General features: G+C 71.3%; 47 protein-coding genes (2 of these 47 cut by a window edge). 17 read left to right on the top strand and 30 right to left on the bottom strand.

Features of this window, described 5'->3' with window-relative positions:
- Positions 1–1,875, bottom strand: partial view of a hypothetical protein gene (locus AB0I38_RS00575; protein WP_358459542.1) — the 5' portion only. It extends 12 nt beyond the left edge of the window; the window shows 1,875 of its 1,887 coding nt (coding positions 1–1,875); it begins with the start codon at positions 1,873–1,875; its stop codon lies beyond the left edge, outside the window.
- 371 nt (positions 1,876–2,246) lie between these two features.
- Here AB0I38_RS00575 and AB0I38_RS00580 point away from each other — a divergent pair, with 371 nt between their 5' ends.
- Complete coding sequence (locus tag AB0I38_RS00580; RefSeq protein WP_358459545.1) at positions 2,247–2,831, top strand: SDR family oxidoreductase; 585 nt, start codon at positions 2,247–2,249, stop codon at positions 2,829–2,831.
- Here the strand turns inward: AB0I38_RS00580 and AB0I38_RS00585 are convergent.
- The 7 genes from AB0I38_RS00585 to AB0I38_RS00615 all read right to left on the bottom strand — a co-directional run bounded on the left by AB0I38_RS00585 (position 2,818) and on the right by AB0I38_RS00615 (position 11,298).
- Positions 2,818–4,557 (bottom strand): CocE/NonD family hydrolase, encoded by a 1,740-nt coding sequence (locus tag AB0I38_RS00585; protein WP_358459548.1) that lies wholly within the window; start codon positions 4,555–4,557, stop codon positions 2,818–2,820. The genes AB0I38_RS00580 and AB0I38_RS00585 overlap by 14 nt on opposite strands.
- 16 nt (positions 4,558–4,573) lie before the next feature.
- A complete protein-coding gene (locus tag AB0I38_RS00590) occupies positions 4,574–5,503 on the bottom strand; it encodes an MBL fold metallo-hydrolase (protein ID WP_358459551.1) in 930 nt (309 codons plus the stop codon).
- A gap of 5 nt (positions 5,504–5,508) precedes the next feature.
- Complete coding sequence (locus AB0I38_RS00595; RefSeq protein WP_358459554.1) at positions 5,509–6,435, bottom strand: alpha/beta hydrolase; 927 nt, start codon at positions 6,433–6,435, stop codon at positions 5,509–5,511.
- Between the two features lie 4 nt (positions 6,436–6,439).
- On the bottom strand, positions 6,440–7,603 hold the full coding sequence (locus AB0I38_RS00600) for an FAD-dependent oxidoreductase (RefSeq protein ID WP_358459557.1): 1,164 nt from the start codon (positions 7,601–7,603) through the stop codon (positions 6,440–6,442).
- Positions 7,600–8,565 carry a phosphotriesterase family protein gene (locus tag AB0I38_RS00605; protein ID WP_358459560.1) on the bottom strand — a complete coding sequence of 322 codons (966 nt, stop codon included), beginning with the start codon at positions 8,563–8,565 and terminating at the stop codon, positions 7,600–7,602. Before AB0I38_RS00605 ends, AB0I38_RS00600 begins: the two co-directional genes overlap by 4 nt.
- A 49-nt stretch (positions 8,566–8,614) precedes the next feature.
- Complete coding sequence (locus AB0I38_RS00610) at positions 8,615–9,607, bottom strand: phosphotriesterase (RefSeq protein ID WP_358459563.1); 993 nt, start codon at positions 9,605–9,607, stop codon at positions 8,615–8,617.
- Positions 9,608–9,714: 107 nt separating this feature from the next.
- On the bottom strand, positions 9,715–11,298 hold the full coding sequence (locus tag AB0I38_RS00615; protein ID WP_358459566.1) for an MFS transporter: 1,584 nt from the start codon (positions 11,296–11,298) through the stop codon (positions 9,715–9,717).
- Between the two features lie 218 nt (positions 11,299–11,516).
- On the opposite strand from AB0I38_RS00615, the gene AB0I38_RS00620 reads away from it, so the two are divergent.
- The 4 genes from AB0I38_RS00620 (at position 11,517) to AB0I38_RS00635 (ending at position 16,303) form a co-directional block, all read left to right on the top strand.
- Positions 11,517–12,131: a TetR/AcrR family transcriptional regulator gene (locus AB0I38_RS00620; protein WP_358459569.1), complete on the top strand. Its 615-nt coding sequence runs from the start codon at positions 11,517–11,519 to the stop codon at positions 12,129–12,131.
- A 296-nt stretch (positions 12,132–12,427) separates the two neighbouring features.
- Complete coding sequence (locus tag AB0I38_RS00625) at positions 12,428–14,320, top strand: NosD domain-containing protein (protein ID WP_358459572.1); 1,893 nt, start codon at positions 12,428–12,430, stop codon at positions 14,318–14,320.
- Between the two features lie 130 nt (positions 14,321–14,450).
- Positions 14,451–15,020: a helix-turn-helix domain-containing protein gene (locus AB0I38_RS00630; protein ID WP_358459575.1), complete on the top strand. Its 570-nt coding sequence runs from the start codon at positions 14,451–14,453 to the stop codon at positions 15,018–15,020.
- Complete coding sequence (locus tag AB0I38_RS00635; RefSeq protein ID WP_358459578.1) at positions 15,017–16,303, top strand: MFS transporter; 1,287 nt, start codon at positions 15,017–15,019, stop codon at positions 16,301–16,303. Before AB0I38_RS00630 ends, AB0I38_RS00635 begins: the two co-directional genes overlap by 4 nt.
- 18 nt (positions 16,304–16,321) lie before the next feature.
- Here AB0I38_RS00635 and AB0I38_RS00640 read toward each other — a convergent pair whose 3' ends face one another.
- Complete coding sequence (locus AB0I38_RS00640; RefSeq protein ID WP_358459581.1) at positions 16,322–17,512, bottom strand: hypothetical protein; 1,191 nt, start codon at positions 17,510–17,512, stop codon at positions 16,322–16,324.
- 4 nt (positions 17,513–17,516) lie between these two features.
- On the opposite strand from AB0I38_RS00640, the gene AB0I38_RS00645 reads away from it, so the two are divergent.
- From AB0I38_RS00645 to AB0I38_RS00660, 4 genes are all read left to right on the top strand, one after another.
- Positions 17,517–17,963, top strand: coding sequence for a TetR/AcrR family transcriptional regulator C-terminal domain-containing protein (locus AB0I38_RS00645; protein WP_358459584.1), 447 nt, complete (start codon positions 17,517–17,519; stop codon positions 17,961–17,963).
- A 76-nt stretch (positions 17,964–18,039) separates the two neighbouring features.
- Positions 18,040–20,943 carry a helix-turn-helix transcriptional regulator gene (locus tag AB0I38_RS00650; protein WP_358459587.1) on the top strand — a complete coding sequence of 968 codons (2,904 nt, stop codon included), beginning with the start codon at positions 18,040–18,042 and terminating at the stop codon, positions 20,941–20,943.
- 32 nt (positions 20,944–20,975) lie between these two features.
- The gene (locus tag AB0I38_RS00655; protein WP_358459590.1) at positions 20,976–21,107 is read left to right on the top strand and encodes a hypothetical protein; all 132 of its coding nucleotides are present in this window, start codon (positions 20,976–20,978) and stop codon (positions 21,105–21,107) included.
- A gap of 37 nt (positions 21,108–21,144) precedes the next feature.
- On the top strand, positions 21,145–25,230 hold the full coding sequence (locus AB0I38_RS00660) for a S8 family serine peptidase (protein ID WP_358459592.1): 4,086 nt from the start codon (positions 21,145–21,147) through the stop codon (positions 25,228–25,230).
- Positions 25,231–25,339: 109 nt separating this feature from the next.
- Here the strand turns inward: AB0I38_RS00660 and AB0I38_RS00665 are convergent, their stop codons facing one another.
- Both AB0I38_RS00665 and AB0I38_RS00670 read right to left on the bottom strand, forming a co-directional pair.
- Complete coding sequence (locus AB0I38_RS00665) at positions 25,340–25,882, bottom strand: dihydrofolate reductase family protein (protein WP_358459595.1); 543 nt, start codon at positions 25,880–25,882, stop codon at positions 25,340–25,342.
- Complete coding sequence (locus AB0I38_RS00670; protein WP_358459598.1) at positions 25,879–26,664, bottom strand: alpha/beta fold hydrolase; 786 nt, start codon at positions 26,662–26,664, stop codon at positions 25,879–25,881. Before AB0I38_RS00670 ends, AB0I38_RS00665 begins: the two co-directional genes overlap by 4 nt.
- A gap of 134 nt (positions 26,665–26,798) precedes the next feature.
- On the opposite strand from AB0I38_RS00670, the gene AB0I38_RS00675 reads away from it, so the two are divergent.
- Complete coding sequence (locus tag AB0I38_RS00675) at positions 26,799–29,576, top strand: ATP-binding protein (RefSeq protein ID WP_358459601.1); 2,778 nt, start codon at positions 26,799–26,801, stop codon at positions 29,574–29,576.
- A gap of 38 nt (positions 29,577–29,614) precedes the next feature.
- Here the strand turns inward: AB0I38_RS00675 and AB0I38_RS00680 are convergent, their stop codons facing one another.
- From AB0I38_RS00680 to AB0I38_RS00695, 4 genes are read right to left on the bottom strand one after another with little or no spacing between them, the layout of a single operon-like run.
- On the bottom strand, positions 29,615–30,292 hold the full coding sequence (locus AB0I38_RS00680; RefSeq protein ID WP_358459604.1) for a response regulator transcription factor: 678 nt from the start codon (positions 30,290–30,292) through the stop codon (positions 29,615–29,617).
- On the bottom strand, positions 30,289–31,509 hold the full coding sequence (locus AB0I38_RS00685; RefSeq protein WP_358459607.1) for a sensor histidine kinase: 1,221 nt from the start codon (positions 31,507–31,509) through the stop codon (positions 30,289–30,291). The genes AB0I38_RS00680 and AB0I38_RS00685 overlap by 4 nt, the downstream gene beginning before the upstream one ends.
- Positions 31,510–31,519: 10 nt before the next feature.
- Entirely contained in the window at positions 31,520–31,966 is a 447-nt protein-coding gene (locus tag AB0I38_RS00690; RefSeq protein ID WP_358459610.1) for a hypothetical protein, read from the bottom strand.
- Positions 31,963–32,484 carry a hypothetical protein gene (locus AB0I38_RS00695; protein WP_358459613.1) on the bottom strand — a complete coding sequence of 174 codons (522 nt, stop codon included), beginning with the start codon at positions 32,482–32,484 and terminating at the stop codon, positions 31,963–31,965. Before AB0I38_RS00695 ends, AB0I38_RS00690 begins: the two co-directional genes overlap by 4 nt.
- Before the next feature lie 366 nt (positions 32,485–32,850).
- Between AB0I38_RS00695 and AB0I38_RS00700 the strand changes: the two genes are divergently transcribed.
- Genes AB0I38_RS00700 through AB0I38_RS00710 form a run of 3 tightly spaced genes read left to right on the top strand, consistent with a single transcriptional unit; the run spans position 32,851 to position 34,462 of the window.
- A complete protein-coding gene (locus tag AB0I38_RS00700) occupies positions 32,851–33,135 on the top strand; it encodes a hypothetical protein (protein ID WP_358459616.1) in 285 nt (94 codons plus the stop codon).
- A complete protein-coding gene (locus AB0I38_RS00705) occupies positions 33,132–34,028 on the top strand; it encodes a hypothetical protein (RefSeq protein WP_358459619.1) in 897 nt (298 codons plus the stop codon). The genes AB0I38_RS00700 and AB0I38_RS00705 overlap by 4 nt, the downstream gene beginning before the upstream one ends.
- A 2-nt stretch (positions 34,029–34,030) precedes the next feature.
- Positions 34,031–34,462 carry a YbaB/EbfC family nucleoid-associated protein gene (locus AB0I38_RS00710; protein WP_358459622.1) on the top strand — a complete coding sequence of 144 codons (432 nt, stop codon included), beginning with the start codon at positions 34,031–34,033 and terminating at the stop codon, positions 34,460–34,462.
- A gap of 103 nt (positions 34,463–34,565) precedes the next feature.
- On the opposite strand, the gene AB0I38_RS00715 is transcribed toward AB0I38_RS00710, so the two are convergent.
- The 11 genes from AB0I38_RS00715 to AB0I38_RS00765 form a co-directional block, all read right to left on the bottom strand.
- Positions 34,566–35,234, bottom strand: coding sequence for a response regulator (locus AB0I38_RS00715; RefSeq protein WP_358459625.1), 669 nt, complete (start codon positions 35,232–35,234; stop codon positions 34,566–34,568).
- Positions 35,231–37,777, bottom strand: a complete 2,547-nt coding sequence (locus tag AB0I38_RS00720; protein ID WP_358459628.1) for a DUF4118 domain-containing protein — start codon at positions 37,775–37,777, stop codon at positions 35,231–35,233. The genes AB0I38_RS00715 and AB0I38_RS00720 overlap by 4 nt, the downstream gene beginning before the upstream one ends.
- Complete coding sequence (locus AB0I38_RS00725) at positions 37,774–38,634, bottom strand: potassium-transporting ATPase subunit C (RefSeq protein ID WP_358459631.1); 861 nt, start codon at positions 38,632–38,634, stop codon at positions 37,774–37,776. Before AB0I38_RS00725 ends, AB0I38_RS00720 begins: the two co-directional genes overlap by 4 nt.
- On the bottom strand, positions 38,635–40,899 hold the full coding sequence (kdpB, locus tag AB0I38_RS00730) for a potassium-transporting ATPase subunit KdpB (RefSeq protein ID WP_358459634.1): 2,265 nt from the start codon (positions 40,897–40,899) through the stop codon (positions 38,635–38,637).
- A gap of 1 nt (position 40,900) precedes the next feature.
- Positions 40,901–42,562: a potassium-transporting ATPase subunit KdpA gene (gene kdpA / locus AB0I38_RS00735; RefSeq protein ID WP_358459638.1), complete on the bottom strand. Its 1,662-nt coding sequence runs from the start codon at positions 42,560–42,562 to the stop codon at positions 40,901–40,903.
- A complete protein-coding gene (gene kdpF / locus AB0I38_RS00740) occupies positions 42,562–42,651 on the bottom strand; it encodes a K(+)-transporting ATPase subunit F (protein ID WP_358459641.1) in 90 nt (29 codons plus the stop codon). Before kdpF ends, kdpA begins: the two co-directional genes overlap by 1 nt.
- 224 nt (positions 42,652–42,875) lie before the next feature.
- Entirely contained in the window at positions 42,876–43,301 is a 426-nt protein-coding gene (locus tag AB0I38_RS00745) for a hypothetical protein (protein ID WP_358459644.1), read from the bottom strand.
- Positions 43,298–43,558: an SAV_915 family protein gene (locus AB0I38_RS00750; protein ID WP_358459647.1), complete on the bottom strand. Its 261-nt coding sequence runs from the start codon at positions 43,556–43,558 to the stop codon at positions 43,298–43,300. The genes AB0I38_RS00745 and AB0I38_RS00750 overlap by 4 nt, the downstream gene beginning before the upstream one ends.
- Before the next feature lie 288 nt (positions 43,559–43,846).
- Positions 43,847–44,680, bottom strand: coding sequence for a cytochrome c biogenesis CcdA family protein (locus AB0I38_RS00755; protein WP_358459650.1), 834 nt, complete (start codon positions 44,678–44,680; stop codon positions 43,847–43,849).
- 36 nt (positions 44,681–44,716) lie between these two features.
- A complete protein-coding gene (locus AB0I38_RS00760; RefSeq protein ID WP_358459653.1) occupies positions 44,717–45,319 on the bottom strand; it encodes a redoxin domain-containing protein in 603 nt (200 codons plus the stop codon).
- 146 nt (positions 45,320–45,465) lie between these two features.
- Complete coding sequence (locus AB0I38_RS00765) at positions 45,466–48,462, bottom strand: BTAD domain-containing putative transcriptional regulator (RefSeq protein WP_358459656.1); 2,997 nt, start codon at positions 48,460–48,462, stop codon at positions 45,466–45,468.
- A gap of 367 nt (positions 48,463–48,829) precedes the next feature.
- Here AB0I38_RS00765 and AB0I38_RS00770 point away from each other — a divergent pair, with 367 nt between their 5' ends.
- Genes AB0I38_RS00770 through AB0I38_RS00780 form a run of 3 tightly spaced genes read left to right on the top strand, consistent with a single transcriptional unit; the run spans position 48,830 to position 52,990 of the window.
- Positions 48,830–49,963, top strand: coding sequence for an alpha/beta hydrolase family protein (locus AB0I38_RS00770; RefSeq protein WP_358459659.1), 1,134 nt, complete (start codon positions 48,830–48,832; stop codon positions 49,961–49,963).
- Between the two features lie 38 nt (positions 49,964–50,001).
- The gene (locus AB0I38_RS00775) at positions 50,002–50,982 is read left to right on the top strand and encodes a cyclase family protein (protein WP_358459662.1); all 981 of its coding nucleotides are present in this window, start codon (positions 50,002–50,004) and stop codon (positions 50,980–50,982) included.
- 37 nt (positions 50,983–51,019) lie between these two features.
- On the top strand, positions 51,020–52,990 hold the full coding sequence (locus AB0I38_RS00780; RefSeq protein WP_358459665.1) for an AMP-binding protein: 1,971 nt from the start codon (positions 51,020–51,022) through the stop codon (positions 52,988–52,990).
- A 22-nt stretch (positions 52,991–53,012) separates the two neighbouring features.
- Here AB0I38_RS00780 and AB0I38_RS00785 read toward each other — a convergent pair whose 3' ends face one another.
- The 3 genes from AB0I38_RS00785 to AB0I38_RS00795 form a co-directional block, all read right to left on the bottom strand.
- Positions 53,013–53,951: an NAD-dependent epimerase/dehydratase family protein gene (locus AB0I38_RS00785; protein WP_358459668.1), complete on the bottom strand. Its 939-nt coding sequence runs from the start codon at positions 53,949–53,951 to the stop codon at positions 53,013–53,015.
- Positions 53,952–54,084: 133 nt separating this feature from the next.
- Positions 54,085–54,975, bottom strand: a complete 891-nt coding sequence (locus tag AB0I38_RS00790; protein ID WP_358459671.1) for an SDR family NAD(P)-dependent oxidoreductase — start codon at positions 54,973–54,975, stop codon at positions 54,085–54,087.
- The gene (locus tag AB0I38_RS00795) at positions 54,972–55,913 is read right to left on the bottom strand and encodes an alpha/beta hydrolase (protein WP_358459674.1); all 942 of its coding nucleotides are present in this window, start codon (positions 55,911–55,913) and stop codon (positions 54,972–54,974) included. Before AB0I38_RS00795 ends, AB0I38_RS00790 begins: the two co-directional genes overlap by 4 nt.
- Before the next feature lie 145 nt (positions 55,914–56,058).
- Here AB0I38_RS00795 and AB0I38_RS00800 point away from each other — a divergent pair, with 145 nt between their 5' ends.
- Positions 56,059–56,511 carry a PPOX class F420-dependent oxidoreductase gene (locus AB0I38_RS00800; protein ID WP_358459677.1) on the top strand — a complete coding sequence of 151 codons (453 nt, stop codon included), beginning with the start codon at positions 56,059–56,061 and terminating at the stop codon, positions 56,509–56,511.
- A gap of 92 nt (positions 56,512–56,603) precedes the next feature.
- Here AB0I38_RS00800 and AB0I38_RS00805 read toward each other — a convergent pair whose 3' ends face one another.
- Positions 56,604–57,456, bottom strand: partial view of an LLM class flavin-dependent oxidoreductase gene (locus AB0I38_RS00805; protein WP_358459680.1) — the 3' portion only. 77 nt of this gene lie beyond the right edge of the window; only the last 853 of its 930 coding nucleotides appear in the window; its start codon lies beyond the right edge, outside the window; it ends in the stop codon at positions 56,604–56,606.

Raw genomic sequence — 57,456 nt, forward strand, 5'->3', positions numbered from 1 at the left:
GTAGGAGCAGCGGACACCCGTCTGCACGGTGGCGCGCAACTCCGCGCCGATCACATCGTCGGCCTCGGCGATATGCGTCAGCGCCCGCCGGATGGCCTTGCTCACCGCGATCCTGGCCCGTTCATGGTCATCGGTGAAGTGCCGCGTCCGGCCGCCCAGCCCGGTGCTCCCGGTCAGCTCCGAGATCAGCCAGTCGCGCTCGGCCCGCAGCGCCGCAGCGCGCTCCAGGTCGTTGGCGGCCTCCAGCTCGTCGATCTCCTCTTCGAGCTCGGTCATCCGCGCCACGTAAGTGCGTTCCGCGTGCTCGTCGAGGACTGGTTGAGCGGAGTGGGCCGGCTGGACCGGCGTGTCCTCCCCGCCGGCGACGAGGTCGATGGCGCGGATCTCCCGTCTGGGGTTGGCGATCAGGATGGAAAGGTGGCGCATGCCCACGCTCGGCTTGACCAGCGCGGTCCGGCCGGCCAGCTCGACCTGCCACCAGCGCCCGCCTTTCGAGCACACCGCCACCGACGGCCCGGCGGCACGTGCCTGCGGGCCCCGCACCTCGGGGAGCGCCATGCCCAGCTCCGCAGCCTCCTTCTCCGCCATCACCAGCTCATCGCGTGGCCCGCCGAGCCGCACCAGCGCATGGCCGAGCCGCCAGCGGCTCAGCGCCGCCGCGGGCCAGTGGCCGAGCGCCTGGTTGGCCCGCAGCGCCTCGCCGAAGTGCTCGACGGCCCGCTCCACCTGGCCCATCGTCAGCGCGGCCAGCCCGAGAGACTGGTGGGCGGAGCCGAAACAGGCCGCTCCGCGGCTGGCGACCATCGGCAGCCGGGCGTAGGGCCTGAGCAGGTCGTAGGCCCGCGCGGCCAGGGCCTCGTCGTCCAGCAGGTGAGCTGCCTCGACCAGCCCGTACATCGCCGCCAGCCAGTTTTTCGCCGGTGGGAGCGTGATGTCGCGCAGCCGGCTCACCATCGTCTCGGCCAGGCGCCGGTCTCCCGCCTCGGCGGCGGCCACCGCCAGCGCCGGGAAGTAGGCGTAGTCCGCGTGACACAGTGCCGAGGAGTTCACCAGGTCCGACAGCAACGGGAGCAGTTCGGCGACGCGTCCCTGATACCAGCGGATCGTCGCCAGCTGCGCGCCGTACCAGCCGATGGCGTTGACATCACCCGCGGCCGTGCCGCGCTCCGAGCAGGCCGCCGCCGCCCGCTCGGCCTCCTCCAACCGGCCCGCCCTGATAAGGAGCATGACCTCGATCGCGTCGATGACGAATCCGATCGCGGGATGGTCCCTGGCGGCCAGCCGGTCGCGTAACTCGCCCAGAGATCGCTCGGCGTGCGGGTCGGCGGCCAGGAACAGGTCGACCGTCCACCACAGCAGCCCCATCAGCAGGTCGCCACGGCGTTCCGTCCGGCTCGCCAGGCCGATCAGCTCCCGGGCCAGCTCGAACCTGAGGTCCTGGTGTTCGGGGCTCATCAGGCAGTGATGGGACAGGCTCAGCGCCTCGGCCAGGGCCACCGGGTCGCCGGTGTTCCTGGCGTGGGCCAGCGTCCGCAGGACCGAGGCGTGCTCGCCGATGAGGTTGTCCCGCTCGGCGGCCAATCGCACGCGCAGCCGTACGGCGAGGGCAGAGCCGGGGGTGATGGCGGCCAGGGCCTGCTGCTGGCGAGTGCTGATCATCAGCGACTCGGCGGTGGTGCGGTGCTCGTTCAGCCAGATCCCGCCCAGGCCCAGCGCCGCCCGAGCCTGCACCGCGGTGTCACCCCAGCGCTCGGCCTCCTGGTGTGCCTCCTCGAACCAGCGGCGGCTGGTATGCAGGTTGCCCTCCTCGTGGAGGGCGTGTTCGGCCCGGCGGATGCAGACCTCGGCCCTGCTCCCCTGTTTCACCTCACGCACAGATGCCCCCCTGGACATGCAGCGACGTGGCCCCCCGGCGTCCTCGAATCGTACGTAAGCCTCGCCGACGTGTCCAGGTCGCATATCAGCGGCGGCGGGACACCGGTCGCTCATGGTTCGCAGCCGTCGATGGCGGCTTGGCGGGCCGCAGAGCGGTGACCATCGGAGAGTTGTTCGGCGTGACTCGCCGAGTCCTCATGTGACCCGTGGGCCAGATCCGGGGCACGCATTCTGAGGTACACGAGTGTTATTCGGGCCGAACGGCGACTCGGCGCCTTCGGAGAACACGTCGCGAAGATCGGCATGACTCGAGGCTGACATAGCGGTCAGCGTCTAGGCTGACTGCCACGTTCTCAAGTTAGGCGAGAATCATGAAGATATTCCTGGCCGGCGCGTCCGGCGTGATCGGGCAGCGGCTCATTCCCCGCCTGGTTCGGGCGGGGCACGTGGTCGGCGGCATGACGCGCTCGCCCAGCAAGACGGCACTGCTCGCCCGGCTCGGGGCCGAGCCGATCGTCTGCGACGTCTTCGACCGCGACGCGCTGATCCAGGCGGTCCGCGACTTCGGGCCGGACGTCATCCTGAACGAGCTGACCGATCTGCCGGACGAGGTGGCGAAGATCGGTGATCACGCGGAGCTCAACGCCCGCATCCGGACCGAGGGCAACCAGAACGTGATCGAGGCGGCGCGGCAGAGCGGATCGCCGAAGATCCTGGCCCAGACGGTCGCCTGGCAGCTGCCCGACGGGCCCGATGCCAGGGCGGCCGCCGAGCTGGAACGTTCCGTTCTGGCCGAGGGCGGTGTCGTCCTGAGTTACGGGCAGTTCTACGGGCCCGGCACCTACAACGAGCAGCGGATCCCCGCGGAGCCCCGGGTCCAGATCGACCGGGCCGCCGACCGTACGGTGGAGCTGCTGGACGCGCCGTCGGGCGTCGTCGTCATCACCGACCAGTAGCCGCGCGGGCCGCGGTGCGCTTCGTGAACGGCAGCACGAGCCGGGACCGGTGGGCGGCGTCGCGATAGATCTTGTGGGTGACGGGGCGACCCACCGGCAGGTGGAACGCGTCCGGCGGCAGCAGCGCGTTGTGCGCGTCGGCCAGCGGTTCGTCGTTGGACAGCTCCACCAGCAGCCGGTGGCCGGGGACGAACGTCGCCGCGAACGGGTAGAGCCGCAGGACGTACTCCTCGATCTTCCCGGGCTCCACCGGCACGGCGCGGGTGTGCGGGTGGTACGGGTCGCCCTCGGTCGTCCGGTCGTCCAACTCGCGGTGCGACGCCTTGAGGAAGCCTGTGGTGATCAGTTGGCGGCTTCCGTTCGGGGCGACGTCCCACAGCCGCATGATGAAATTCGTGTCATCCTGGTCGATCTCGGCGAACAGGTGCGCCGCACCGGGGCCGATGAGCTCCGTGGGCTCCTCGAACGGCTCGGTGCTCCAGCTGAGAATCTCCACCTGGTCGGTCACCGTCAGCGGCGCCTGGTAGAAGCCGTCCGGGGCGGCGTGCTCCGCGCCCATCAGCTCAGGCTCCGAGGAGAGCTTGCGGCGCGGGCGCAGGTAGAGCGGCTGGTGCTCGATCTCCTTCGGCGGCCACTGCTGTGCGGTGACCACCTCACGCGAGCCCTCTACGAAGACGCTCACGGGCGGCTCGTCCATGATGCCGTTGTCGACGCCCTTGAGCCAGTACTCGTACCAGCGGAACATCTTGTCGTGCTCCTCGATCCAGGGGCGCGACTGCATCGGCGGGTAGGAGCCGATGTCCAGCTTCTTGGGCCCCCTCAGCACGTTGAACAGCTCGATGTGGCCGTCCACAGTCCAGCCGCGTCCCTGGTCGATCTGCAGGTAGACCGGGATGTCGATGTTCTCGGCCAGCGTGATGGGGTTGCGCTCCTCGTACCACTCCCCGTCGAGGTCGTTCATCACGATGTCGAACCAGAACTCGCGGTTCTTCGGGTACTTCAGCACGTGCACGAGGTTCGGCCACGCGGCCACGTCCGGGTCCCGGAGCCGCTCGTCGACGAGTTTCCTGAGCTCCTCCGGGGAGTGGACCTCCTGCATGCGGGACTTGACGTTGGTGTGCGCGATGCCGGAGTCGCCGCCGCGTCCCTCGCGGGCGGCCCGCGGCATGAACCACATGATGCCGCCGTGGTAGGTGGTCTCGTAGAAGTCGAAATGGCCGCCGCTGACGAAGATCGCCTTCAGGTGCGGCGGCCGCTCGGCCGCGGCGAGCACCTGCATCGACCCGAAGTAGGAGATGCCGATCATGCCGACGTTTCCGTCACACCACGGCTGCTCGGCGACCCATTCGATGAGGTCGTACAGGTCCTGCCCCTGGGGAACGCCACCGGCGTTGTAGTTGCCGATCATCACGCCGCCGGAGTCACCGGTGCCACGCATGTCACCGATGACGTGGACGTAGTCCTCCTTGACGACGCGCGCGATGTCGCCGGCCTCGATACAGCCGTCCCACATCGGACTGGGGCGACGCTGCGGCGGCGTGGTGAGGGCGAGGGCCTGCAGTTCCTTGCCGTAGGCGCTCATCGCGATCAGGGCCGGCCGCGGCTTGTCCTCCGTGCCGTGGTAGGCGTCCGCGGCGAGGGTGACCCCGTCGCGCATCGGTACCCGCAGGTCCTTGCGGACGGCGATCGTCTGCTCGCCCGCCTGGATCGTCTGGAAGTCGGCCATCAGTGCGAATCCTCTGTCACGAGTTCTGGTTGAAGTGCGTGCGGTAGCCGTGCATCGACGTGAAGAACGGCGACGGCTCAAGCGTGGGGTCGCCGGTGTAGCCGAGCCTCTCGGCGACGGGGGCGAACGGCGAGTACGGCGAGTCCGTCTCCCGCAGGCCGTCCTGAAGGCAGCGGCAGGCCGCTTCGCTGACACCGGCCTCGATGTCCAGGCTCCCCTGGAGCGCCTCCCGAGCCTGGGCGGCGTCGAGCTCGACGCCGTACGGCGTGCCGTCCGCGCGGCGGTACGGGTGCCCGAGGTACAGGTGTCGCGGACGGATCTCGTCGCGCAGGTACCGCAGGCCGGCGCGGTACGCGACCGGATCCAGGTAGCCGGGGAAGCCGTTGGCGGCCCCGTGGACCTGGACGGCGTCGCCGACGAACACGGAGCGCTGTCCGTCGATCACATAGGCCACCGATCCGGGCGTGTGGCCCGGGATCGAGTGGACGGAGACGGTGACGTCGCCACCGAGCGAGAGGGTCTCACCGCCGTTGACCAGCATGGTCGGCTCCATCTCGCCGGAGATGACCGCATGGGCGGCGGCCGTCACCTTCGCCGCGCCCTCGGGGTCGTTCAGATACCGCCCCCGGCCGTGGAGGTACTCGTCCACGTGCGCCCGGCGCGAGCGCAGCATCGGGGCGTCGGCCTCGTGGATGACGACCTGGGCGCGCCGGCCGGTGAGCTCCCACAGGGCGTGGGCGCCGCCGACATGGTCGATGTGGCCGTGGGTCAGCAGGATCCAGCGCACGTCCTCGATGCGGCGCCCGATGGCTTCGAGCGCGGGGGCCATGCCCTCGGCGGGAGAGGAGGCGATCCCGGTGTCGACGATGGCCGGCTCGGGAGCGTCGATGAAGAAGCTGTACAGACCGAACCGGCCCCACGGCGAGACCAGGGGATGAACGTTCACCTGCGTCATGACGCGCGCCTCAGGAAGGCGGCCGTCTCCTCGAAGACCCGGTGGTACGCCGGGATCCAGGAGAAGTGCTGCACGAATCCGTGGCCGGCGCCCAGGTAGCGACTCACCGTGGCGTCGACTCCGGCCTCCTTGAGGCGCCGGCCGTAGAGTTCGCCCTCATCACGCAGCGGGTCGTGCTCCGCGGTCACGATCAGCGCGGGCGGCAGCCCGGTGAGGTCTGCCCGCTTGATCGGAGAGACCCGCGGATCGGCGGGGTCGGCTCCGCTGTCGAGATAGAAGGCGTTGAACGGCTTCAGCCCCGCCGTCTCCAGGCCGTAGCCGACGGCGTTCTCGCGCAACGAGGCGTAGCGGTCGGCGTCGAAATCGAGATCGAGCGAGGGGTAGAACATCACCTGGTGGGTGATCCGGTCGAAGCCGTCGTCGTGCGCCATGCCGGCGACCGCGGCGACGAACGTGCCGCCGGAGCTGTCACCGGCGATGGCCAGCGTCGTGCCGTCCCAGCCCAAGGTCTCGCCGTTCTCGGCCGCCCATCGGACCGCGGCGTAGCAGTCCTCGAGACCGGCCGGGAAGGCGTGCTCGGGCGCCAGCCGGTAGCCGACGGAGACGACCTTGAGCCCGGTCTCCTTGGCCAGGGAGCGCGCGATGTGGTCGTGCGTCTCAAGGCTGCCGAGGAAGAACGCGCCGCCGTGGAAGTAGACCAGCAGGCCGTACGCGTCGGCCTCGGCCGGTGTGTAGATCCGCACCGGGACCTGTCCGGCAGCGGTCCGCGCGGTGAGGTCCTCGACGGAGTGGAGCGGCAGGCGGTCGGCCACGGGCGGAACCTGGGACTCCTCGCCGGCGCGCATCGCCTCCGGGTTCAGCGGGCCGGGAGGCGGCGCCGGCAGGCCGGCGAGGACGTGGGCGATGTCGGGGTGCAGTGGCATGGCGTCAGTCCTTCGGCTGCTGGGAGGCGGGCTGGTGGGAGGCGGGCTGGTGGGACGCGGGCTTCTGGGAGGCGGGCTTCTGGCCTGGGAAGACGTCGCTGATCTCGTCCTCGGTCCAGCCCTGGCGCGAGATCCGCTGCAGCTCGTCGGTCACCGGCTTGCGGATGGCCTGGTAGCGCGCCAGCGCCTCCTTGACGGAGCCGGCCTCCTTGAGGGCGTCGGCGAGGCCGCCGGCGTCCAGGATCGCCGAGTTCGCGCCCTGACCCTGGTGGTGCAGCATCGAGTGGGCCGCGTCGCCCACGAGGACGACGGAGTCGGAGTGCCACGTGTCGACCGAGTCGATGTCGTAGACCGCGCGGCAGTTGACGGCGTCCATGTCGAGGTCGCGGGTGATGTCCACGATCCGCTCGTCGAAACCCTCGACGGTCTTCAGCAGGTCGTCCTTGGTGATCTTCGGCGCCCAGGTGCTGTCCGGGCACAGGGCGGTGATGTCGAACGAGACCTGACCGCGGTGGCGCAGCGGCAGGAAGTAGATCTTCGTGCCCCGGCCGATGTACATCCGGAGGTTGTCGTCGACGGCCATTCCGCGGGCGTCGTCGACGGAGATCACGGCGCGGTAGGCGTGCTCGCCGGAGAACACCGGCTGGTTGTCGCTGAACAGTTGCCCGCGCACGACCGACTTGATGCCGTCGGCTCCGACGACCAGGTCGGCGGTGACCGACTCGCCGTTGGTGAAGGTCAGCGTCGCCTTGTCACCCTCGTCCTTGACGCTCTCCAGCTTGTGACCGAGGTGCACCATGCCCTCGGGGAGCACGCCCAGGAGAGCCTCGATGAAGTCACAGCGGTGGATGAGGTGGGTCTTCTGGCCGAAGGTGTCGATCTCCGGCCACGCCTCCTTCATGATCGGGTCGGCGGTGGGCGTGAGGATCTCGAAGTAGTCGCTCGGCGAGCTCACCTTCGCGATCGCGTCGAAGATGCCCCACTGGCGGAACCGGTCCATGGTGGACGGCCGCAGGCCGATGCCGGCGCCGACCTCGCGGGTCTGGCTCGCCTGCTCGTAGACGTTGACGGTGGCGCCGAGGAGGCTCAGGGCCTTGGCCGCGGCGGCTCCGGCGTACCCCGCGCCGACGATGGCGATGTTCAGGTTCTTCAGGTCTGAGGTCTTCATGCTCGTTGTCCTTGCTGGATCGTCAGGAAGTCAGCGGGGTTGTCGACGAAGATCGTCTTGATCGTCGCCTCGTCGAGACCGGCGGCACGGAGGTCCGGGATGAGGTCCTCGAAGATGTAGTTGACGGTGTGGCCCTTCACGCCAGGCCAGCCCAGCGGGCTGCAGTTGGCGTCGGCCGAGGCGAGCACCTTGCCCAAGTGCCCCTGACCGATGAACCGGAGGAAGTGGTCCAGCCGCTCCTTGCGCGGACGGGCCCAGAACGGCGGGTCCTCGAGCTCGGTCTCGTAGCCGAAGGTGTCGAACCCGATCCGGCCGCCCTGCTCCGCGATCCAGGTGTCGCGGGTCTTGTCGGCGTTCACGCCGTCGTCGACGTGCCCGAACAGGACACGGTCGAGCGGGAGACCCTCCGCGTCGAAGATGGCGATCGCGTTCTCGGCGTCGATCGCGAGGTGGGTCAGGATGGGCACGCCGGTGGTCAGGGCGGCGCGGGCGGCGGCTCGGTAGATGCGCTTGTCCAGGTCCGTCATGCGGCCGCCGCGGCTCACGCCGACCTTGATGATGCCGGCGCGTCCGCCGGTGTCGCCGATGCCGACGGTGATCTCGTGGATGAAGTGCTCGGCCAGGTAGTCCACACCGGCCCGGGCGAAGAACGGCAGCGCGGTGTCGCCGCCGACGAAGCCGGTGCTCGCGACGATGTGCACGCCGGTCTTCGCGGACAGCGACCGGTAGTGGTCGACGTCTCGGCCGTTGCAGATCCCGGTCGCGTCGACGAACGTGCCGCCGCCGTACTCATGGAACCGGCGCAGCTTCGGGACGGTCTCCTCGTACCGCTCCTCGGGGGTCTTCCACCACTTCGTGTCCAGCTCAGAGCCCGGCATGCCGTACCCGATGTGCTCGTGGACGGCCACGAGACCCAGTTCTTCGGCCGGGATCGGCCCCAGGACGGTGTTCACTCTCGACACAACACTCACCTTTTACGGAACAACTTGATGATCTTGGGCTGTCGCGCGCTCAGCGCACCGACAGCAGGTCGCGCGGGTTGTCCACGAGGATCCGCTGGACGTCCTCGTCGCTGAGGCCCTGTGCCTTGAGGAGGGGAACGAACGTGGTCAGGACGTGGCTGTAGCGCACGTCGTTGGCCGGGTGGCCCTTGGCGACGCCGGTCGCGTTGCTCGAGAGCAGGATCCGGTCGCCGTGGCCGGCCTCGATCAGCTCGGCGACCAGGGCGGCGCGCTCGGTGTCGGTCACGTGGGCGTCGTCCTCGGTGCCCACGTGGTCGAGAGCGGCGTAGGCGCCGCGGGTCACGACCGCGAGCGGCGCGCCGGCCGCGACGGCGTCCTCGCGATCGAGCCCGCCGACAAGGACGCGGTCGGCCGGCAGCTTCTCGTCCAGGACGACCTCGAGGTCGCGCACGGCGTCGTTCCCGTAGCGGATGGACACCGGGACACCGGTGGCCGAGGCGGCGCGGGCCGCACCGCGGAACAGGCTCTCGTCGGTCGCGGTCATGCCCGCGAGGGTCGCGGCGGTGGCCACGAGGCCCGCGGCACCCCGCCGCTCGACGCGGGGGACGACCATGCCCTCGGTGACCTCCTTGGCGAAGAGGTCGGCGAATCTCTCGGCCGGCCAGGGCGTCGGGGGGTTGGTCTGTGGTGTCAGGAAGTAGCCGCCGAGCATCTCCTCGGGACCCTGGCCCGTCGACGCGACGATGTGCACGCCGGTCGTGCGCGAGAGGGCCTCGTACAGCCGCACATCGCGCCCGTGGAACATGCCGGTGCTGTCGACGATCGTCCCGCCGCCGTGCCCGCGGAAGTCCGTCAGCTTCTCGGCCAGGATCTCGAAGATCTCGGCACGGTCGATGGTGACGTCGAACGCGTGCTCCGCTCCCGGAACCACCGACAGCAGAGCCTCGTGAACCGCGACGACTCCCAGCTCCCGCGCGGGGACGGGGCCGAGGACGGTGTTGACAGTGCTGCCGGCGGTGCTCTCGGCAGTCTGGGCACCCATCGCTGCCACTCCTTTCGGTCTCGGCGAGTGACTGCGTCACGCCGTAATGTGAATCGTGTCACTTAGATTTACAGCACGTCAAGGGAGTGTCCGGCAGGTAAATTATATTATCCGCCCGTACGGACATCGACATGCTTCGAGTCGAAGAGTCCGAACAGCGTCAGAGCCGCGGCAGCGGCGGCACAGAGGCCGGCGACCAGAAATGCCAGGCTGTAGGCATTGCCCAGCGACTCGAGCGCGAGCAGGCGGAGGCTGTCCGGCATCGGCACCGGCGGCAGGTCCGGACCGGCGCCCGGCACGACCGGCATCGAGTTGATCGCCATGGCGCCACTCCCCTGTGCGATCCCCCCGGCGATGTCGGTGTACGGCGGCTGGAGCCCGGACTCACCGATCGCCCCGCCGAAACCGGCGTTCAGGTCACCGTTCGCCCGGCTGACCGCGAACGCGGCGATGAGCACCGGACCGAGCGCGAAGCCGAAGTCGCGGAGCAGGTTGGTGGTGGCGCTGGCCATGCCGGCGAGCCGCAGCGGAACGGTGTTGATCGCGACGGCCGTGATCGAGCCGACGGTGAGCGCGAAGCCGACACCGAGGGCCAGCATCGGAGCGATGAACTGTGTCCAGTTCATGTCGTGGACGTCGAACGTCGAGCACCAGACGCCGCTGACGGCGATGAGGGCGAAACCGACGGTGAGCACCCAACGAGGCGAGAAGTTCCGGATCACGTGGGAGACGGCCTTCACCAGCACGAAGGCCGGACCCTGGATGAACAGGAACAGCACACCGATCTTCAGAGCGCTCTGGTGCTGGATCGCGCCGAGCCAGATGCTCATCGAGTAGCACGTCGCGAGGAACGCGAACATGCCGACCACCGTGGCGATCGCGACGATCGCGTAGGAACGGTTGGCGAAGATGTTGAGGTGCAGCAGCGGGACGTCGGTCCGCAACTCGATGACGACGAAGGCGGCGAGGAGCACGAGGCCCGCGACGAAGGCGCCGATGATCTCAGGGCGGGCGAAGCCGGCTTCGGAGCCCTGCGTGGCCGCGAAGAGGATGGCGATCAGACCGAGGGCCAGCGTGACCTGGCCGGGGATGTCCAGCTTGCGCCCCTCCGGCGCCGAGGAATCGGCGGCGAACTGGGTGATGATGATCGAGATGACCGCCGCCGCGATCACCACGAGGTACGACGTTCGCCAGTCGCCCTCCGCGGCCAGCCACCCGCCCATCAGCGGGGAGATCGCCGCACCGATCGAGAGGAAGCCGGCCCAGACGGCGATGGCCTTGGCACGGGCCTCCGGCGACGGGCTGACCGCGGCCAGCATGGCGAGCGAGATCGGGTAGAGGATCGCGGCTCCGAGGCCCGCGACGATCTGCCCGATCCACAGGATCTGGACCGTCGCGGCGACATGGCTGACGAGTGAGCCGGCAACGGTCAGCAGAGCGCCCGCCTGCAGCAGCCGCTTGCGACCGAACAGGTCACCGATCACGCCGGTGGTCAGCTCGAAGACGACCATGGGGATGGCGAAGGCGGCCGTGATCCAGGTCAGTTCGGCACCGGTGGTCTGGAACTCCTGCTGGAACGTGCCATTGAGCGCGCCGGGCAGCGAGTACGCCACTTGGGCGAGGAGTACGGCGAAGCAGCCGGCGACCACCGTGGCGGTGTAGCCCTGCCTGCGCGCAGCGGTCTGCGTCATTGCGGATGTCTTCCTTGTCGATGGGCTGGGCGATCTTGTCGATGGGCTGGGCGATCGGTTGCACCGCCCGGGGATCGGCCACCCGATGTGTGAGCGCAATCACCTGTTGGGTGTGCAAGGTGCCATATGATTTGACACACCGTCAATAGTCTGAGCAGCACGTATTCAGGACGATCAGCGAGAGCGGAACGCGGCCGTGGTGCTCTAAGCTGGCGGGCATGGCGACGCTTCGTGCGGCACAGAAGGAGATGACGCGAAAGCTCCTACTCGACGCCGGCCAGGACCTGTTCGGGTCGAAGGGCTACTCGACGACGACGGTCGACGACATCGCGTCGGCGGCGGGGACGACGCGGGTGACCTTCTACGCGTACTTCCCCTCCAAGGTCGATCTGATGAAGGCCCTCTTCTCGGAGCGGCTCAACGCCGCGCTCGACCGGCTCCCCTCCGCCGAGCACGGGTCGACCGAGCGCGAGTTGGTCGCCGTGGTCGAGGACGGCTCGCGAGAACGGATCCGCGCGTGGCTCGCGTCGACCTCGGAACGATGGGATGTGATTCGCCCCTACACCACGGCCGCCTTCGAGGCCGCCGCCGTTGACCCCGAGATCCGCACGCTCCTCGACGAGTGGCTGAACGAGGCCATCAGTGACATCAAGGAGGGGCTCGACCGCGCCGGCCGGTTCGCGGCCGGCACCCGCCACTTTCGCGGCGTCATCGCCATCACCGAGCTCGACCACGTCGCACGCCACTGGAAACCGGGGACCTGGGGTGTCGGGCACGACGAGATGCTGGACGTCCTCACAGAGAGCTGGATCGGCTCGATCGGGCGCCACTGAGCGCTAAGCCAGGTGGCCGGCCATGCGATCTCACTTCCCCGATGCGGCGGACACCTCTTCCTCCGAAAGCCCGCCGCCACATTCTGTTATGTTGCCTCCCTCATATAACGCGCGACTGCTGCCGATGACCCACCGCCGCTGTTCCCGTGCCAAGGGCGAAGGGCTCGCCGCGCGCGCCTGTGTACCAGATGACACGGTCGATGTGTGTAGCAGGACACGGTTCACCTCCATGCGTGGCCGCACGATCCAGGCCAGGCGCAGCCCGAGTGGGTCTGCGATATGGAGGTGGAGCCATCATGATGCCGTCCCTTCGGCCGCGGTCGACAGGCAGGGCACACCGGGCGATGATGATCGGCCCGAGAAGGCGCGCGACGGCGGCGTGGTGGGCGCTGATCATCGCGTCCGGCGTGGTGGGGGCGGTGTCTCCAGCCGCGCCTGCCTCCGCGGCCGTGAGTACCTACGTCGTCCTCAACGCCAACGATGCCGGGGCCCGCTCCTTGGCCGACGCGATCACGCAGGCGAACGCCAACCCCGGTAAGGACGACATCGTCTTCAGGATTCCCGGGGCAGGCCCGCACACGATCGTCCTGGGGCGCGGCGGGCTTCCGGCGATAACCGATCCCGTCACCATCGACGGCTACAGCCAGCCCGGCTCGATCCGCCCCAGCGCCGTCACGCCGGCCACGCTGCAGGTGGAGATCGACACCTCGAACACGATCCAGGCCGGGCTCGACGTACGGACCGACGGCAGTCTCATCACCGGGCTCGTGGTCAACGGCGCGCCGCTGGCCGGCGTCACCCGCGCTGACATTCGCATCACGGGTGACCAGAATCAGGTCACCGCCTCGTACATCGGCACCGATGTCGCCGGCGTCACACCGATCAGCACCGGTTACGGCATCCAGATAGACGGCGACGACAACGTCATCGGCGGCTCGCAGACCAGTGGCAATCTGATCTCAAGCGGCTATGGCGCGCGTGTGACAGCGGGAAGCCGCAACGTGATCACAGGCAACCGGATCGGCACCGACGCCGCCGGATCCGGTGGCCTCGCCGCTTTCGGAGGCAGATGTGTCTCCATCGAGGAATCCGACGCCAACACCGTGAGCGACAATCTGCTCGCGGACTGCGCCGTAGGTGTGTACGTCTCAGGAGACGACAACCTGCTCCAGGGGAACCTGATCGGCACCGATCTCACCGGCACCAGGGCGATCGGCAACGGCGAGGGCGTCTGGGTCCACGGGGGCGACCGCAACCGGATCGGCGGCACCGGCCCCGGTGACGGCAATGTCATCTCCGGCAACGACTGGTTCGGGATCGAGCTCTCGCAGAACGACGTCGATCCCGCCGACGCGAATCTGATCCAGGGCAACAAGATCGGCGTCGACTCCTCCGGCGCGACCGCGATGCCCAACGGACAGGCCATCGGCTTCGGCCAGGGCATCCTGGTCTCCGTGGGAAACGACAACGTCATCGGCGGCACCGAACCCGGAGCGGCCAACGTGATCTCAGCCAACGCGGGAAACGGCGTTCACCTCCAATCGACCTCCTCCGGAACCCACGTCCTGGGCAACCGCATCGGAACCGACCTGGCGGGAACCGCGAACCTGGGTAACACCGAAAGCGGCATCGAGATCGACGGCAGTGGCAACCACATCGGCGACGGCACGGTCTCCGGCCACAACGTCGTCGCCCACAACGGCCAAGACGGTGTTCAGATATCGAATGGGACGAACAACACCATCCTCGTCAACTCGATCTTCCGCAACGACGGACTCGGCATCGACCTCGCGCCGGACGGACGCAACGTCGACAGTCCCGTGCTCGACCCCCTGGACGCCGACGCCGGGGCCAACGACCTGCAGAACGCCCCGTCGCTCAGCAGCGCGCTCCGAGCCCCTGCCTCCACCACGGTCACCTGGAACCTCGACAGCCTGCCCCAGACCCGGATGCGCGTCGAGTTCTATTCGAGCGGCTCATGCGATCCGACCGGGTTCGGCGAGGGCCTTCTCTACCTGCCCGGCGGCCTGATCACAGTCACCACCGACGGCGCAGGCCACTCCGAAGGCGCCGTCGAAGTGGCCGCGCTGCCGCTCTCCAGCGTGATCACCGCCACCGCCACCCCACTCACGGCCGACGGCACCCCGACCTCCACGTCGGAGTTCTCCGAGTGCATCGTGGTCCGGTAACCCCAGGTCATCGAGGGCCCCGTACCTCTTGAGGAGGGGCGGCGCGACAGGTGGCGGCGGGGTGCGGTTCGGCGGCGAAAATCCACAAGAGTCGTTGCACAAGGACTCTTGTGGATTTAGGGTGTCTGCCATGTCTGATCATTCGTCGATCACCGATTCGCAGGTGCTCGCCGCCATGGCGCACCCGTTGCGCCGCCGCCTGCTCGACCTGCTGAAGGTCAACGGGCCTGCCACCGCGAGCACGTTGTCCCAGCACACCGGGGAAGCGGTGGGCAACATCAGCCATCACCTGCGCGCGCTGGCCGGGGCCGGCCTCATCGAGGAGGCGCCGGAGCTGGCTCAGGACCGGCGCGAGCGATGGTGGCGCCGCACCTCGCAGAAGCTGCGCTGGTCGTCCAACGACTTCATCCACGACGCCGCCGGCGAGGCGATCGCCCGAGCTCTCGAATCGATGAACCTGGAGCGGCAGACCGGCCACGTCCGCCGCTGGGCGGACCAGCCACAATCCGTCCAGGAACGCTGGCCGCACGGTCCCTTCTCCACCGAGACCTGGCTCCACGTGACCGACGACGAACTGGCCGAGTTCGCCGCCGAGATCATCGCTGTGATGACCCGATGGGCCGACCGCGACCTGCCCGACGACGGAAGAGAGCGCGAGTCCGTGTTCGCCTTCGCCCGGGCGGTGCCGGGCCGGCTATGACCACCACCACCCGCGCCACCCCTGCCACCCGGCCGCCCCGGTTCGGTCTGCTCCGCGAGCGTGACTTCCGGCTGCTCTGGATCGGCGAGAGCGCCAGCAGCCTGGGCAGCGCGGTCACCGGCGTCGCCCTCCCGCTGGTCGCGGTGACCGTGTTACACGCCTCCGCGTTCACGGTCAGTGTGCTCACGGCGGCCACGTGGCTGCCGTGGCTGGTCATCGGCTTGCCCGCGGGCGCCTGGGTGGACCGGCTCTCGCGGCGCACGGTGATGCTGGTGGCCGACTACGTGTCGATGGCCGCCTTTCTCAGCGTGCCGGTCACGGCCGTCCTGGGCATGCTGACCACCGTCCAGCTCATCGTGGTCGCCCTGGTCGCGGGCACGGCGAAGGTGTTCTTCGCGACCGCCTACCGCGCGTACCTGCCCTCCCTGGTCCCGGGCAAGGATCTGCTGGAGGCCAACGCCAAGCTGCAGGGCAGCGAGCAGGTGGCCAACCTGGCGGGGCCGGGCGTGGCCGGAGTGCTCGCGCAGGTGTTCTCGGCCGTCGGCGGGCTCCTGGTGGACGCCGCGAGTTTCGCCGTCTCCGCCCTCTCCCTGCAGCGCATCAGGCACCGGGAGGTCATCGAGCGGGCCCCGCGGCGACGGCTGCGCAGCGAGATCCGGGAGGGGCTGCGGACGGTCGTGGCCGACCCGCTGCTGCGCGGCAACATGCTCTACGGGTGCGTCGCCAACTTTGCGCTGACCGGCTACGCGTCCCTCCTCGTCGTCTTCCTGGTCGGCGACGTCGGGCTGAGCCCGGGGACGACCGGCGGGCTGATCGCCGCGACCAGCCTGGGTGGCGTCATCGGCGCCTTCGCGGCGCGCCCGCTGGCGGCGCGGGTGGGCAGTGCCCGTGCCGTCCTGATCGGCAAGGCCGGGCTGGCCCCGGTCGGCCTGTTCATCGCGTGCGCCGATCAAGGGGTGATGCTGGTGCCGTTCGTCATCGCCGGCATCGTGATCATCGCCGGTATCGTCGCGGGGAACGTGATCTTCTCGGGGTTCGTACAGGGCTACGTGCCCACGACCCTCATGGGGAGAGTGAGCACCAGCAGCCAGGTGGTCAACTACGGCGCGATGCCGCTGGGCGCCCTGGTGGCGGGGACACTGGCCGTCGCGTTCAGCGTCAGGGGCGCACTGTGGATCATGCTGGGCGTCTTCGCCCTCAGCGGGCTGATCCTGCTGGCCACGCCGCTGCGCCGGCTGCGGGATCTGCCGTCAGGACAGATGGAGCCGCCCGCCAAGGGCTGACGGTCGAGGGGGCGCGCACTATGACGCGTCCACGAGGTGCCGCCATCCTTGCGGGCTGAGCGCGTACGCGGCCACGCTGCCTGAGGCGAACCACCGCCAGGCGTCCGGGCGCGCGAGCGTGGCGCCCGCGGCGAGCGCGAGCAGCAGTGTGCCGCGCGGATCGAACCCCGGCATGAGCTCCTCCCTGCTGCCCGCGTAGTCACGCCGGCGCAGTGCGGCGGACGTGAGTTCGCCCAGCACCGCCCTGCGCCGCCCGGAACGCTGAGCCGCGCCCAGAACGGCCAGCAGCAGCTGATGGGTGGCCACGTCAGGGTTCGCGGAGGGCTGCGGGGTGGGCGTGCGGTCACGTGCGAGGTCGAGCAGCGGCGTTATGAGATCCACCCCGGACAGCAAGGCGTTCACCGGCTCGACCAGCCGCGGGTTGAGGTCGATGAACACCGGTCCCTTCTCGCCGAGGATGACGTCCGCCGACAGCGCGCCGTGCCACCGAAGCTCACTTCCCAGCTTCGCCAGGTGCTGACGTACGGCGGGCAACGCGATGCCTCGCTTGCGGCTGGCGCCGCCCCGAGCCCCTTCACCGGTCCGGACACAGGCGTGGAAGGCGACCAGCTCGCCTGCCGCGAACACCGACTGCACCATCACCAGCGGCCCGGGCACCTCGCGCTGCACGAGCAGCGGCTCCCCGGCCGACCAGACGGGATCACTCAGGTCGGCGCGCCGGGCCAGGCGCCGTACGCCGCTGGTGGCGGTGCCGATCGGCTGCTTGAGGTAGGCGGGAAAGGCGTCCCACGCCGCCCACTCCCGCGCGCCGGTGATGACCGCGGACCGCGGCTGCGGCAGCCCGAGCCTGTCCAGCGTGGCGAAGGCCGACACCTTGTCCTGCACCATGGCCAGCGCGGCGAAGGGCGGCACCGCGGTGGCCACCTTCCGCTCCCGTAACCGGTCCGTGGCCCGCGACAGCACCGCCACCTGCTCCTGGGTCGGCAACAGCACGTCGAAGGCGCCGGCCGCGTAGACGGCCAGGGCCGCCTCCAGCCAGCCGAACGGATCGCGGCCGAAGGCGGGCACGCGGTGAACCCGGCGTACGTGCCGGGTGAAGGCGCAGATGCACAGCGGGTCGGGGGACAGCGCCTCGACCACGTGTCCGGCCCGCGACAACAGCGTGGCGCACTGACGCGAGGTCAGCCCCGCCGAGCGCCTCGACGTCACCCCGATGGCCCTCTACCGGCACGTCGCGGGCAAGGACGACCTGCTCGACGGGCTGGTGGAGGCCCTGCTCACCGAGGTGCCGCCACCGGCCGCCGGCCTGCCGTGGCAGGACCGGCTGAAACACCTGGCCACCGCCCTCAGGAGCACGGCCGCCCGCCACCCCGCCGTCTTCCCGCTCCTGCTGCAGCGGCCCGCGACGACCGAGCACGCCCGCCAGGTACGCGACGGCGTATGCGCCGCCCTGCGCCAGGCCGGGCTGGACGCCGAACAGGCCGCCCGCGCCGAACGCCTCATCAGTACCGCCGTGCTGGGATTCGCCGCGAGCGAAGCCGCGGGCCGCTTCGACCACCACGCCCAAGACGTACGAGACACGGACTTCGCCTGCCTCCTCACCGCCGCCCACGCGGTCATCCGGGCCTGTTCTCTCCCATCTGACGCGCTTGCTGTATGAATGATCGCGACTGCGGTGGTTCAGGGCTCCGAGTCCATCTTGTGGAGCCCTGAACCAGGAGAGGGAGGCGGACCAGATGGCGGAACGGGCGATCTCTCCGGTCCTGGTCGGGCGCGAAGAGGAGCTGGACCGCCTGGTCGCCGCTGTGAGCCGGCCGCCCGCCGTCGTGGTGCTGGAGGGCGAGGCCGGCATCGGGAAGAGCAGGCTGCTGGCGGAGATGGCGGCGCGCCCCGAGTTGGCGGACCGGCCGCTGCTCAGCGGAGGCGCGCGGCGGATCAGGGAGCCGTTCCCGCTGGGCCCCCTGGTGGAGGCGCTCCGCGGCACGCACGACCTGCTGGTGCGGGCCAAGTTGTCGCCGGTGGCGGGCGCGCTGCGCGGGCTGCTGCCGGAGCTGGCGTCCGTGCTGCCGCCCGCGCTGGAGCCGCTGGACGACCGGGCGGCCGAGCGCCACCGGCTGTTTCGCGGTCTCATCGAGGTGCTGGGAGCGCTCGGCCCGGTGGTGCTGGTCGTGGAGGACCTGCACTGGGCCGACGAGCAGACCGTCGAGTTCCTCGCCTACGCGCTCGCGGTCCTACCGGCCCGGACGTCGGTGGTGCTCACCTACCGCGGCGAGGAGGCCGGCGCGCTGGTCCGGGAGGCGACGGGGCGCCCGGCGGACGCCGTCCTCCACGAGTACATCCTGCTGAGGCCCCTGGACGTGGGGCAGACCGGCGAGCTCGCGGCCGCGATCCTCGGCGAGGCGGGCGTGACCGCGGACTTCGGGGCGCACCTGCACGAGCTGTCGTCGGGGCTGCCGCTCGCCGTACAGGAGCTGATGGCGCTGCTGCGTCAGCGGGGCGCGTTGATCAGGCTGCGCAGCGGGCGGTGGGCGCGCAAGGCGGTGGCCGAGCTCGACGTGCCGCCAGGGGTGCGCGACTCGGTGCGGGAGCGGGTGGCGCGGTTGCCCGAGACGGCGCGGGCCGTGGCGGAGGCGGCGGCCGTCCTCCAGGTGCCGGTGCGGCTGGAGGCGCTGGCCCAGGTGAGCGAGCTGCCGAAGGCCGATACCGTGGCCGGGGTCGACGAGCTGCTGGTCTCCGGCCTGCTGGCCGAGCAGGCGGGGTCGGTGGCCTTCCGGCACGTACTGGCCGCTCAGGCGGTGTACGGCGGGATCCCGCTCGGGCGCCGGCAGGAGCTCCACGCTCGCGCGACCCTGGCCGTACGGGCGGTGGAGCCGGTGCCACTCGGCCAGGAGGCCCACCACCTGCGCCAGGCCGGTCGGCTGACGGACTGGGTGGAGGCCGCCGACCGGGCGGCCGAGCAGGCCTCGCAGCTCGGTGACGACGCCGAGGCCGTCCGGATCCTGGAGGATGTGCTGCGCGAGGCGCCGCTCGCGCCGGAGCGCCGTGGTCTGCTGGCGGTTCGGCTCGGCTGGGCCGCCGCGCAGGTGCTGCGCCCGCCCGCGGTGATCGACCTGCTGTCGCGGGCGCTGGAGTCGGAGCAGCCCGGGCCGTTACGCGGCCAGCTGCACTTCCTGATCGGCCTGCTCCAGGAGCGGCTCGGCGAGGACTCCGGCGTACAGCGCCGCGCCCTCGCCGCGGCCGTCGACGACCTGGGCGACCTTCCCGCGCTCGCGGTGTGGGTGATGGCGTCGCTGGGCCGGCCGATCGACGCGAGCGTGCCGCTGGCCGAGCACCTCGTCTGGCTCGACCGGGCCCTGGACGCGGTGCCCACCATGGACGACCCGATCGAGGAGGTCTTCGTCCTCGGCAAGATCGCGACCTCCCTGGCGGGTTACGGCGATCCGCGCTGGGTGGAGCTGACCGAGGAGGTGCGCCGCAGGAGCGGCGGGCGGCCGCGGCACCGCCAGGAGGTGGGCGCCTACCGGTCCATCGCGGAGAACGCCTGCCTCGCGGGCAACTACGTGGCCGCCGAGCAGTTGCTGACCGCCGCGATGCGGGGCGCGGAGGACGAGGAGTCGTCGCGCGAGCCGCTGGCCCGCTGCCGGCTGGTCGCGCTGCTGCTGGCCTGCTGCCGCGGCGGCTGGGACGGCTTGGAGCAGGAGACCGCGCTGCTGCTCGACGAGTACGGCGGGCGCCCGTTCGACCGGCTGTCCGCCGAGACGGTGTCCGCCTGCCTGGCCCTCGCGCGCGGCGATCTCGACACGGCCAGGCGCGAGCTGCCCGACGTCGCGGGTCGTGCGCTGGACCTGGGCAGCTACGAGCTGCTTCCGCTGTCGGTCACCGGGTTCCTGCGGCTGTCCGCCGCGAGTGGTGAGACCGAGGCCGCGCTCGCGGCGGCCGGGGCCGCGGTCGCCGTGTGGGACATCAAAGGGCTCTGGCCGCTGGCGGTACGCGCGCTGCCCGCGCTGGCCGAGGCGCTGGTGGCGACGGGCAGGCAGGACGAGGCGGCCGCTCTGGTGGACCGGCTGTCCGTGCGGCTCGACGGCCTGGACGCGCCCGTGGCCGCGGCCGCGCTGGCGCACGCGCGCGGGCATCTCACCCCTGAGGCCGCGGACGCCGCGGACCGCTTTCTCACCGCCGCGTCCGGCTACGACCTGCTGGGGGCCCCGTACGAGGCGGCCCAGGCCCGCGAGCTGGCGGCGGGACGGCTGTTCGCGGCCGGCGACCCGCGCGGCGAGGAGCCGCTGCGGGCGGCGATCACGGCGTTCCGCGACCTGGCCGCCCGGTGGGACCTGGACCGCGCCGCGCAACTGGCCCGCAGGCACGGGGTGACGGTGAGGGGCCGCTACCCCGGCGGCCCGCAGGGCTACGGCGCGGACCTGTCGCCCCGGGAGCGGGAGATCGCCGAGATGGCCGCCGCCGGGCTGACCAACCGGGAGATCGGTCGGCAGCTGTTCGTCTCACCCAGAACGGTGGAGAAGCACCTCGGCGCCGCGCTGCGCAAGCTCGGCCTGCGCTCCCGGGTCGCCCTCGGCGCGCGCCTCGGGGTCGAGCACCCCCGTAGTGCCCCGCCCGGCGCGAATGGGGTGTCCTACCCATAGTCCCCATGGGCCGTACGGACGACGCTGATGGCATGTCCGAAACCGACCTCACAGATGGCGACCCGGCCGACGCCGACGCCGATGAGAAGGGACCGGCGGCCCCGCCGGACAAGCCGGTGATCGAACCACTCGACGACGCCCCCGAGGGCTTCGAGCCGGTCTGATCCTCCCCCCACCGCACCCCGAAAGGGCAAGTCCCGCATGTCCCCACGCAGATCCCCGCATGATCCCCCCTCTTTCCGGCTAGGCCGTAAAGGCGCGCTCCTCGCGGGCTCGGCCCTGCTGCTGGGCGTCCTCGCGGTGCCCAGCGCGTCGGCCGCGGCCCAGGAGCCGGAGCCCGCGCCCAGCACCGCGACACCCGGCCAGGTCACCGATCCGATCGCGCTGACCGGGTTGGGCACGGGTGACCGCACGGTCACCCTGATCACCGGTGACCGGGTACGGCTCAGCGACGCCGGCGGCGGCAAGTACGCCGTGCGCCCCGAGGCGGGCGTCCGCCCCGACGGCACCAGCGCCCACCTGTCCACGCTGGCCACCCCGAAGGGCGTGTACGTCACCCCCAGCGACGCCCTGCCCGCCATCAACGCCGGCCGCCTGGACCGGGAGCTGTTCAACGTCACCTACCTGGCCGAGAACGGCTACACCGACGACAAGACCAGGCAACTGCCCGTCATCGTGCAGTACCCGCCGCAGCACACGGACAAGGCCGTCGCCTCGGCCGCCAAGGCCATCCCGGCCAGCGAGCCCGTGCTCACCCTGGAGAGCGTCCACGCCTCCGCGCTCCAGGTCACCAAGGCCGAGGCGAGCGCGTTCTGGAGCGCGGTGCGGGCCGTACCCGACAGCAAGGGCGCGAACGGGCTCGCCGGGCCGGCCAACGTGCCGGACACGCTGCGCGGCGACATCGCCAAGGTGTGGCTGGACCGCAAGGTCAAGGCCGACCTCGCCGAGAGCGTCCCGATGATCGGCGCGCCGCAGGCGTGGGCAGGCGGCCACGACGGCGCCGGCGTGCAGGTCGCCGTCCTGGACACCGGCGTCGACGCCGAGCACCCCGACCTGGCCGACCGGATCGCCGACAGCAGGTCCTTCATTCCCGGCCAGGAGGTGCGGGACGGCCACGGCCACGGCACGCACGTCGCCTCGACCATCGCCGGCTCCGGCGAGGCCTCGGACGGCAGGCACAAGGGCGTCGCGCCCGGCGCCCGGCTGATCGTCGGCAAGGTGCTGTCCGACGAGGGGCAGGGCCTGGACTCCGAAATCATCGAGGGCATGGAGTGGGCCGCGGCCTCCGGCGCCAAGGTGATCAGCCTGAGCCTCGGTGGTGACGCCACCGACGGGACCGACCCGATGAGCCAGGCGGTCAACACGCTCAGCGCGTCCTCCGGCGCGCTGTTCGTGATCGCCGCGGGCAACACCGGCGCGGCGGGCGCCGAGACCGTCGCCACCCCCGGCACGGCCGACGCCGCGCTGACCGTGGCCGCCGTGGACAAGAGCGACGGGTGGGCCACCTTCTCCAGCCAGGGACCGCGGATCGGCGGCGGACTCAAGCCGGACATCGCCGCCCCGGGCGTGGCCATCGCCGCGGCCCGCGCCGCGGGCACCTCGATGGGCAGCCCGGTCAACGAGCACTACACAGCCGCGAACGGCACCTCGATGGCCACCCCGCACGTCGCCGGAGCCGCCGCGATCATGGCGCAGCGGTATCCGGACTGGACGGGCCCGCAGATCAAGGCCGCGCTCATGTCGACCGCCAAGGACGACGCGCTCAGCGTGTACAAGCAGGGCTCCGGCCGCGTCGACGTGACCAGGGCGTACACCCAGCAGGTCTTCGCCACCACCGCGGGGATCGACTTCGGCGCCATCGAGAGCGGCGCCGAGCCCGCGACCAGGGAGCTGACCTACAGCAACCTGGGCGGCCGGCCGGTCACCCTGACGCTCACCCCCGGCCTGAGCAGGTCGGACGGCAGCGCGGTCAAGGACGGGCTGAGTCTCGCCGAGACCACGCTCACCGTGCCCGCCGGAGGCACCGCGACCGCCACCGCCACCGCCGACCCCAAGACCCTGGCCGACCTGGACAACTACACCGGCGCCATCACCGCGACCGCCGACGGCGTCCAGCTGCGCACCCCCGTGGGCGTGGTGCGCGAGGTGCCCAAGGTCACGCTCACCGTCCACACCCTGGGCCGGGACGGCAAGCCACGCGACCCCCTGGCCCAGGACACCATCGACGTGTCCGGCGACAAGGGCGTCCTCGGCGGTGTCGCCCTGACCGCCGAGGGGACCACGGTCACCCGCGTCCCGCAGGGCGTCATCAGCGTGACGCAGGTGCTGAGCTGGGTCGGCGACGACGAACGGGACAACCTGGCGCTCCTGTCCGTGCCCGAGCTCACCGTCACCGGGGACACCGAGATCACGCTCGACGCCCGCAAGCTGACCGAGGTCCGGTTCACCACTCCGCAGCCAGCCGAACCGTTGAGCAACGTTCCCTACGTGGCCTACCAGCGGACCGTGGCCAACGGCGGCGCCTACATGGGATTCACCTGGCCCGCCCGCACCTGGTCCCGGCTGTGGGCCCTGCCCACGGAGAAGGTCACCAAGGGCGCCTTCCGCTTCCACACCCGTTTCACCCTCGGCAAGCCTGAGGTCGAGCTGAGCATGCGCGGGCGGGACGGGCTCACCCTGCACCCGGTCTCCGCGCTGCACGGCTTCAACACCTACGGCGTGCACGAGCAGTACGACGGCTTCCCCGACTTCCGGCCGTTCACCGGCACCCGCGAGCTGGAGGTCGTCGACGTCGGCGAAGGCAGGCCCGAGGACATCGCGGGCCGCGACCTGCGCGGCAAGCTCGTCCTCATGGAAGCACCGATGTCAGCGGGCCTGTCCGGACCCATGTGCGGAGCCCAGATCGAGCGGATCGGCCCGATCCGCGACGCCGGCGCGGCCGGGATCGCGTACTTCCCGCAGCCCGGGACCGGCTGCGCGATCCCGCTGAGCATCACCCAGGCCCCGTTCAGCGGCGAGGCCAAGCCCATCGGGGTCCCCACCGTGTCGCTGCCTTCCCGCGATGGGCTCGGACTGCGTGACCGGCTCGCCGGCGGCAAGCGGGTCATCCTCCGGGTGACCGGCACGGAGGAGTCGCCCTACACCTATACCTTCGCCCCGTACGAAGAGGGCCGGGTGCCCCGCTCGCTGCACTACACCTTCGCCGAGCGCGACCTGGCCCGGATCGACGTGGACACCCACACCGTCGCCCCCGCGCGCTACAACGACTGGCGGTACGCGCAGAAGCCCGACGACGTCATGCCGATGTCGACATCGGTCTCCGGGTGGGGCGGCCCCCGGCTCACCCTGCGGGAACGCCGCGACTGGGTCGGACCGCTCGACTCCGGGATTCTCTGGTCGCACGGCATGGAGGAGATGAGCGGCGCACCGGCTGACAGCCGGGTTCCGCAGTGGGCTCTGGAGGTGTTCGACAAGCCGGTCCGCACCCAGCAGTCCTGGCTGACCACCCCGTTCACGCCCGGGACCGCGACCGGCTCGGACAAGGTCTACAAGCTCGCCAAGCCGGGCGCGAACCTCGGCTCGTACTTCCGGTGCATGATCTGCGTCCAGGGCGACCGCCTGTGGGCGGAGTTCGAGCCCAGCTACGGCTCGCCGGGCACCAGGAAGTACAGCGGCGGCTACTGGCCGACGGACGACCTGACCAAGCCGGGCTTCGACGTCCGTCTCTACCAGGACGGCAAGGAGATCCCGCGTACCAGCGCCGGCGGCACCACCATCCTGCCGGTCTTCACCCTGCCCGAAGGCCCTGGCAGCTACCGGCTGACCGCCAAGAACGACCGGAACGACACCGAGTGGACCTTCACCACCCCGGTCACGGCCGATCCCCTGCCGGGATCCTTCTGCTCCCTCCAAGCGTTGTACGGCGCGGCGGAGCAGTGCGAGCCCGCCCCGGTCGTGTTCGTCAGCTACGACCTCGGCGACACCCTGGACGCCCGCAACTCCGTCCGCGCCGACCGTAAGCACACCTTCACCGTCTCCCCCTACCACTCCCCGTCCCCCTCCAAGATGCCTGACATCGCCGGCCTGAAGCTGTGGGCCAGCACCGACGACGGCGCCACCTACACCTCCGTCTCCGTCAAGCGCGACAAGGACGGGACCTACACCGCCACCACCCGCTACCCCGCCCTCAAGCACACCAAGGGGGCCGTGACCCTCAAGGTCGAGGCCTGGGACAAGGCGGGCAACACCATCAAGCAGACCACCGTCCGCGCCTTCGGCCTCCGCTAGCACGCGCGTGACCCCGGGCCACGAGGGTGGCCCGGGGTTCACGTGTCGTCATCCAGGAACGAGCCGCGGGCGCTGGGCGTCAGCTCCCGTCGACACCTGGTCGCCGGCGTCAGGCCCGCCGGTAGGTCAGCTGCAGAACCCCGCTGGAGAAGGTCGCGGAGTGGACCAGTCGCAGCGGCATCCGGTCACCGTCGTGCGGGAAGAGCCGCTCCCCGCCGCCCACCACGATCGGGTGGACCAGCAACTGGAGTTCGTCGAGCACGTCGTCGCGCAGCAGTGACCGCACCAGGGTGAGGCTGCCGCTGACGGTGATGTGCCCGTCCCGGTCCCGCTTGAGCGCGGCCAGCTCGGCGGACACCTCTCCCCGGATCACGGTCGAGTTGTGCCACTCCGGTGACGTCAGGGTCGTCGAGGCCACCAGCTTGCGCATCGAGTTGATCCGGTCGGCGAACGGCACCTCGCCGCCCCTGCCGGGCCAGGAGGAGGCGAACACCTCATAGGTTCTGCGCCCCAGCAAGAGCGTGTCGGCCCCGTCGAGCTGTTCGGCGACCGCAGCCGCCATCTGGTCGTCGTGGTAGGGAAAGTGCCACCGCTCGGGCGCCTCCACGACGCCGTCCACCGACACGAAGAGCTGCGAGACGATCTTGCTCATGCCGCGTCCCGCGTGAAGAACTCGGCCAGCACGGGGGCGATGGCCTCGGGGGCCACGTTGTGGGGCTGGCCGGTCAGGCTGACCCGTCGTGCGTCGGGCAGTGCCTCGGCGACAGCCCGCGCCGCACTGCTCATCCAGGGGATCGTTTCACCGTCGATGACCAGGGCCGGCACCGCGACGCCCGCCAGCCGGTCGGCGGGCAAGGAGAAGTCGCCGGTGATGGTGGCGTCGTAGATGAGCGTGTGCGCCACGGACTCCATCGCCGACCAGCCGGGGAAGTCCCGCATCGGGGTGACGAACTCGGCCGGCAGGCCGGCGGCGGCGGTCAGGAACAGCTCGCACATGTCACCCCGGCGGTCCGCGGCGAGCAGTTCGACCAGCTGCTCGCGGTAGTCGGCGGGCACCGGAGGGCGGGTGCCGGGCAGGATGTAGGGCGCCTCCCACACCGCCAGCCTGCCGATGGCGAGCCCGCGGGCGGCGGCCTCCAGGGCGATCATGCCGCCGCCGGAGGTGCCGTACACGTGCGCCGACCCGCCGGCCTCGCCGATGATGGCCTCGATGTCCTCGAACTCGCGGTCCACCGCGTACGGGGCGGTGTCGCCGCTGTCGCCGCGCCCCCGGCGGTCGTAGTTGTAGACGGTGAGATCCTTGGCCAGCAGTTCGGCCAGGGGCGCGTTCGCCGACCGGTCGGTCGGGCCGGCGCCGATCAGGATGACCGCCGGCCCCTGCCCGATCCGGTCGAAGGCGATGGCGGTGCCGTCCTGCGAGATGACCTTGTTCATGAGGTGTCCTTCGTGTTCGCGCTCTTTCGTGATGTGACCAGAGTGCTCCGGACGGCCCCGGCCGAGCATCCGTGATCACCACGGATTCACCACGGAGAGGTCCACGGACGCCGTACGTCGGTGATGATGTCGTGATGATCGCAAAAGTATCCGAGCGTGAGGCCGAGGTACTGGCGGCGGTCGGGGCGCGACTGTCAAACGCGCAGATCGCGAACAGGCTGCACATCTCCGTCCGAACCGTCGAGAGCCACGTCTCCTCGCTGCTGCGCAAGTACGGCGTGCCCGACCGGCAGGCCCTGGCCGCGCTGGCCGTACGAGCAGAGCACGATCAGGCCGGATACGGCACGCCGGACGGGCGCCTGGCGGGGCTACCGGTCGCCCTGACCTCGTTCGTCGGGCGCGAGCGGGAGCGGGAGGCCGTGCTGGAGGCGTTCGGCGCGTCCAGGCTGGTGACCTTGCTGGGGCCGGGCGGGGTCGGCAAGACCCGCCTCGCGGCGGCCGTCTGCTCCTCCTCCCCCATGGGCGGGGCTTTCGTGGATCTGGTCCCGGCGCGCGACGGCTTCGTCACGCAGGCGGCGGCGACGGTGCTCGGCGTGACAGAGCGCGCCGGGGAGCCGCTGGAGGACGCCGTCGTCGAGCGGCTGGGCCGCGATCGGGCGCTGCTGGTCCTCGACAACTGCGAGCACGTGCTCGACGCGGCCGCCGGGTTCGCTGGGCGGTTGCTGGCGGCCTGCCCCGGCGTCAGGATCCTGGTGACGAGCCGCGAACGCCTCGGCGTGCCGGGAGAGCGAACCGTACCGCTCGCCCCGCTGCCCCTGTCCTCCGACGCCGAAGCGCTCTTCGTCGACCGCGCCACCGCGGTCGACCCCGAGTTCGACGCCGACCCGGCGCTCCTGACGGAGATCTGCGCCCGCCTCGACGGCATGCCCCTCGCCATCGAACTCGCCGCCGCGCGCAGCGCCTCCCTGGGGGCGTCCGGCCTGCTGACCGCCCTCGACGACACCCTGCGGCTGCTCAGCGGCGGGCGGGTGGCCGACCAGCGGCATCGGTCGCTGCGCGCGGTGATCGGCTGGAGCTACGAACTGCTCGATGAGGAGGAGCAGGCGCTGTTTCGGCGGCTGTCGATGTTCCGCGGCGGCTTCGACCTGGCCGCCGCGACCGCGCTCACCGCCGGCGAGAGTCCCGGCGCGGTCACCGACGTGCTCGGACGCCTGGTCGACAAGAGCCTCGTCGTCCACAGGCGCGGCCCGGCGAGCCGGTGGCAACTCCTGCAGACCGTCAGAGCCTTCGCCGGCGAACGGTTACGGTCAGGCGACGAGCACGACGACGTCCGGGAGCGTCACCTGCGCTGGGCGGCGGACACCGCGACCGGCCTTGAGGAGCGGCTGGACACCACCCGGTCCGCCGGCGCCACGACCTCGCCGGTCAGGGACTGGCGGCAGGACTTCGACGCGGTCGCCGACGATCTGCGGGCGGCACTGGCCGTCGCCCCGGCCGGATCGGGCGGCCCGGCCCACCGCCTGGCCCGCGCTCTCGGCCACCTCGCCTACGCCCGCCGCTTCCTGGCCGAGGCCCAGGGCCACTACCGGCAGGCGGCCGAGCGGGCGCCCACTCCCGCCGAGGCGGCCCAAGACCTGCGCGGCGCGGCGGACTGCTCACTGGACACCATCTCCGGGCAGGACGTGTTCGACCTGCTCCTCGCCTCCGCCGAACAGGCCCACGCCGCGGGCGATGGCAACGCGCGGGCGATCGCGCTGGCCCGCGCGGTGGAGACGGCCGGCAGATTCCTCGCCTCCTTCCCGGAGAACATCCCCGCCGAACGGATGGGTCACCTGCTCGCCGAAGCCGCCGACGCCGGTGATCCCGGCCATCCCGTCGTGGCGGCCGCCCTCGCCGCGGCGTCCGCCTGGATCGAGCGTCCCGCCGCGTTCGACCCGGACCCGGCGCTGGCGGCCACGGCCCTCGCGACCGCGCGGGCGACGGGCGATCCCGTCCTGATCAGCGCAGCCCTGGACGCGGTGAGCACCGCCGCGGGCCGGGCGGGCCGGCACCGCGAGACCCAGCGGCTGACCCGCGAACGGCTGGCCCTGCTGTCAGAGATGGACCGCGACGACCCCCGCGCGGCCATCGAGATCGTCGACACCCTGCACGTGGCGTGTACGGACGCGACCGTCGCCGGGGATCTGCCCGCCGCGATCGCCGCCGGTCGGCTCATGCTGGCCGACGACCTGGTCGGCGATCACCCCTACATCTCGGTCAGCAGGCTGATCCCCGCACTCGTCCTCGGTGGCGACCTCTTCGAGGCCCTGCGCTACGGCAGGCGGATGTGGGACGGCTGGGAGCGGGCCGGTCGGCCCGCGGCCGGATGGCTGCTGCCTTCGGTGTCGGCCCTCGCGCTGGCCAACGGCCTGCTCGACGATCAGAGCGGGTCGCGCCTGTGGCGCTCCAGAGTGGGCTTGGTGATGGACTCGGCGCGGGCCGGGCGGAGTTGCCTGGCCTCGTTCGGCGCGTTCGTCGACGCCAGGGTCGCGGTGCACTCCGGCGACCTGGGCGACGCCGCCGGCCTGGTCGAGCGGGCGTTCGCCCACTTCTCGATGGGACGCTACGAGGCCTACGCGCGGGCGGCGGGGGCCGAACTCGCCGTGGTCGCCGGGCTGCCGGACGCGCCTGAACGACTGGCGGCGGCGACCCTGGCGGCCGGGGAGAACAACTGGGCCACCGCCTGCCTCGCCCGCGCCACCGGCAGACTGCGTGCCGACCAGGACGCGCTCTCGGCCGCGGTCGCCCAGTGGGAGCGCATCGACGCCCGGCTGGAACGAGCCCACACCCTGCTGCTGCTCCCGCACCGCGCGGAAGAGGGCAGAGCGGCCCTCGACGCGCTGACCACGCCCTCGCCCACCACCTGCCGATAGGCTCCGCCCACGTCACACAGGGGATCGCCGGCCCGGTCCTACCGATCTCGATGCCGCTCCTCGGCGCCGGGCGTGATCAGGCCCGTCTCGTACGCCAGGACGACGAGCTGGGAGCGGTCACGGGCGCCGAGCTTGGTCAGCAGGCGGCCCACGTGGGTGCGGGCGGTCGCCGGGCTGATGAACAGCCGCTCGCCGATCTCGGCGTTGGTACGGCCCGCGCCGACCTCGGCCAGCACCTCGCGTTCGCGTTCGGTCAGGCAGTCGAGTCGCGCGGCCGTCGAGGGGCTCGGACCGGTGGCGGCGGCCCGCATGACGCGCCGGGTGACGGCGGGTGACAGCAGCGCGTCGCCGCCGGCCACGATCCGCACCGCCTCGCGCATCCGTTCGGGACTGGTGTCCTTGAGCAGGAAGCCCGCGGCGCCGGCCCGGATCGCCTCCTGGATGTGGTCGTCGGTGTCGAAGGTGGTGAGCACGATGACCTGAACGTGACGCAGCGCCGGATCGGCCGTGATCCGCCGGGTGGCGTCCAGTCCGTCCCCGCCGGGCATGCGAATGTCCATGAGGACCACGTCGGGACGGAGGCGGGCGACCAGTTCGACGCCCTTGTCGGCGCCGCTCTCGTCGCCGGCCACGGTGATGTCCTCGGCGCGTTCGAGCAGCAACCGCAGCCCCTCTCTGACCAGGTGCTGGTCATCGACGATCACGACCTTGATCATGAGTGCTCCTCCAGCGGGACGCTCGCCTCCACCACGAATCCACCGTGCGCCGGCGACGACGTGCGCAGGCCACCGCCGAGCAGCGCCAGCCGCTCACGCATCCCGGTCAGCCCCCAGCCCCGCGACCCGCCGCCGTGGGCGCCGGTGCCGGCGTCAGCGTCAGCGTCGGTGGCGGTGGCGGTGGCGGTGCCGGTGCCGGTGCCGGTGCCGCGGCCGTCGTCGCTGACGCGGAGCAGCAGCTCGCCCGCGCCGTAGTCCAGGTCGACGCGCACCGTCCGGGCGTCGGCGTGCCGCAGGACGTTGCTCAAGGACTCCTGCACCACCCGGTACGCCGTCGCGTCCGAGATCGCGGACAGCCGTACCGGCCGGCCTGAGGTGCGCACGTCGATGTCGAGCCCCGCCGCGGCGGCCGTCGCCACGAGCCCGTCCAGCCGGTCCAGCCCCAGCGCCGGACCGTCGTCGGGATCACCCGCGCGCAGCGCCCCCAAGGTCAGCCGCAGCTCACGGCTGACGTCGCTGCACGCCGACCGGGCCGCGGCCAGCGAACGTTCGGCCACCTCGGGGGCATCGCGCAGCGACTCCCTTGCGACGTCCGTGTGCAGCGAGATCACCGACACCGTGTGCGCCATCAGATCGTGCAGGTCCCTGGCGATCCGCAGGCGCTCCTGCTCCACCCGCCGCGCCGACTCGCGCTCGCGTTCCAGCCGGGCGGCGTGGCTCTGCCTGTCCAGCTCGGCGCGCCAGCCGCGCCGGGCCCGTACGCTGTCGCCCAGCGCGATCGCGGCGGCCATGAGGCCCGTGGTGGTGCCGGTCTCGAAGCCGAGCAGGTAGGCCAGGTCGTCGCCCTCCAGGATCCGCTGGGTGGTCGAGATGACGAGCAGGGCGCCGGCCGTGCCTACGGACCAGCGCAGTTCGCCCTGCTCCGCGGCCGAGTACAGAGCCGCGGCGGCCGGCGCGGCCAGCCCGATCGGCGGATAGGACAGCCCGTAGTAGACGATCAGGGTCGTGGCCGTGAGCAGCAGCGTCGCCACCGGCCAGCGCCGGCGGGCGAACATCGGGACGGCGAGCAGCGCGCCGAACGCGTACGCGGCGACGCCCGGCCCGGCCGACGCGTTGCCGACGTCGGCCGTGATGGCGGTGCCGACCACGACCAGCACCAGCATGGCCAGGCCGGTGTCGACCGCCAGTTCACGGCCGGCAGGCGGTTCGCCCCGCACGCCTCCCCCGTCAGTCTCGTGGGTGCGGCCGGAAACCCGGCACGATCCTGGTGACCACCCAGGCCACCGCGCCGACGGCCGCACCGACCGCCACCCCGGTCATCAGGCTGCTGCCCATTGCGAAGATCCGCAGCACCAGGTCCTCCACCGCGGGCGAGAGCGCGCCGGCGAGGTTGCCGCCCAGAGCCGGCCCGCCGCCGAACGAACTTTCCCAAAGTACCTGATGCGTCACGCCGAGCAGCACACCGTAGGCGGCCCCCACGGCGAGCAGCGTCACGAACGCGTTGGGCACCCGCTTCCACAACACCACGGCCGCCCAGACGGCGATCGGGACGAACACCAGCAACGCGTTGACCGTCGGCCCGACGAGCCGCAGGTCATGCGCGATCACACGCGGGAGGCCGAGCAGCGCCAGCCCCCACACGGCCGACGCGGGCAGGCCGAGCCAGGCCTTCACGACTCGACCCGCTCGGGGGCGGTGGCCCGCGCGCGCTCGCGATGCAGGCGCCACAGGCCGGTGAAGGCCAGCGTGGCGGTCACCGCGCTCATCGCCAGCCGCCCCCAGTGGCCGGTCTCGAACTCCCATGCGGTCTGCCGCAGCACCTCCACCGAATGAACGGCGGCCCCGTCCTCGAACATGATGTCGTTGCGCGGCCAGAAGTAGAGCACCGAGAACAGGAACTCGCCCAGCAGCAGCGACAGCAGGCTGCCGCCGGCCCACAGCCGCATGTCCCGCATGGGCCAGAGCAGCACCAAGGACGCCACGGCGGCGACCACCGTCAGCCCGCCCATCGGCGGGAAGAAGTCCGCGGGGCCGGTCACCGCGAAGAACTCCACTGCCTCGGCCAGCGAGGCGGGCACGTCGTGGAACACGTTCGGGTAGATCACGATCGTCTCCACCGCGATGCCCCCGAACGCCACCATGGCGATCCAGACGTACGCGGTGAGAACGGCAAGGGCAAGTCGCTGTCGCATCGGGCCTGCTTTCGGCGATCGGAGCTCGGACTCGGTCACGCTACGAGTCCGATCCGCCGCCCGTCGTCCGTCTCAAAGCCCGGTCGCGTACACGTTTCGACGTACGCCGTCGACCTCCGAACGACCAGGTGATCGGCTTACTCGTCGATGAGGGGTGGCGCTCGACCGCCGAGACAGGCATCGCACCCGACGCCGGCCACGTCAAGATCGCGCAGCGGTGTGCCGTGTTCGCGTAGAGGTTCCGTCAGAAGGGCCCCGCTCCGGGCCGCCGCAGGTGAGGGTGGGGAGATCACACCCTGACGAAAGCGACACATGCTGATTAATCAACACCCAAGGACGCCTCAGGAGCCGGTCAGTCCGCATGAGGTGGAGATCGAGCGGGGGCGCCTGCGGGAGATCAGGTCGCGCCTGCCCGAGGCCGTCGGGCCGCTCGGCGAGGTCCTGCCGAGTCTGGTCGCGCTCACGGTGGCGGAGTCCGCCTTCACGTCGTTCACCTACTCGCTGGCGCTGGCGTACAACGAGGTCGAAGCGTTCACCATGACGGAGGTGCGCCGCTGCATGGACGACACCGTACGGATCGAGGACGGCATCACCGCCTCGATCACGACCTGGCAGGACGCGGAGCAGGCGAGCTCCATGAGATCGCTGTGAACTTCGCGCACCTGGCCCAGCGGAGCCTGGTCATGGGAACAGGCGCGGCGGTGACGCTGTCAGCGCTGGGCGTCCCGGCCGGATGGCCGTTCGTCGGGAAGATGTACATCCACCAGTACGACCCGCAGGCGTTCTTCGACGGGGCGCGGACCTGGCTCGGGGTGCACGACGACGCGGCGGCCACCAGGCGGAACCTCGTGCTCCTCGTGGACGAGGTGGCTGTGACGAGTTGGCGTAGCGAGGACGGCCGGGCGTTCCAGCGCCGCGTGGACGCCTCCCTGTCCGAGCTGCGGGGCATCGAGATCCGCGCCATGGTGACGGCTCTCGTCCTGTACACGGTGGGTGCGGCGCTGACCGCGATGGTCATGTTCCAGTTCCTGGTCGCGGCGACCATGGCCATGGTGGCGCTGTGGGTGCTGACCGCCGCCGTCACGCCGCTCAGCCTGGCCGGCGCCCGGATCCTGGCCATGCAGTGCCTGATCAAGCTCTTCGAGGGGTACCAAGCGGTGGAGTCGCTGCTCAACACGTTGCTGCACGGGTGTGCGGCCGCACTGGGCGCGGCGGTCGTCGTGGACGTGGGCATCGAGACCGCCCGAGGCGACTTCAGCGGCGTACACGACCTGGCCGCGGCGACCTTCGCCCAGGGGCCCATGCTGGTCTGGGGCACCGCCAACCGGGTCGAGCGCGACCTGACCGCCCACGGCCTCAGCGGTCGCCATCCGGCCGGCCGGCCCTGGCCGAGCACGCGAGCCAACACGCCGCTCCCGCCCGGCCTGCCCCAGCTGGCGGGCGCCAAGGCGTTCAACGACGTCGCCACCGGCGGCCAGACGGTCACCGGCCGGTACGTGCCGGAGCAGGCCGCCGACGGCTCCTACTCGTTCCCCTGGGAGTGACGATGGACTTCGAACAGGCGCTCGGCCTCGATCCCGAGCGGCTCGCGGCCGACGCCGACCACCTCTTCGAACAGCTGCGCCACCTGCCCGGCGGCGCCGAAACCGTGGCGTGCGCCGAGTCCGGGAACGGCTGGGTGCGAGTTGATTACGGTTGCACGTCAGGTGTCCGGGGGCTGCGCCTCGATCCCCGTGCCCTGCGCATGGACTCGGAGGCGCTCGCCGAGACCATTCTCGACCTGATTCACCAGGCGCGGACCCAGGCCGAGACCGAGGAACGCGGCAGAGCCGAAGCCGTCCTGGGCGCCGGCAACGGGCTCCTCGCCGACCGTCGGCTCGTCGCTGACCAGCTCCGCCACGCGACCGGCGCGCTCCAGGAGAACCTGGAGCACGCCGCCGCGACGATCGACCGGGTACGCGCCCTGCTACGTCCCTGATCGACCGGGTACGCGCCCTGCCTCGTCCCCGAGCGACCCGGGGCCCGATCACGTGGTGCGCCCGTGGTCGCGTCCCCTTCCCGCCTCACCCGTGGAGACGGGGTCACGGTTTGAAGCGGTAGCCCATGCCGGGTTCGGTGATCAGGTGGACGGGGTGGGCCGGGTCGGGCTCCAGTTTGCGGCGGAGCTGGGTCATGTACTGGCGCAGGTAGTGGGTCTCCTTGACGAACTTGGCGCCCCACACCTCGGTGAGGATCTGCCGCTGGCTCATCAGCTTGCCCGGATGGCGCAGCAGCAGCTCCAGGATGTGCCACTCGGTAGGCGTCAGCCGTACGTGACCGGAGACCGTCTTGCTGGTCAGGTCCACCACGTGGTCGCCGAGTCGGATGCTCGCGAGTTCGGCCTCCTGGATGCCGGTGCGGCGGGTGACGGCGCGCACGCGGGCCAGCAGCTCGTCGATGCCGAACGGTTTGGTCACGTAGTCGTCGGCGCCGGCGTCCAGCGCATCGATCTTGTCCTGGTTGCCGGCTCTGCCGGACAGCACGATGATCGGGATGCCGCTCCAGCCGCGCAGGCCGTGGATGACGTCGATGCCGTCGAGGTCGGGCAGCCCGAGATCAAGGATGACCAGGTCCGGCGAGGTGTCGGCGGCCATGCGCAGTGCTGCCCCACCATCGGTGGCGACGGCGACCTCGTAGTGGCGGGCGGCCAGGTTGATGCGCAGCGCGCGCAGGATCTGGGGTTCGTCGTCGACGACGAGGATGCGGGTCATGCCGTCGCGACCCTGGTGGAGATGGGCAGTGTCACGATCATGGTGAGACCCTCCCCAGGTGTCTCTTCGGGTACGAGAGTGCCGCCCATCGCCTCGGTCAGGCCGCGCGCGAGGGCGAGACCGAGCCCGACGCCGGAGTGGTTGTCGCGGTCGCCGAGCCGCTGGAACGGCTGGAAGACCCTGCCGTGGGCCTCGGGCGGGATGCCGGGGCCGCGGTCGATGACGCGGATCTCGATGTGCTCGCCGTGCCAGCTGGCCGTGATCAGCACCGTCTCGCCGGGTGGGCTGTAGCGGACCGCGTTGGACATCAGGTTGACCAGCACGCGCTCAAGGAGAGCGGGGTCGGCGAGGATCTCGGGCAGCTCGATGGAGATGTCCGCCTCGATCCGGTCGCGCAGCGGGCCGAGGTCGTCGATGGCGCGGGGGACGATCTCCTCCAGGGCCAGGGGCTGCGAGGTCACGCCGAGCACCCCGGCCTGCAGGCGGCTCATGTCGAGCAGGTTCGCCACCAGCCGGTCCAGCTTGTCCAGGGATTCTTCCGCGGTGGCGATCAGTTCGGCACGGTCGTGGTCGCTCCAGGCGACGTCGGTGTTGCCCAGGCTCTCGACCGCGGCCTTGGCGGAGGCGAGCGGGGTGCGCAGGTCGTGGCTGACCGCGGCGAGCAGCGCGGTGCGCATCCGGTCGGCCTCGGCCAGGGGCCGGGCCTGTTCGGCCGCCTCCTGGAGGCGTTCCTGCCGGAGCGCGACGGCGGCCTCGGCGGCGAACGCCTCCAGCACGGTACGGTCGGCGGCGTCCAGCGGCCCGCCCTCCGCGGCGAGGATCATGTCCTCGTCGATGACCACGTCGGTGTCGGCCTGGCCGGGACAGGTGGACGGAGCGCCGCCGGAGGTGGCGACGATCCGCCAGGCGCCGGGGTCGGACTGGTCGTTGGGAGTTCGGGCTGCCTCTGATCGACGTTCCAGCAGGGTGACCGAGGTCAGGCCGAACATCTCGCGCATGCGCTCCAGCAGGGACGGCACGGCGGCCTGGCCGCGCAGGACATGCCCGGCCAGGGTGGACAGCAGCTCGGCGTCGGCCCCGGCGCGGGCGGCCTCGCGGGTGCGGCGGGCGGCGATGTCGACGATGGTGCTGACCGCGGCGGCGACCAGGACGAACACCACCAGGGCGAAGAGGTTCTCCGGGTCGTGGATGGTGAACTCGCCGATCGGCGGCGTGAAGTACCAGTTGAGCAGCAGCGAGCCGCCGATCGCGGCGGTGATGGCCGGCCACATGCCGCCCACCAGCGCCACGCCGATGGTCAGGCAGAGGAAGAACAGGATCTCGCTGGGCAGCGACAGGACGTCGCGGAACGGCGACAGCACGGCGGTCAGCAACGGCATCCCGGCCATCGCCAGCAGCCAGCCGATCAGCCGGCGGGTGCCGGTGAGCGCGGCGTGCGAGCGGGCCGGTCCCCGCCGTCCTTTCTTGGCCTCGGCATGCGTGATCATGTGGACGTCGATCGAGCCGGAACGGGCGATCGTCTCCACCCCGACGCCGCGTGAGAAGAGCTGCGCGAACCGGCCGCGCCTGGAGGCGCCGAGCACGAGTTGGGTGGCGTTGACGCCGCGGGCGAAGTCGAGCAGGGCGCGCGGGATGTTGTGGCCGACGACCTGGTGGTAGGTGCCGCCCATGTTCTCCACCAGGGTGCGCTGGCGGGCCAGGTTGGCCGGGTCGCCGCCGGCCAGCCCGTCGGCGCTGGTGACGTGGACGGCCAGCAGGTCGGTGCCCTTGCTCCTGGCGGCGATGCGGGCGGCGCGCCGGACGAGCGTGTCGCCTTCGGGGCCGCCGGTCAGCGCGACCACGACCCGTTCGCGGGCCTCCCAGGTGGTGGCGATGCCGTGCTCGGCGCGGTAGCGGTCGAGCTGGTCGTCGACCTTGCCGACGACCCAGAGCAGGGCCAGCTCGCGCAGCGCGGTGAGGTTGCCGATCCGGAAGTAGTTGGCCAGTGCCGCGTTCACCTTCTCCGGAGCGTAGACGTTGCCGTGCGCCATCCGGCGGCGCAGCGCCTCGGGCGACATGTCGACCAGCTCCACCTGGTCCGCCCGCCGCACCACCTCGTCGGGCACCGTCTCACGCTGCGGGACGCCGGTGATCTCCTCCACCACGTCGTTGACCGACTCCAGGTGCTGGATGTTGACCGTCGAGACGACGTCGATCCCGGCGTCGAGGATTTCGTCGACGTCCTGCCAGCGCTTGACGTTGCGCGAGCCGGGCACGTTGGTGTGGGCCAGCTCGTCGATCAGCGCGACCTTGGGGTGGCGGGCGATGACCGCTTCGGTGTCGAGCTCGGTGAACGCCGCCCCCCGGTGCGTCATGGTCTTGCGCGGGATCACCTCCATGCCCTCCAGCAGGGCGGCGGTGCGGGCGCGGCCGTGGGTCTCGACGAAACCCACGACCACGTCCCTGCCGCGCTCGCTCGCCCGGCGGGCCTCGCCGAGCATCGCGTACGTCTTGCCCACCCCGGGTGCCGCCCCGAGGTAGACCCGGAGGCGGCCTCTGGTCATGACCGGTCGAGTGCCAGGTTGAGTTCGAGCACGTTGACTGCGGGATCGCCCATGAAGCCGAGTGCCCGGCCGGTGGTGTGCTCGTCGATCAGCGCTTTCACCCGCTCGACGGCCAGGCCGCGCTCCCTGGCGACACGAGGCGCCTGGAGCTCGGCGTAGGCGAGTGAGATGTGCGGGTCGAGCCCGGAGCCGCTGGCCGTCACCGCGTCGGCCGGGACCGCGGGGGTTCCCGCGTCGCCCCTGACCGGAACGGTACGGCCGGCCGCGTAGTCCTCTCCGGGCTTGCCGCACTCCACCTTCAGCCCTTGGTAGGTGGCGACGAACGGGGCGGCGGGGCAGGCCTGGTTGACGCTGACCGCGCGGTCGGGGAACACCTTCAGCACCGCGCCGACCGCGTCGGACGTGCAGTACGGCCGGGTGCCGCTGACGCCTTCCAGCTCGCCGATCGCCTTGGAGCGGGCGCAGACCTGGGTGAGCAGCGACTGCTTGCCCTTGTCCGGATTGCCCTCCTCGTCCTTGGCGCCGGGCACCGGCAGCGTGTCCACGATGTCCTCGGGGCCCAGGTTGCTGGCGCTGGTCGAGGTCGGGTCGTAGCCGTCTCCGGCGGCCGACGGACGCGACTGGAAGTACTTCCGGACCGGGTTGCCGTCGGCGTCGGTGAAGGACTGGCCGATGAGCGCGCTGCCCACGTCCTTGCCTCCGGCCTGGACGATCGAGCCGTTGGCGTTGCCGTTGAACAGCGCCTGGGCGACGCCGGTGGTGACCAGCGGGTAGATCAGGCCGAGCAGCACGGTGAAGACGGCGACCGCCCGGATCGCGGCGAGATGCAGACGTAGCCAGCTGGGTAGACGTTCCATCTATGACATCCCCGGAAGAAACTGGATGAGCAGGTCGATGATCTTGATGCCGATGAACGGCGCGATGATGCCGCCCAGGCCGTAGACGTACAGGTTGCGGCTGAGCAGTTTGGAGGCGCTGGACGGGCGGTAGCGCACGCCGCGCAGCGCCAGCGGGATCAGCGCGACGATGACGATCGCATTGAAGATCACTGCGGACAGGATCGCGGACTGGGGGCTGACCAGACGCATGATGTTGAGGGCGTCCAGGCCCGGATAGACCGCCACGAACATGGCCGGGATGATCGCGAAGTACTTGGCGATGTCGTTGGCGATGGAAAAGGTGGTCAGCGCGCCGCGCGTGATGAGCAGTTGCTTGCCGATCTCGACGATCTCGATCAGCTTGGTCGGGTTGGAGTCGAGGTCGACCATGTTGCCGGCCTCCTTGGCAGCGGAGGTGCCGGTGTTCATCGCCACCCCGACGTCGGCCTGCGCGAGCGCGGGCGCGTCGTTGGTGCCGTCGCCGGTCATCGCGACCAGCCGGCCGCCCTCCTGCTCCTTCCTGATCAGCGCCAGCTTGTCCTCCGGGGTGGCCTCGGCCAGGAAGTCGTCCACCCCGGCCTCGTCGGCGATGGCCTTCGCGGTCAACGGGTTGTCACCGGTGATCATCACGGTCCGGATGCCCATGCGGCGCATCTCGTCGAACCGCTCGCGCATGCCCTGCTTGACGACGTCCTTGAGGTGGATGACGCCCAGCACCCGGGCCTTGCCGTCGGTGACCTCGCCGACCACGAGCGGGGTGCCCCCGGACGCCGAGATGCCGTCCACGAGGTGGCCGACCTCGTCGGTGGGGTGGCCGCCGTGGTCGCGTATCCACTTCATCACGGCGGTCGCGGCGCCCTTGCGCACCTGGCGTCCGTCCACGTCCACCCCCGACATGCGGGTCTGCGCGGTGAACGGCACCCACGCGGCCTGGGCCAGCTCGCCGGGTTGCCGCTCGCGCAGACCGTACGCCTGCTTGGCGTAGACCACGATCGAGCGGCCCTCGGGCGTCGCGTCGGCGAGACTGGCCAGTTGCGCGGCCTCGGCCAGGTCGGCCGGGTCGACGCCGGAGGCGGAGTGGAACTCCGACGCCTGCCGGTTGCCCAGCGTGATCGTGCCGGTCTTGTCCAGCAGCAGGGTGGAGACGTCGCCCGCCGCCTCGACCGCGCGCCCGCTCATCGCCAGCACGTTGCGCTGGACGAGGCGGTCCATCCCGGCGATGCCGATGGCCGACAGCAGCGCGCCGATCGTGGTCGGGATCAGGCAGACCAGCAGCGAGACCAGCACGATGCCGGTGACTCCGTCGGCGTTCAGCGCGAGCGAGTCCGGCACGCCAGGGTTGGTGAGCTTGGCGTAGATGGCCAGCGGCTGCATGGTGGCGGTGGCGACCAGAAAGATGATCGTCAGGGCGGCCAGCAGGATGTTGAGCGCGATCTCGTTCGGCGTCTTCTGCCGGTTCGCGCCCTCCACCAGGGCGATCATGCGGTCGATGAAGCTCTCGCCGGGTTTCTGGGTGATCGCGACGATGATCCGGTCGGAGAGCACCTTGGTGCCGCCGGTCACCGCCGAACGGTCGCCGCCCGACTCACGGATCACGGGGGCCGACTCGCCGGTGATCGCCGACTCGTCCACGCTGGCGATGCCCTCGACCACGTCGCCGTCGCCCGGGATGATCTCCCCGGCCTCGACGATCACGCGGTCGCCCGGCCTCAGCTCACCCGCGCCGACGACATCCCACGCGAAGGTCGCTCCCGCCGAGCCTTCCCCCGCAAAGGGTTCCGGCCCGGAGCCTTCCCCCGCAGAGGCTTCCGGCCCGGAGGCTTCCGCCGCAGAGGGTTCTCTGCCGGCGGCTTCCGATCCGGCGGCGCCCCGCGCGGAGGCGGGGCGGAGCCGGCGCGCCGTGGTGTCGCGCTTGGCCGCGCGCAGCGTGGCGGCCTGCGCCTTGCCCCGTCCCTCGGCGACGGCCTCGGCCAGGTTCGCGAAGATCACGGTCAGCCACAGCCACACCACGATGGCCCAGGCGAAGAACGACGGGTCGAGGATCGCCAGCACCGTGGTGAACACGGCGCCGATCTCGACGATGAGCATCACGGGGTTGCGCCACAGCGTGGCCGGGTTGAGTTTCCGCACTGCGGCCGGCAGCGACACGATCAGCTGTTTGGGGTGCAGCAGACCGCCGCCTACGCTGCCGTTCGGTTTGGGCTCGGGAGCCTTGCCCGGCGCGTCGAGCACTGGGGTTGACATATCAGAACAGTCCTTCTGCGATCGGGCCGAGCGCGAGTGCCGGGAGGAAGGTGAGAGCGACCAGGATGACCGTCACGCCGACGACCATGCCGACGAACTGTGGCCGGTACGTCGGGAGCGTCCCCGCGGACTCGGGCACCGGGGCCTGCCTCGCCAGCGAACCGGCCAGGGCCAGGACCAGAATGATCGGCGCGAACCGGCCGAACACCATGCACAGGCCGAGCGCCACGTCGTACCAGGGGGTGTTGACCGTGAGGCCGGCGAAGGCGGAGCCGTTGTTGTTGGAGGCGCTGGTGAAGGCGTACAACACCTCGGAGAAACCATGCGGCCCCGAGTTGAGCATGCTCGCCCGATGCTCCGCCGATCCCATCGTGAACGCCGTGCCGATCAGCACCAGCACCGGGGTGACCAGGAAGTACATCGACGCGAGCTTGATCTCACGGGCGCCGATCTTCTTGCCCAGGTATTCGGGGGTACGGCCGACCATCAGGCCCGCCACGAACACCGTGATCACCGCGAGGATGAGCATGCCGTACAGGCCCGCGCCCACGCCGCCCGGCGCGACCTCGCCCAGCATCATGTTGAACATCGTCATCATGCCGCCGAACGGCGTGTAGGAGTCGTGGAAGGAGTTCACCGCACCGGTCGAGGTCAGCGTGGTGGCGGCGCCGAAGGTCGCCGAGTTCGACACCCCGAAGCGGACCTCCTTGCCCTCCATCGCCGCCCCGACGGCCTGCGGCACGGTCGCGTTGCCGCCCAGCTCGAAGACGTTCGTGAGCACCACGCTGGCCAGCGCGAGGGTCGCCATCACGGCGAGGATCGCGTAGCCCTGCCTGACCTGGCCGACCATCCTGCCGAACGTGCGCGGCAGCGCGAACGGGATCAGCAAGATGAGGAAGATCTCGAACCAGTTGGTCCAGCTCGTGGCGTTCTCGAACGGGTGGGCCGAGTTGACGTTGTAGAAACCGCCGCCGTTGGTGCCGAGCTCCTTGATGACCTCCTGGCTGGCCACCGGCCCGCCGGTGATCGCCTGGGTGCCACCGGTCAGCGTGGTGACGGTGTGCGGCTCGGCGAAGTTCTGGATCACGCCGCCGGCCACCAGCACCAGCGCCCCGACGAACGCGATCGGCAGCAGGATGCGCAGGTTGCCGCGCACCAGGTCGACCCAGAAGTTGCCGATCGTGTCGGCCTTGCGGCGGGCGAAGCCACGGACCAGCGCGACGGCCACCGCCATGCCGACCGACGCCGATACGAAGTTCTGCACGGCCAGAGCCGCCATCTGCGTCAGGTGACCCATCGTGGACTCGCCCGAATAGGCCTGCCAGTTGGTGTTGGTGACGAAGCTGATCGCGGTGTTCCACGCGATGTGGTCGGTGACCGGCGCCATGCCCAGGCTCAGCGGGAGCTTGTCCTGCAGCCGCTGAATGCCGTACACGAGCAGAATCGAGATCACCGAGAACGCCAGCAGGCTGCGCGCGTACACGCCCCAGCTCTGCTCGGCGTCGGCGCGCACGCCGAGCAGCCGGTAGATCCCCCGCTCTACGACGTTGTGCCTGGTGGCCGTGTAGACCCGGTACATGTGGTCGCCGAGCGGCTTGTGCACCAGGATCAGCGCGACGATCAGGGAGACGATGAAGATCATCCCTGCCGCGGTCGAGCTCATCAGAAACGCTCCGGGAACAAGAGGGCCGCGACCATGAAGATCACCAGAGCCACGACCACTACGAGACCAGCGGCGTTGATCGCGCTCACAGGCGCTCCACCGCCTTCACGACGAGCCCGAAGACCACGAAGATCGCGATCGTCAGGACGACGAAGATGACGTCTGCCATCCCCACTCCTCAATTCCGGAACATCCCGTACCGCTCAGGGCGAGCGGCTTAATGACCAGCAAAGCCGCGAAATAATCCTGTTTGGTATTTCTTGACGGCTTTCATACGGACGAGAGTCGATTCTTGACGCGATTCGGACGCGCCTTACAGCCCCACGTCCCTGCGCAGCAGGTCGTCGATCTCCTCTCGGCGCACCACGACCCGGGCGACCCCGCCGGCGACCGCGATCACGGGCGGCCGGCCGGTGAGGTTGTAGGAAGAGGCCATCGAGTGGTGGTAGGCGCCGGTGGCCGGGACCGCGATGACGTCACCCGGCCTGATGTCGGCGGGCAGCGGCACGCTCTCGGCGATGACGTCGCCCGCCTCGCAGTGATGCCCGACCACGGTGACCTGGCGGGCGGGCGCGGTGGAACGACGGCCGATCAGGTGAGCGGTGTAGCGCTCGACGATGTCCATGAGCGGCACGCCCCCGGTGCCGGCGACCGGCAGGAGGCAGGTGGTGACCGACCAGGGCTCATCGGCGAACGGCGGCTCCTGCCTCGCCTGATCCTGCTGAAGGAGGCACATCATGCCACCCGCTTCATGGGACTGGTCATCGTGCCGGAGGGGTCGAGGATGATGCCGTTGACACCGAGTTCGGCGATCATGCCGCGCAACGCCGGGGCCGTGAGCACCACCCACCGCTGATCCGTCCCGAGCACCTTGGCCAGGGTGAGCGGGGAGGAGAACGCGACCGCCGTGCGCTCGCCGGAAGCGGTGCGGAACAACCGCAGGGCCGTGGCGCACGCGCTCATGCTGACGGGGACGAACAATCGGGGCTCTGACATCTGCGTCCTTCCTGGGAAGTCGTACCTGGCAGACGCTAGAGCGGTCGCCGGACGCATTCCTTGATCGCTACGCGATCTGGACGCGCGGCTGGGAAATTCTGACGCGGCGTTGACGGCGTCCCCTGGCCGATATCCGGGGCCCGGGGCGCGCTCCCGGGCCCCGGATATCGGCCACACCCGGTTGCCCGGCCGGCGCCCCGGATATCGGCCACACCCGGTTGCCCGGCCGGCGCCCCGGATATCGGCCACGCCCGGTTGCCCGGCCGGCGCCCCGGTGACTGCCCTCGGTCAGCGGGCGCGGCGTAGCACGAGCGCCGCGAGGAGGAGGATGACGGCCACGACGGCGATCCAGCCTGCGCCGACCGCCCCGAGCCAGCCGGCGATGACCCCTTGGACGGTGGTCGCCGCGGTCACGATCGGGTCGTCGGTGACGCCGCCCGCGAGGACGCGGAGTTCGTACCAGCCGTAGTAGAGGACGTACAGGCCGGCGAGCATGAGCAGGGCGCCGCCGGCTCTGGACACGTACGGCAGCAGGCGGCGCAGCCTGGCCACGACGGCGGCGCGGGCGAGCGCCACGGCCAGCGACAGTACGGCGATGACCAGGCCCATGCCGAGCGCGTACGTGGAGAAGGCGACGACGCCGCCGAGCAGCCCGCCGCCGGACAGGGAGGCCGACGTGACCGCGAGGAAGGGCCCCACGGTGCACGAGAGTGAGGCCACCGCGTAGGAGAGGCCGTAGCCGTACAGGGACCACGGCGAGGAGGTGGGGCGGCCGGTCTTCAGGCCCGGCAGGCGCAGCAGCAGCTCGCGGCCGGACAACGACCAGATGCCCAGCCCCACCAGGATCGCCCCGATGATCATGGTCGCCCACGGCAGGTAGCCGCCCACCGACACCGCCAGCGCGGTCACGGCGAGCCCGAACAGGCCGAAGACCGTGACGAATCCGGCGGTCATGGCCGCCGAGAGGATCAGCGCCCGGACGACGGGGCCGGGGCGGGCTGCCTGCTCGTCGTTGATCAGCAGGGTGAGGTAGGCGGGCAGCATGGCGAAGCCGCATGGGTTGAACGCGGCGACCGTGCCGGCGGTGAGCGCGAGGGCGAGCGGTAGTTCGGTGAGGTTCATGCGGGTCCGGGGGGACCGTAGGAGGGCATGCCGCGGCTACCGGCCGGTCAGCACGCGAAGGTGCTTGTCCAGCTTGTCCTGGTTGAGCGGGCCCGAGACCTTCTCGGTGGAGCCGTCCGGCTTCATGAACACGAAGGTGGACTGTTCGCTGACGCCGAGCTTCGTCCAGATCGCACCTTTGGCGTCCGACAAGTGGGTCAGGTCACCGGTTCCGGTTCGCTGGACGAACTCCTTCATCGCCGTCTCGGTGTCCAGTCCGCCGACGCCGACGAACGCGACGTCACCGTACGCGGCGGCCGCGGACTTGACGGCGGGCGCCTCCGAGAGGCACTTGGGACACCACGCCGCCCAGAACCAGAAGACCACCGGCCTGCCCGCCAGGCCCTCTCCCTGGAAGGTCTCACCGTTGAGTGTCCGGGCCGAGAACCGCAGGGCGGCGGGCACCGTGGCCGCCGCCTCCTGCGATGCCGTCGGAGAGGCCGCCCCAGAGGTCATCTCAGAGGTCGGCGCCGAGGTCATCTCAGAGGTCATCTCAGAGGTCGGTGAGGAGGCGGTCATGTCGTCCTGTTCCATGGTGCCGCAGGCCGCCACCAGCAGGGTCGCCATCGCCAGCACGGCCGCCGTTCGCATTCGAGTCATGCCGTCGAGCCTAGGAGCGCCGCCCCGCGCCACTCCTTACGAGCCGATGACGGTCGCCACGAGCGGGCCGTACCCGACTGCGGCGAAGCCCTTCGGCCCGAGCCGGGCGACCACCTCCTGATGACGCCGGCCGGCCGGAAACGGGGTCAGGTGCCGCGGAGTTCGCGGACCAGTTGCCTCGTCGACTGCGCCGGTTCCACGCCGAGCTCGGTGAGGGCGGCGGTCAGCCGCTGGAACTCGGCCAGAACGGCGTGCGGTGAGCCCAGCGCCCCCTCGACCTGCATCCGCACGCAGTAGGCGGACTCGCAGAACGGATCACGGCTGATCGCGAACGACGCGGCCTGTTTGGCACGCTCCAGGAAGCCCAGCGCCAGCGCCACCTGCGCCGCGTCGAGGGCCGCGTCGACGATCATCACCTCCAGTTCGTGGCGGCGCTCCTCGGCCCACTCCAGCTCGCTCTCCGGCAGGTACGGCCCCTCGACGATCGTCAGCGTGGACTCGATCCGGTCCAGGCGTTCCTCGCCCCGGAGGCCGTACGCGTCTCTGATCATCCGCTCGAAGCGCAGGTCGGTGCTGTCGACGTACAGGCCGTCAGCCCAGCGGACGTGACCCAGGGCCGTCCTGGCCAGGTTCACGCCCGTCGCCTGCCGCAGCTTGTGCACCACCTGGCGGAAGTAGTTGCCGCCGCGGCGGGGGTCGGCGTCCGGGAACAGGCGCTCCTGCAGCCGGTGCCGTTCCACCCCCTCGGGGTGCAGCGCGAGGTAGGCGGCCAGCTCCAGCACCTTCGTGCGGCGCGAGCAGCGGGGCACGCCGTCGACGATCAGATCGAGGACCGGCCCGTGCGTGTGGACGTCGACGATGACCATGCGCTCGGAGGGCACGGCCGGCTGCCGCTTGCGCGCCACGGGCGGCCGGTGTCCGGCCAGCTGGCGCCAGCGCATCCCGCTGACGTCGCTCTCGATCTGGCGGCGCAGCACGGCGGGCACGTCGTTGAGCGCGTTCTTCAGGACGAACAGGCAGCCCATCGCGCTCGCGGTCTCGTAGGCCAGCTCGATGGCGTTCGACGCCGCCTCGGCGAAACCGAGCCGGGCCTCGGCCTCGGCCAGGTAGGTCGCGGCGAAGGGCAGCATGAGCGAGCGGCCCGCGTTCCGCATGCCCTCGGTCGCGACGCGCAGCACGCGCGCGGCGTCCTCGGGCCGGTCGATCCGCAGGTAGGCCAGCCCCTGGAAGGTCTGGCCCCATTCGACGTAGCAGCGGTTGCCGCTCGCGGCCGAACGGCTGATGGCGTCGGCCAGGCTCATGCGGGCGTCGTCCACCCGGCCGAGCGCGAGTTGCAGGGCGCCGACCACGACCTCGAAGCACGGCTCCCAGCCGAAACGGGTTTTCCGGCTGTGCTCGACCGCGGCCTCGGCGGCCCACAGGGCCTTCTCCGGCTGGCCCTCGGCCCACAGCAGCCACGCCTCGTGGAAGAACCAGAGGTCGGTGTGGGCTCCGGACCTGATCGCCTCGGGGACTTCGTCGAGCAGTTCGCGGGCCAGGGCCAGCTCGCCGCGCCAGACCAGCGTGAGCAGCGGGTGCGGGGTGCGGTAGAACGAGCGCGGCGGCCACTGGTCCTCGCTCGGGAGCAGGCGCAGCAACTGGTCCAGCCGGCCCTGTACGAGCAGGCCCCAGGTGTAGACGCGCTCGCCGTCCACCCAGTCGACGCCGGGCGGCGGGGCCACCGGGTCGCGGCCGGCCACGGCCTCCAGCTCGTATCTCACCGCGTCGGCCCGGTAGTCGCCCTCGTAGTTGCGGATCAGTTCGAGGGCTTCGGCCGGGCGCCACTGCATGGCGTAGCCGACGAAGGCGACGCTGCCGGGGTCGGCCTTGGCGACGTCGCTCAGCGTGCCTTCCTGGTGCAGCCGGCGGATGAGCGCCTGCGCCTCCGGGATGCGCCGCACGCCGTACAGTGCCCGGATGGAGGCGCCGAGGAGGATCGGGCGTGACTCGACCGCCTCCGGGCCGAAGTCCTCCAGCCAGCGCAGCAGCACGCCCCAGTCCGCGCGCGCGGACAGCGCCGCGACGGCGCGTTCCGCCACGTCGGCGGCCTGCGCCAGCTCGCCCGCGTCGAGGTAGGTCTCGACGGCCTCCTCGGACATGCCGAGGTCCTCGAGCATGCGGGCGTACCTGCTCTGCAGGCCGGGCAGTTCGCCGGGCAGGCGCGCCTGCAACTGCTCGCGGAGGAACTGGCGGAACCTCGGGTGGTACACGAGCGCGCGGTCGGCCTTGGTCGCGGGCAGGTGCCGTGACCCGAGCGACTGCCAGAGCGCGTAGCCCTTCTCGCCGCAGAGGGCGACGGCGGCCCGGGCCGTGACGGTCGCGGGGATCGAGGTGCGCAGCAGGAACTCCTGCTCGTCCTCGGGGAGGCGGGCCAGGATCTCGCGGGCGACGAAGCGGGCCAGCGAGTCGGGCCCGTTCTCCGGTTGCAGGCCGGGGACGATGTCGAAGGCGACGGCGGCGATCCAGCCCTGGGTGGCCTCCATGAGGGGCGCCGGGTCGCGGTCGCCCTGGCCGTGCGCGGCGAGCAGCGTGCGGGCCTCGGGCATGGTCAGGGCCAGGTCCTCGCCGCTCATCCGGGCGATCCGGCCCTGCAGCATCATCCGGCCGATCGGACCGTCGAGGTCCTCGCGGCTCACGATGATCGTCCGTACGTTCGGCGGCAGGTAGTCGAGGAAGACGCCGAGGACGGTGAGCGCCTCGTCCGCCCCCACCAGCCACTCGCAGTCGTCGACCACCAGCAGCAGGGACTGGTCGGCGATGCTCTCGGCGAGCATGGCGGCGACCTCGGCCGCCGGGAAGCCGCCTTCCAGCCAGGCCTCGACCAGGCCGGGCGCTTCGGAGTTGACCTCCGACAGGGCCTGGGCGAGGTAGATCATCAGCCGTGACGCGCTGCGGTCGCCGACGTCGAGCGTCACCCAGGCCAGCGGCCAGCCGTATCGCGCGGCGAACATGCGGGTCTGCACTGTCTTGCCCGACCCCGCGGCGGCGAAGACCGCGATGGTCTCGTGTTCCTCCAGGAGAGCGGCGAACTGCTCGTCCAGTCTGTCTCGGGCGACGGTCCCGCGTGGCAGTCCCGGAGGTAGCACCTTGTGGCTCAAGATCATGCAGGCCTCAGTTCACCTGGGTGTAGCGTCTCCGCAACCCGACCGAAATCGGAGTTTCGGTAGGGCGGTGTCTTAATCAATGAGGCACAGCGCGAGAACTGTCAAGACTTTCGCGGCAGTTCGTACTTATTTGCACGCTATAAACCCTTCTGGGGGCCTGTGGGGGGTCGGCACCTCTGTGGGAAGAACGGGCGTCGAAGACCCCACCTCGTTCGCGGCGAGACTGAGCCGCCGGGCATCACCCGAGCCGTCGCGGCGGCCGTGACGGCGCCCTCATGGGAGTCATAACGACGGGGGTAACGCGGGTGGGATGAGGTGATTCGCGGAGCGCACCCGTATTTACCGGCACCCGAACGGAGCCCCCGCCTTGTTCTACTACTTCCCTGACAACTACATGTGGTCCTCGGCCTTCAACCTGGCCCTCATGGCGGGCGCGTCCCTCGGCGAGATGAACCGGTGGTTGTCCCCGTTGCGCGAGGGCGAGCCGGACTCCGCGGCCTGGGGCAAGGCATGGGCCGGCATGGCCGAGCAGCAGGAGACGCAGGCCGCGGCGGACCTCGGGGCCGGGCTGCGCCGCAGCGCCGGCGCGCGCTACCTACGCGCCTCGGTCTACCACGCCAGCGGCGAGCGGCAGATCCCGCCCGGCCCGGAGAAGACGGCCAGCTACCAGGCCGCGCTGGCCGCGTTCGAGAAGGCCATCGAGCTGGCCCCGCTGAACGTGGAACGGATCGAGGTCCCCTCCCCCGACGGCATCCTGCCGGGCTACCTCATCCCGGCCCGGACCGCCGAGCCGGCGCCCGTCGTCATCTTCTACGGCGGCTTCGACGTCACCAAGGAGATCCTCTACGGCTTCGTCGAGGAGGAGTTCGTCCGCCGGGGCATCACCTGCCTGGTGATGGACAGCCCCGGCGTCGGCGAGCCGCTCCGGCTGCGCGGCGTGCCGTCGCGCCCCGACTACGAGGTCCCGACCGGCGCCGTCATCGACTACCTCGAGACCCGCTCCGACGTGGACGCGGACCGCATCGGCGTCATGGGCATCAGCCTCGGCGGCTACTACGCCCCGCGATCGGCGGCCTTCGAGCCCCGGATCAAGGCGTGCGCCGCGTGGGGCGGGATCTGGGACTGGGGCGCCACCTGGGAGAAGCGCTGGAGCACCCGGTCCAAGACGGTGTCCGTGCCGTGGTTCCAGCTCCCCTGGGTCATGGGGACCGACACGATGGAGGCCGGCCTCGAACGGGTCAAGCAGTGGACGCTCGTGGACGTGCTGCCCAAGCTGACGCAGCCGCTGCTGATCGTGCACGGGGAGAACGACCGGCAGGTGGCGGTCGAGGACGCGCGGAAGGCGTTCGCCGCCGCCGGCTCGGCGGACAAGCAGTTGCGGATCTTCACGGTCGCCGAGGGCGGCGCCGAGCACTGCCAGACCGACGAGCCCGACCCGGCCCGGCAACTGATCGCCGACTGGTTCGCGCAGCGGTTCGGCACGCTGCCGGCGCGGGACTGACCGGCGGTGGAGCGCGGTGACGACGGAGAGGCATCGGCATGACCACTGACACGAACGAGGCGCGCGGCTCGAAGCAGGTGACGATCGACGACGTCCACGCGCTCTGCGACCGCTACCGGACCTGGGGCAAGTGGGGCCCGGACGACCAGCTCGGCACACTCAACTACATCGAGCCCGAGATGGTCGTCGCCGCGGCGGGACTGGTCAGGCAGGGCAAGGTCATCTCCTGTGCCCTGCCGTACGACGGCGACGGGCCGCAGAACGGCTGGGGCGGCCGGGTCAACCCACTGCACTTCATGCTGCAGGACGGCGGTGACGCGGTCATCGGCGCCCAGGACCACATGGCCAAGCTGCGGTACGCCGACGACGCCATCTACATGCCCCTGCAGTGCGGCACGCAGTGGGACGCCCTGTCCCACGTGTTCTACGAGGGCAAGATGTACAACGGCTACGGGCTGGAGCACGTCTCCAGCAAGGGAGCCGAGAAGAACGCCATCCACCTGATGACCGAGAAGGTGGTCGGGCGCGGAGTCCTGCTCGACATCCCCCGCCACCGCGGCGTGCCCTGGCTGGAGCCGGGGCAGGGCATCGACAGCGCCGAGTTGGAGAGCTGCGCCGAGGCGCAGGGCGTCACCGTCGGCCGGGGTGACTTCGTGCTCGTCCGCACCGGGCACATCGCCATGTGCAGGGACCGGGGCTCGTGGGGCGACTACGCCGCCGGCGACGCCCCCGGGCTCTCCCTCGACTCGGCGCACTGGATCTGCGGCAACGAGGTCGCCGGGATCGCGACCGACACGTGGGGGATGGAGGTGCGGCCCAACGAGCTCGACGACATCTTCCAGCCGGTGCACATCGTGCTGCTCGTCAACGCCGGCCTGCTGATCGGGGAGATCTTCGACCTGGAGAAGCTGGCCCAGGACTGCGCCGGCGACGGTGTGTACGAGTTCATGTTCGCGGCCGGGCCGCTGCCGTTCACCAAGGCGGTCGGCTCGCCCCTGAACCCGATGGCGATCAAGTGACCGGCGCCCCGCCGCTCCGTACCAAGGGAGGGCGACCGTGAACGTCGATGAGCTGAACCGGCTCCCCGTCGCGTGGGAGCCCGACCCCGCCGGCTTCGCCGGCACGCCGCTGGGGCGGATGGCGGCCCGGCACGGCCTCTCCTCGTTCGACGAGGTGGTGGCCCGGTCCGCGGCCGACCCGGAGTGGTTCTGGGCCGCCGCCGCCGACGACGTCGGGCTGCGCTGGCTGAGGCCGTACGAGAAGGTGCTCGACCTGTCGGACGGCCCGGAGTTCCCGCACTTCTTCAAGGGCGGCGGGCTCAACTGGGCCGACTACGCGATCGACCGGTGGATCGAGCAGGGCCGCGCGGCCGACGAGGCGATCGTCTGGGAGGGCGACGACGGCTCCGTGCGGACGGTCACGTACGGCGAGCTCAAGGAGCAGATCGACCGGGCCGCGGGCGCGTTCGCCGCGCGCGGCGTCGGGGTCGGCGACGTGGTCGCGCTGTACCTGCCGATGGTGCCGGAGGCGGTCGTCGTCATGCTGGCGGCGGCGAAGATCGGCGCCATCGTCGCACCGTTCTTCAGCGGCTTCGGGCCGACGCCGGTGCGGGAGCGGCTGCTGGACTCCGGGGCCAAGCTGATGGTCACGGCCGACGGCTTCGAACGGCGCGGCAAGCTCGTACCGATCAAGGAGACGGCCGACGAGGCCGCCGCCGACGCCCCGGAGCTGCGGACCGTGCTCGTCGTGCGCCGCCTCGGCCGCGACATCACGCTGGTGGCGGGCCGCGACGAGTGGTGGGACGACGCGCTCGACTCGGCCGAGCCGGTCACCGACATGCCGGTGTTCGACGCGGAGACGCCCTGCGTCCTGTTGTACTCGTCCGGGAGCACCGGCCGGCCCAAGGGCTGCCTGCACACCCATTCGGGCCTGCCGTTCAAGTTCGCGCAGGAGGCCCGGCACGGGTACGGCATGCAGCCCGGCGAGCGGCTGTTGTGGCTCACCGACATGGGCTGGGTGATGGGCGCGTACGTCGTGTCGGCGGTGTTCGGCAACGGCGCCACGGCGGTGCTGTTCGAGGGGACCGCCGACCACCCGACGCCGGACCGGCTGTGGTCGGTCGTCGAGCGGCACCGGGTGACGGTGCTCGGCGTCGCGCCCACGCTGATCCGGATCCTCGCCGGGTTCGGCGACCAGTGGCCCGACGCGCACGAGCTGCCGGACCTGCGCGTGATCGCCAGCACCGGCGAGCCGTGGAACGTCGAGCCGTGGTGGTGGTGTTTCCGCCACGTGGGCAAGGGACGGCTGCCGGTGGTCAACATGAGCGGGGGCACCGAGTGCGGCGCCTCCATCGTGAGCGGCTCGGTGCACCGGCCGATCAAGCCGGCCGGGTTCTCCGGCGCCACCCTGGGCATGGCGGCCGACGTGTTCGACGCGGACGGCCGCTCCATCCGGGGCGAGGTGGGCGAGCTGGTCGTGCGGGGCCCTTGGCCGGGCATGACCAAGGGCCTGTGGGACGGCCCGGAGCGCTACCTGCGCACCTACTGGGGCCGCTTCCCCGGAAGCTGGCTGCAGGGCGACTTCGCCTACGTCGACGCCGACGGGCACTGGTTCCTGCTCGGCCGGTCCGACGACACGATCATGCTGGCCGGCAAGCGGGTCGGTCCCGCCGAGATCGAGTCGTTGCTCGTCGACGACCCGGACGTGGTCGAGGCCGCGGCCGTCGGCGTCCCGGACGAGGCCAAGGGCGAGGCGCTGGTCTGCTTCGTCGTGCTGATGGACGGCGCCGACGCGGAGCGGGTGCTGCCGCGTCTGGAGGCGTCGATCGTGGCGCGTGAGGGCAAGGCCACGCGGCCCAAGGCGGTGCACGCGGTGTCCGCGCTGCCGAAGACGCGCAACGGCAAGGTGCTGCGCCGGGTGGCCCGTGCCGTGTACATCGGGGCCGACCCGGGTGACATCACCGCCCTGGAGAGCCCGGAACCGCTGACCGGCTTCCCCTGGCAGGAGGGCGCGGCGCCGGCGGCCTGACGCCACGCGTCCCCCCGCTCGATCAACTGGCGGGCATCGCCGCGGTTCTCTCCGCGACGATGTCCGCCATCGCCGCTTCCAGCGTCCACCGCGTGGCGTACCCGTAGTCGCGGCGGAACAGGGTGTCGTCGAAGTTCATCGGCCACCGGTGGTCGCCCTCGCCGGCCTCGATCCGGGCGTCCGGGATGAGCTTGCGGGCGATCTCCACCATGTCGCCGACGCTGCGGTAGTCGCCGCGCACGTGGTAGACGGGGCTCGTCGGCTCGGGGCCCTGGCTGGCCCGGACGAACGCGTCGGCGGCGTCGTGGACGTAGACGAGGTTCATCATCGACTCGGCCCGGTACGCCGCCCGGCCCGGCTCCCCGGCGAGCGGCTTGGTGACCAGCTCGTCGATCAGCCGCCGGGCCACGCCGATCATGCAGGCGGCGCCGTAGGCGAGGCCGATCCGGATCGAGGTGTTGACCACGCCGAGGCTGCGCCGGTAGTAGTCGCCCATGGTCTCGCCGAAGACCTTGCTGGCCTCGTACACGTCGCCGGCCCGGATCCGGGCGTCCTCGGCGAGCGCCGCCTCCGCGTCGTTGTCGGCCGGGTTGAACAGGGCCGCGCTGCTCGCCAGCACCGTGCGCGGCACGTCGAACAGCCGCGCCACCTCCAGCACGTTGTACGTGCCGACGATGTTGGACTGGATGCACTGACCGCGTTGCGCGGCGGACCGGTCGTGCAGCTCCGCGGCCAGGTGGATGATCCGGTCGACCCGGTGCGCGCACACCAGATCGGCGATCAGCGCGAAGTCGGTGACGTCGCCCTCGACGAAGGTCAGCGCCGCCGGATCGTGCTCCCCCGGCTCGGCCGCCCAGCCGGGCCGGCGGTCGAGCGCCACCACCTGGTGCTCATCACGCACCAGCCGGTCGACGACGTACGAGCCGATGAACCCGGTCGCGCCGGTCACCAGATAGGTCATCACTGTTCTCCTTCAAGGGCGTTGGCGTTGGCTGAGGTGGAGGCGTTGGCTGAGGTGGAGGCGTTGGCGGAGGTGGAGGCGTTGGCGGAGGTGGAGGCGTTGGCGGAGGCGGCTCCCGAGGCGGGCCGGGCTCTCACGCGGTGCCCGGGCGGTAACCGCCGTCGACCTGGAGCGTGGCCCCGGTGACGGAACGCGCGCCGTCCGAGGCGAGGTAGGCGAAGGCGGCCGCGACCTCCTTCGGGTCGATCATCCGGCCGAGCGACATCTTCGCGGCGTACCGCTGCTCCAGACCGTCGTCGGCTACCCCGGCATCGGCGAAGATCCCGGTGTGCGTCGGTCCGGGCAGGACGGCGTTGACCCGGACCCCGTCGGGGCCGTAGGCGATCGCGAGCGAGCGGGTCAGGTGCACCACCGCGGCCTTGGCCAGGCCGTACGCCGGAGCGGCCGGGGTGGGCCAGAGCGCCGCCGTCGACGCGGTGTTCAGGATGACGCCGCCGCCCTGCGGGCGCATGCACTCCAGGGCCGAGCGGCAGCCGTGCCAGACGCCGGTGACGCAGATCTGCCAGAGCCGTTCGAAGTGGTCGTTAGCGTCGTCGTCGTGGATCGGGCCACCGGCGATGATTCCGGCGTTGTTGACCGCGATGTCACACCTGCCGAAGCGGTCCATCGCCACCGCGAACGCCGCCGCCACCTCCTCGGCGTCGCGCACGTCCGTACGCTGGAACAGCACCGTGCGGCCGGACGGGTCAAGGTCGGCGGCGACGCGGGCGGCCGTCTCGCTGACGTCCGCGAGCACCACCGACGCGCCGTCGGCGACGAAGCGCTCGACCGTGGCGCGGCCGATTCCCGATCCGCCACCCGTGACGACGGCCACCCGGCCGGCCAGAGGCGCCTCGCCGGTGAGGGGCGCCCGGCCGGCCAGGGGCGTCTGGCCGGCCAGGGGCGTCTGGCCGGCCAGGGGCGTCTGGCCGGCGAGGAGCGTCTGGCCGGCGAGAGCCGTCTGGCCGGTGAGGGGCGCGGTCATGGTGCCGGGGTGGCGCGCAGGTGGGCGTCGAGGAAGGACGCGGCCAGCTCGGCGGTGGTGTCGACGAGCGGGCCCATGGGCCCGCCGTGACCGCCGTACGGCAGCAGGTGCAGCTCCTTGGGCTCGCCTGCCTGGGCGTACATGCCGGTGGAGTGCTCGGCCGGGATCACGGGGTCGTCGCCCGGCGTGATCAGGCACAGCGCGCGCGGCGCGATCGCGGCCACCTGCAGCTCGGGCGCGAAGTCCAGCGCCAGCCGGGCGTTCTCCAGCGGGTACGCCTCGGGGTAGGTGGCCGCGATGAGCCCGGCCTCGGCGTCGGCCTCCGGGCTCGGCGGCAGCGGCATGAGCACCGACAGGGGCACCCGCTCGCCGGTTCCCGTCCGCGCCCGTTCCGCCTCGTCCCGCGCCAGCCGTTCGAGGAACGCGGGCCAGTCCTCGGGGCCGTGCAGGTCGCGCAGCCAGCGCCGCCCGTCGGCGAGCGGGACGATCGCGACGCACGCCCGGAGACGTTCGTCCGCGGCCGCGGCGGCCACCGCGACACCGCCGCCGAAACTGGCCCCGAGCACGCCCAGCGCGGAGCCGTCGATCTCGGGACGGCCGGCCAGGAAGGTGGCCGCGTTGGCGATGTCGCGCACCTGCTCGTGGGGGTCGCAGCGCAGCCGCGCGCCCTCGCTGCCGCCGAATCCCCGGTGGTCGAGGGCGAGCACGGCGTATCCGCGCCGCGCCAGCCGCGCGGCGAGCGGCAGCACGCGGAAGTTGACCGCGCCGCTCCAGCCCTGGCCCGCGACGAGGGCGGGCAGGCCGCCCGCGTGCTCGCGCGGCGTGACCAGGACGCCGCGCAGGCGCAGGCCGTCGCTGAAGAAGTGCACGATCTCCGCGTCGACCTCCGGCCCGCCGGAGGGATCGAGGTGAATCTCGTTGTCGGCCGACACGATCATCGTGGCAGTGCTCCCGTTCGGGTGACGTCGGTGCCCATCGCAGCCACGTAACGCGACCTCCCGTTACCTGCCGCGTTACGCCGTGCGCCGCCGCTCCGGGGTGCGCCGGACCCGCTGTAGTGGGCGCGGGAGAAAGGAGCCCGCCATGGGCAACGGACCGCTGCCGATCGAATCGGGTGAGTTGCGCGACTACCTGCTGTCGCGCAAGAGCCTGCAGCTCGCCACACTGAACCCGGACGGCTCGCCACATCTGGCCACCATGTGGTTCGGCGTGCTCGGCGACGACATCGTGATGTGGACGCAGCGGGCTTCGGTGAAGGCGCGCAACCTGCGGCACGACCCCCGGGTCGCGTGCCTCGTGGAGTCCGGTGACGACTACGCGAGCCTGAAGGGTCTGACCGTCACCGGCCACGCGGAGCTCGTCGAGGACGACGGGACGCTGCTGCGCATCGGGGAGGCGCTGGTGCCGCGCAACTATCCCGAGCCCGGCCGGCCCGACTACCGGGAGATGGCGCTGTCGGGCGCGCGCGTCGGCATCGTGATCCACGCCGACCGCTGGTCGAGCTGGGACTTCGCCCGCACCGCGACCCGCCGCTGACGAACGCGCCGTACCACCGCGACCCGCCGCCGACGGTGCGTCTCGCACGCCCGCGCCGGGACACTGACCGGCGGGGCGTGCCGCGGGGCTCGTCAGCGGGTCAGCGCGGGCAACAGGTCGCCGAGGACGGCGGCCTCGTGCTCCGGCGACTCGTCCAGGGGGTGCAGGATCAGGTCGGTGACGCCGAGGCGCGCCAGCTCGGCCAGTTGCTCGGCGCAGGCGGCTACGTCGCCGTGGACGGTGGCCTGCCGGCCGAGGTCGGGCCGGCCGTAGAAGCCGGTGAACCAGGCGTCGATGGTCCGTTCGGCGCGGGACCGCCGCTCGTCGATCAGCAGGTAGACCCGTTTGGCGACGGCCAGCGAATCCCGGGTGCTCCCCTCCCGCTCGGCGACCTCGTCCAGCCGGGCGGCCAGCTCCGCGAACCGCGCGGTCGTCTGCCGTCCGGCCGCGACCCAGCCCGACCCGAGGCGCACCGCCCTGCGCAGCGCCGCGACGGAGGCGCCGCCGACCCACAGCGGGGGCGGCGCGTCCGGCCGGGGGCAGGCCGTCACGCCGGCCAACTGCCAGATCGGCCCGTCGTGGGCCACGTCGTCCTCGGTCCAGAGCCGGCGCAGCACGGTCAGGAACTCGTCGAGCACCGCCCCCGGCCGGTCGGTCCAGTCGCCCAGCCGCATCGCGGGGAGCAGCCGGCGGTCCCCGGTGCCGACGCCGACGACCAGCCGGCCGCCGCCGCTGAGCCGGTCGAGCGTGCTCAGCTCCTTGGCCGCCGTGATCGGGTTGCGGCCAGGGGCGACGAGCAGCGCGATGCCGAGCCGGACGCGCGTGGTGTGGGCCGCGGCGAAGCCGAGCAGGCCGACCGGCTCCGGTGTCGGCACGCGGCCGGAGAGCTGGTCGAGGGTCCACACCGAATCGACGGCCGAGGCGTCGATCCCGCCGAGCCAGGTG

Source organism: Nonomuraea cavernae (assembly GCF_040655715.1).
Lineage (GTDB): Bacteria > Actinomycetota > Actinomycetes > Streptosporangiales > Streptosporangiaceae > Nonomuraea > Nonomuraea cavernae_A.

Bases quoted from the DNA above. Each gene is read 5' to 3' on its own strand.
- AB0I38_RS00610 (WP_358459563.1), bottom strand. From the start codon at position 9,607: ATGGGTGCCCAGACTGCCGAGAGCACCGCCGGCAGCACTGTCAACACC.
- AB0I38_RS00645 (WP_358459584.1), top strand. From the start codon at position 17,517: ATGGCCCTCTACCGGCACGTCGCGGGCAAGGACGACCTGCTCGACGGG.
- AB0I38_RS00790 (WP_358459671.1), bottom strand. From the start codon at position 54,975: ATGACCGCGCCCCTCACCGGCCAGACGGCTCTCGCCGGCCAGACGCTC.
- AB0I38_RS00585 (WP_358459548.1), bottom strand. From the start codon at position 4,557: ATGGCCGACTTCCAGACGATCCAGGCGGGCGAGCAGACGATCGCCGTC.
- AB0I38_RS00715 (WP_358459625.1), bottom strand. From the start codon at position 35,234: ATGACCCGCATCCTCGTCGTCGACGACGAACCCCAGATCCTGCGCGCG.
- AB0I38_RS00630 (WP_358459575.1), top strand. From the start codon at position 14,451: ATGTCTGATCATTCGTCGATCACCGATTCGCAGGTGCTCGCCGCCATG.
- AB0I38_RS00580 (WP_358459545.1), top strand. From the start codon at position 2,247: ATGAAGATATTCCTGGCCGGCGCGTCCGGCGTGATCGGGCAGCGGCTC.
- AB0I38_RS00680 (WP_358459604.1), bottom strand. From the start codon at position 30,292: ATGATCAAGGTCGTGATCGTCGATGACCAGCACCTGGTCAGAGAGGGG.
- AB0I38_RS00615 (WP_358459566.1), bottom strand. From the start codon at position 11,298: ATGACGCAGACCGCTGCGCGCAGGCAGGGCTACACCGCCACGGTGGTC.
- AB0I38_RS00720 (WP_358459628.1), bottom strand. From the start codon at position 37,777: ATGACCAGAGGCCGCCTCCGGGTCTACCTCGGGGCGGCACCCGGGGTG.
- AB0I38_RS00760 (WP_358459653.1), bottom strand. From the start codon at position 45,319: ATGACTCGAATGCGAACGGCGGCCGTGCTGGCGATGGCGACCCTGCTG.
- AB0I38_RS00755 (WP_358459650.1), bottom strand. From the start codon at position 44,680: ATGAACCTCACCGAACTACCGCTCGCCCTCGCGCTCACCGCCGGCACG.
- AB0I38_RS00745 (WP_358459644.1), bottom strand. From the start codon at position 43,301: ATGATGTGCCTCCTTCAGCAGGATCAGGCGAGGCAGGAGCCGCCGTTC.
- AB0I38_RS00725 (WP_358459631.1), bottom strand. From the start codon at position 38,634: ATGGAACGTCTACCCAGCTGGCTACGTCTGCATCTCGCCGCGATCCGG.
- kdpA (WP_358459638.1), bottom strand. From the start codon at position 42,562: ATGAGCTCGACCGCGGCAGGGATGATCTTCATCGTCTCCCTGATCGTC.
- AB0I38_RS00655 (WP_358459590.1), top strand. From the start codon at position 20,976: ATGTCCGAAACCGACCTCACAGATGGCGACCCGGCCGACGCCGACGCC.
- AB0I38_RS00750 (WP_358459647.1), bottom strand. From the start codon at position 43,558: ATGTCAGAGCCCCGATTGTTCGTCCCCGTCAGCATGAGCGCGTGCGCC.
- AB0I38_RS00650 (WP_358459587.1), top strand. From the start codon at position 18,040: ATGGCGGAACGGGCGATCTCTCCGGTCCTGGTCGGGCGCGAAGAGGAG.
- AB0I38_RS00795 (WP_358459674.1), bottom strand. From the start codon at position 55,913: ATGATCGTGTCGGCCGACAACGAGATTCACCTCGATCCCTCCGGCGGG.
- AB0I38_RS00660 (WP_358459592.1), top strand. From the start codon at position 21,145: ATGTCCCCACGCAGATCCCCGCATGATCCCCCCTCTTTCCGGCTAGGC.
- AB0I38_RS00600 (WP_358459557.1), bottom strand. From the start codon at position 7,603: ATGAAGACCTCAGACCTGAAGAACCTGAACATCGCCATCGTCGGCGCG.
- AB0I38_RS00675 (WP_358459601.1), top strand. From the start codon at position 26,799: ATGATCGCAAAAGTATCCGAGCGTGAGGCCGAGGTACTGGCGGCGGTC.
- AB0I38_RS00665 (WP_358459595.1), bottom strand. From the start codon at position 25,882: ATGAGCAAGATCGTCTCGCAGCTCTTCGTGTCGGTGGACGGCGTCGTG.
- AB0I38_RS00620 (WP_358459569.1), top strand. From the start codon at position 11,517: ATGGCGACGCTTCGTGCGGCACAGAAGGAGATGACGCGAAAGCTCCTA.
- AB0I38_RS00695 (WP_358459613.1), bottom strand. From the start codon at position 32,484: ATGCGACAGCGACTTGCCCTTGCCGTTCTCACCGCGTACGTCTGGATC.
- AB0I38_RS00670 (WP_358459598.1), bottom strand. From the start codon at position 26,664: ATGAACAAGGTCATCTCGCAGGACGGCACCGCCATCGCCTTCGACCGG.
- AB0I38_RS00595 (WP_358459554.1), bottom strand. From the start codon at position 6,435: ATGCCACTGCACCCCGACATCGCCCACGTCCTCGCCGGCCTGCCGGCG.
- AB0I38_RS00785 (WP_358459668.1), bottom strand. From the start codon at position 53,951: ATGACCTATCTGGTGACCGGCGCGACCGGGTTCATCGGCTCGTACGTC.
- kdpB (WP_358459634.1), bottom strand. From the start codon at position 40,899: ATGTCAACCCCAGTGCTCGACGCGCCGGGCAAGGCTCCCGAGCCCAAA.
- AB0I38_RS00775 (WP_358459662.1), top strand. From the start codon at position 50,002: ATGACCACTGACACGAACGAGGCGCGCGGCTCGAAGCAGGTGACGATC.
- AB0I38_RS00800 (WP_358459677.1), top strand. From the start codon at position 56,059: ATGGGCAACGGACCGCTGCCGATCGAATCGGGTGAGTTGCGCGACTAC.
- AB0I38_RS00635 (WP_358459578.1), top strand. From the start codon at position 15,017: ATGACCACCACCACCCGCGCCACCCCTGCCACCCGGCCGCCCCGGTTC.
- AB0I38_RS00765 (WP_358459656.1), bottom strand. From the start codon at position 48,462: ATGATCTTGAGCCACAAGGTGCTACCTCCGGGACTGCCACGCGGGACC.
- AB0I38_RS00625 (WP_358459572.1), top strand. From the start codon at position 12,428: ATGATGCCGTCCCTTCGGCCGCGGTCGACAGGCAGGGCACACCGGGCG.
- AB0I38_RS00710 (WP_358459622.1), top strand. From the start codon at position 34,031: ATGGACTTCGAACAGGCGCTCGGCCTCGATCCCGAGCGGCTCGCGGCC.